The organism is Mannheimia massilioguelmaensis (assembly GCF_000940515.1).
GTDB classification, from domain to species: Bacteria; Pseudomonadota; Gammaproteobacteria; order Enterobacterales; family Pasteurellaceae; genus Basfia; species Basfia bettyae.
In genome coordinates this window covers 115,343-173,013 of record NZ_CDQL01000005.1, presented here as the reverse complement: position 1 = coordinate 173,013, position 57,671 = coordinate 115,343, and the positions used below count along the sequence as shown (strand labels likewise).

At 37.0% G+C, this 57,671-nt stretch carries 58 protein-coding genes and 1 pseudogene (2 of these 59 running past the window's edge); 35 read left to right on the top strand and 24 right to left on the bottom strand.

The genetic code is table 11. From position 1 onward, the window contains the following. Window positions 1–1,583 carry the 3' portion of a penicillin-binding protein 1A gene (locus BN1226_RS03965; RefSeq protein WP_044470090.1) on the top strand. Its footprint begins 1,027 nt before the window's first position, so only the last 1,583 of its 2,610 coding nucleotides appear in the window; the start codon falls outside the window, past its left edge; it ends in the stop codon at window positions 1,581–1,583. Window positions 1,584–1,669: 86 nt separating this feature from the next. Next, the gene (locus tag BN1226_RS03960; RefSeq protein ID WP_044470089.1) at window positions 1,670–2,515 is read left to right on the top strand and encodes a 23S rRNA (adenine(2030)-N(6))-methyltransferase RlmJ; all 846 of its coding nucleotides are present in this window, start codon (window positions 1,670–1,672) and stop codon (window positions 2,513–2,515) included. A gap of 64 nt (window positions 2,516–2,579) precedes the next feature. Here BN1226_RS03960 and aspA read toward each other — a convergent pair whose 3' ends face one another. Then, on the bottom strand, window positions 2,580–4,001 hold the full coding sequence (gene aspA, locus BN1226_RS03955; protein ID WP_044470088.1) for an aspartate ammonia-lyase: 1,422 nt from the start codon (window positions 3,999–4,001) through the stop codon (window positions 2,580–2,582). Window positions 4,002–4,276: 275 nt separating this feature from the next. Here aspA and gorA point away from each other — a divergent pair, with 275 nt between their 5' ends. Beyond that, entirely contained in the window at window positions 4,277–5,647 is a 1,371-nt protein-coding gene (gorA, locus tag BN1226_RS03950) for a glutathione-disulfide reductase (RefSeq protein WP_044470087.1), read from the top strand. Window positions 5,648–5,720: 73 nt separating this feature from the next. Here the strand turns inward: gorA and BN1226_RS03945 are convergent, their stop codons facing one another. The 3 genes from BN1226_RS03945 to arsC form a co-directional block, all read right to left on the bottom strand. Beyond that, entirely contained in the window at window positions 5,721–6,017 is a 297-nt protein-coding gene (locus BN1226_RS03945; protein ID WP_005761835.1) for a DUF5377 domain-containing protein, read from the bottom strand. 48 nt (window positions 6,018–6,065) lie between these two features. Continuing rightward, entirely contained in the window at window positions 6,066–6,323 is a 258-nt protein-coding gene (locus BN1226_RS03940; protein WP_005761724.1) for an alternative ribosome-rescue factor A, read from the bottom strand. Between the two features lie 75 nt (window positions 6,324–6,398). Beyond that, window positions 6,399–6,749: an arsenate reductase (glutaredoxin) gene (gene arsC / locus BN1226_RS03935; RefSeq protein ID WP_044470086.1), complete on the bottom strand. Its 351-nt coding sequence runs from the start codon at window positions 6,747–6,749 to the stop codon at window positions 6,399–6,401. Window positions 6,750–6,913: 164 nt separating this feature from the next. Here arsC and BN1226_RS03930 point away from each other — a divergent pair, with 164 nt between their 5' ends. Together BN1226_RS03930 and BN1226_RS03925 are read left to right on the top strand one after the other, a co-directional pair. Then, window positions 6,914–7,984, top strand: a complete 1,071-nt coding sequence (locus BN1226_RS03930) for an AI-2E family transporter (protein WP_005761881.1) — start codon at window positions 6,914–6,916, stop codon at window positions 7,982–7,984. 11 nt (window positions 7,985–7,995) lie between these two features. Continuing rightward, entirely contained in the window at window positions 7,996–8,340 is a 345-nt protein-coding gene (locus tag BN1226_RS03925; protein WP_052506680.1) for a DUF4870 family protein, read from the top strand. A gap of 89 nt (window positions 8,341–8,429) precedes the next feature. Here BN1226_RS03925 and glyS read toward each other — a convergent pair whose 3' ends face one another. The 7 genes and pseudogenes from glyS to aqpZ form a co-directional block, all read right to left on the bottom strand. Beyond that, complete coding sequence (gene glyS, locus BN1226_RS03920) at window positions 8,430–10,496, bottom strand: glycine--tRNA ligase subunit beta (protein ID WP_044470085.1); 2,067 nt, start codon at window positions 10,494–10,496, stop codon at window positions 8,430–8,432. A gap of 27 nt (window positions 10,497–10,523) precedes the next feature. Next, the gene (locus BN1226_RS03915) at window positions 10,524–11,096 is read right to left on the bottom strand and encodes a hypothetical protein (protein ID WP_044470084.1); all 573 of its coding nucleotides are present in this window, start codon (window positions 11,094–11,096) and stop codon (window positions 10,524–10,526) included. Window positions 11,097–11,130: 34 nt separating this feature from the next. Next, window positions 11,131–11,472: pseudogene (locus tag BN1226_RS03910) on the bottom strand (endonuclease domain-containing protein). Window positions 11,473–11,570: 98 nt separating this feature from the next. Continuing rightward, entirely contained in the window at window positions 11,571–12,548 is a 978-nt protein-coding gene (locus BN1226_RS03905; RefSeq protein WP_476738555.1) for a PDDEXK nuclease domain-containing protein, read from the bottom strand. A gap of 39 nt (window positions 12,549–12,587) precedes the next feature. After that, the gene (locus tag BN1226_RS03900) at window positions 12,588–12,845 is read right to left on the bottom strand and encodes a hypothetical protein (protein WP_204204315.1); all 258 of its coding nucleotides are present in this window, start codon (window positions 12,843–12,845) and stop codon (window positions 12,588–12,590) included. Then, window positions 12,845–13,753: a glycine--tRNA ligase subunit alpha gene (glyQ, locus tag BN1226_RS03895; protein WP_044470082.1), complete on the bottom strand. Its 909-nt coding sequence runs from the start codon at window positions 13,751–13,753 to the stop codon at window positions 12,845–12,847. The genes BN1226_RS03900 and glyQ overlap by 1 nt, the downstream gene beginning before the upstream one ends. A 172-nt stretch (window positions 13,754–13,925) precedes the next feature. Continuing rightward, window positions 13,926–14,618 carry an aquaporin Z gene (aqpZ, locus tag BN1226_RS03890; protein ID WP_077064986.1) on the bottom strand — a complete coding sequence of 231 codons (693 nt, stop codon included), beginning with the start codon at window positions 14,616–14,618 and terminating at the stop codon, window positions 13,926–13,928. Window positions 14,619–14,899: 281 nt separating this feature from the next. Between aqpZ and metJ the strand changes: the two genes are divergently transcribed. Beyond that, the gene (gene metJ / locus BN1226_RS03885; protein WP_005761702.1) at window positions 14,900–15,217 is read left to right on the top strand and encodes a met regulon transcriptional regulator MetJ; all 318 of its coding nucleotides are present in this window, start codon (window positions 14,900–14,902) and stop codon (window positions 15,215–15,217) included. Window positions 15,218–15,300: 83 nt separating this feature from the next. Here the strand turns inward: metJ and pyrE are convergent, their stop codons facing one another. Next, window positions 15,301–15,945 carry an orotate phosphoribosyltransferase gene (pyrE, locus tag BN1226_RS03880; RefSeq protein WP_044470080.1) on the bottom strand — a complete coding sequence of 215 codons (645 nt, stop codon included), beginning with the start codon at window positions 15,943–15,945 and terminating at the stop codon, window positions 15,301–15,303. 75 nt (window positions 15,946–16,020) lie between these two features. Next, the gene (rph, locus tag BN1226_RS03875) at window positions 16,021–16,737 is read right to left on the bottom strand and encodes a ribonuclease PH (protein ID WP_005761756.1); all 717 of its coding nucleotides are present in this window, start codon (window positions 16,735–16,737) and stop codon (window positions 16,021–16,023) included. A 169-nt stretch (window positions 16,738–16,906) separates the two neighbouring features. Here rph and BN1226_RS03870 point away from each other — a divergent pair, with 169 nt between their 5' ends. The 6 genes from BN1226_RS03870 (at window position 16,907) to BN1226_RS03845 (ending at window position 23,041) form a co-directional block, all read left to right on the top strand. After that, a complete protein-coding gene (locus tag BN1226_RS03870; protein WP_044470079.1) occupies window positions 16,907–17,770 on the top strand; it encodes a YicC/YloC family endoribonuclease in 864 nt (287 codons plus the stop codon). A gap of 9 nt (window positions 17,771–17,779) precedes the next feature. Then, window positions 17,780–18,613, top strand: coding sequence for a CAF17-like 4Fe-4S cluster assembly/insertion protein YgfZ (ygfZ, locus tag BN1226_RS03865; protein WP_044470078.1), 834 nt, complete (start codon window positions 17,780–17,782; stop codon window positions 18,611–18,613). 262 nt (window positions 18,614–18,875) lie between these two features. Continuing rightward, entirely contained in the window at window positions 18,876–20,504 is a 1,629-nt protein-coding gene (gene pyrG, locus BN1226_RS03860; RefSeq protein WP_044470077.1) for a glutamine hydrolyzing CTP synthase, read from the top strand. A gap of 107 nt (window positions 20,505–20,611) precedes the next feature. Beyond that, window positions 20,612–21,913: a phosphopyruvate hydratase gene (gene eno, locus BN1226_RS03855; RefSeq protein ID WP_005761692.1), complete on the top strand. Its 1,302-nt coding sequence runs from the start codon at window positions 20,612–20,614 to the stop codon at window positions 21,911–21,913. A 72-nt stretch (window positions 21,914–21,985) separates the two neighbouring features. Further along, window positions 21,986–22,618: an NUDIX hydrolase N-terminal domain-containing protein gene (locus BN1226_RS03850; RefSeq protein ID WP_044470076.1), complete on the top strand. Its 633-nt coding sequence runs from the start codon at window positions 21,986–21,988 to the stop codon at window positions 22,616–22,618. Window positions 22,619–22,636: 18 nt separating this feature from the next. Beyond that, complete coding sequence (locus BN1226_RS03845; protein WP_044470075.1) at window positions 22,637–23,041, top strand: DUF2251 domain-containing protein; 405 nt, start codon at window positions 22,637–22,639, stop codon at window positions 23,039–23,041. A gap of 128 nt (window positions 23,042–23,169) precedes the next feature. Here BN1226_RS03845 and argH read toward each other — a convergent pair whose 3' ends face one another. Together argH and argB are read right to left on the bottom strand one after the other, a co-directional pair. Next, window positions 23,170–24,549 (bottom strand): argininosuccinate lyase, encoded by a 1,380-nt coding sequence (gene argH / locus BN1226_RS03840; protein WP_044470074.1) that lies wholly within the window; start codon window positions 24,547–24,549, stop codon window positions 23,170–23,172. 60 nt (window positions 24,550–24,609) lie between these two features. Next, window positions 24,610–25,383: an acetylglutamate kinase gene (gene argB / locus BN1226_RS03835; protein WP_044470073.1), complete on the bottom strand. Its 774-nt coding sequence runs from the start codon at window positions 25,381–25,383 to the stop codon at window positions 24,610–24,612. A gap of 274 nt (window positions 25,384–25,657) precedes the next feature. Here argB and argE point away from each other — a divergent pair, with 274 nt between their 5' ends. The 5 genes from argE to hemN all read left to right on the top strand — a co-directional run bounded on the left by argE (window position 25,658) and on the right by hemN (window position 30,186). After that, window positions 25,658–26,800, top strand: coding sequence for an acetylornithine deacetylase (gene argE, locus BN1226_RS03830; RefSeq protein WP_044470072.1), 1,143 nt, complete (start codon window positions 25,658–25,660; stop codon window positions 26,798–26,800). A gap of 121 nt (window positions 26,801–26,921) precedes the next feature. Then, window positions 26,922–27,581, top strand: a complete 660-nt coding sequence (gene rluA / locus BN1226_RS03825; RefSeq protein ID WP_044470071.1) for a bifunctional tRNA pseudouridine(32) synthase/23S rRNA pseudouridine(746) synthase RluA — start codon at window positions 26,922–26,924, stop codon at window positions 27,579–27,581. A 161-nt stretch (window positions 27,582–27,742) separates the two neighbouring features. Further along, a complete protein-coding gene (gene yihI, locus BN1226_RS03820; protein WP_044470070.1) occupies window positions 27,743–28,327 on the top strand; it encodes a Der GTPase-activating protein YihI in 585 nt (194 codons plus the stop codon). A gap of 9 nt (window positions 28,328–28,336) precedes the next feature. Beyond that, a complete protein-coding gene (locus BN1226_RS03815) occupies window positions 28,337–28,792 on the top strand; it encodes a DUF2489 domain-containing protein (protein ID WP_044470069.1) in 456 nt (151 codons plus the stop codon). Window positions 28,793–28,818: 26 nt separating this feature from the next. Continuing rightward, window positions 28,819–30,186: an oxygen-independent coproporphyrinogen III oxidase gene (hemN, locus tag BN1226_RS03810; protein ID WP_044470068.1), complete on the top strand. Its 1,368-nt coding sequence runs from the start codon at window positions 28,819–28,821 to the stop codon at window positions 30,184–30,186. Between the two features lie 74 nt (window positions 30,187–30,260). Here the strand turns inward: hemN and rfaC are convergent, their stop codons facing one another. The 6 genes from rfaC to oxyR all read right to left on the bottom strand — a co-directional run bounded on the left by rfaC (window position 30,261) and on the right by oxyR (window position 35,652). Continuing rightward, a complete protein-coding gene (rfaC, locus tag BN1226_RS03805) occupies window positions 30,261–31,223 on the bottom strand; it encodes a lipopolysaccharide heptosyltransferase RfaC (RefSeq protein WP_044470067.1) in 963 nt (320 codons plus the stop codon). 7 nt (window positions 31,224–31,230) lie between these two features. Beyond that, window positions 31,231–31,653 (bottom strand): phosphate-starvation-inducible protein PsiE, encoded by a 423-nt coding sequence (psiE, locus tag BN1226_RS03800; protein WP_044470066.1) that lies wholly within the window; start codon window positions 31,651–31,653, stop codon window positions 31,231–31,233. Window positions 31,654–31,846: 193 nt separating this feature from the next. Then, window positions 31,847–32,887 carry a lipopolysaccharide heptosyltransferase II gene (gene waaF, locus BN1226_RS03795; protein WP_044470065.1) on the bottom strand — a complete coding sequence of 347 codons (1,041 nt, stop codon included), beginning with the start codon at window positions 32,885–32,887 and terminating at the stop codon, window positions 31,847–31,849. Between the two features lie 88 nt (window positions 32,888–32,975). Beyond that, window positions 32,976–33,902: an ADP-glyceromanno-heptose 6-epimerase gene (rfaD, locus tag BN1226_RS03790; protein WP_044470064.1), complete on the bottom strand. Its 927-nt coding sequence runs from the start codon at window positions 33,900–33,902 to the stop codon at window positions 32,976–32,978. Window positions 33,903–34,117: 215 nt separating this feature from the next. Next, the gene (gene fabR, locus BN1226_RS03785; RefSeq protein ID WP_044470063.1) at window positions 34,118–34,741 is read right to left on the bottom strand and encodes an HTH-type transcriptional repressor FabR; all 624 of its coding nucleotides are present in this window, start codon (window positions 34,739–34,741) and stop codon (window positions 34,118–34,120) included. Between the two features lie 2 nt (window positions 34,742–34,743). Beyond that, complete coding sequence (gene oxyR, locus BN1226_RS03780) at window positions 34,744–35,652, bottom strand: DNA-binding transcriptional regulator OxyR (RefSeq protein WP_044470062.1); 909 nt, start codon at window positions 35,650–35,652, stop codon at window positions 34,744–34,746. Window positions 35,653–35,774: 122 nt separating this feature from the next. Here oxyR and BN1226_RS03775 point away from each other — a divergent pair, with 122 nt between their 5' ends. Then, the gene (locus BN1226_RS03775) at window positions 35,775–36,512 is read left to right on the top strand and encodes a glutathione peroxidase (protein WP_044470061.1); all 738 of its coding nucleotides are present in this window, start codon (window positions 35,775–35,777) and stop codon (window positions 36,510–36,512) included. A gap of 70 nt (window positions 36,513–36,582) precedes the next feature. Here BN1226_RS03775 and BN1226_RS03770 read toward each other — a convergent pair whose 3' ends face one another. Next, entirely contained in the window at window positions 36,583–36,804 is a 222-nt protein-coding gene (locus BN1226_RS03770) for a SlyX family protein (protein ID WP_044470060.1), read from the bottom strand. Window positions 36,805–36,942: 138 nt separating this feature from the next. On the opposite strand from BN1226_RS03770, the gene fkpA reads away from it, so the two are divergent. The 10 genes from fkpA to trmL all read left to right on the top strand — a co-directional run bounded on the left by fkpA (window position 36,943) and on the right by trmL (window position 44,685). Next, entirely contained in the window at window positions 36,943–37,722 is a 780-nt protein-coding gene (fkpA, locus tag BN1226_RS03765; protein ID WP_044470059.1) for an FKBP-type peptidyl-prolyl cis-trans isomerase, read from the top strand. Between the two features lie 57 nt (window positions 37,723–37,779). After that, on the top strand, window positions 37,780–38,448 hold the full coding sequence (locus BN1226_RS03760) for a helix-turn-helix transcriptional regulator (protein ID WP_420835343.1): 669 nt from the start codon (window positions 37,780–37,782) through the stop codon (window positions 38,446–38,448). Then, window positions 38,448–38,828, top strand: coding sequence for a sulfurtransferase complex subunit TusD (gene tusD / locus BN1226_RS03755; RefSeq protein ID WP_044470057.1), 381 nt, complete (start codon window positions 38,448–38,450; stop codon window positions 38,826–38,828). The genes BN1226_RS03760 and tusD overlap by 1 nt, the downstream gene beginning before the upstream one ends. Then, window positions 38,825–39,184 carry a sulfurtransferase complex subunit TusC gene (tusC, locus tag BN1226_RS03750; RefSeq protein WP_005760239.1) on the top strand — a complete coding sequence of 120 codons (360 nt, stop codon included), beginning with the start codon at window positions 38,825–38,827 and terminating at the stop codon, window positions 39,182–39,184. Before tusD ends, tusC begins: the two co-directional genes overlap by 4 nt. 1 nt (window position 39,185) lies before the next feature. After that, on the top strand, window positions 39,186–39,476 hold the full coding sequence (gene tusB, locus BN1226_RS03745; RefSeq protein ID WP_044470226.1) for a sulfurtransferase complex subunit TusB: 291 nt from the start codon (window positions 39,186–39,188) through the stop codon (window positions 39,474–39,476). A 143-nt stretch (window positions 39,477–39,619) separates the two neighbouring features. Beyond that, window positions 39,620–39,994, top strand: a complete 375-nt coding sequence (gene rpsL, locus BN1226_RS03740) for a 30S ribosomal protein S12 (protein WP_005760221.1) — start codon at window positions 39,620–39,622, stop codon at window positions 39,992–39,994. 127 nt (window positions 39,995–40,121) lie between these two features. Next, window positions 40,122–40,592 carry a 30S ribosomal protein S7 gene (gene rpsG, locus BN1226_RS03735; protein WP_044470056.1) on the top strand — a complete coding sequence of 157 codons (471 nt, stop codon included), beginning with the start codon at window positions 40,122–40,124 and terminating at the stop codon, window positions 40,590–40,592. A 91-nt stretch (window positions 40,593–40,683) separates the two neighbouring features. Then, window positions 40,684–42,786 carry an elongation factor G gene (fusA, locus tag BN1226_RS03730; protein ID WP_005760207.1) on the top strand — a complete coding sequence of 701 codons (2,103 nt, stop codon included), beginning with the start codon at window positions 40,684–40,686 and terminating at the stop codon, window positions 42,784–42,786. A gap of 62 nt (window positions 42,787–42,848) precedes the next feature. Then, entirely contained in the window at window positions 42,849–44,033 is a 1,185-nt protein-coding gene (tuf, locus tag BN1226_RS03725; RefSeq protein ID WP_005759586.1) for an elongation factor Tu, read from the top strand. A gap of 172 nt (window positions 44,034–44,205) precedes the next feature. Beyond that, entirely contained in the window at window positions 44,206–44,685 is a 480-nt protein-coding gene (gene trmL, locus BN1226_RS03720; RefSeq protein ID WP_005760839.1) for a tRNA (uridine(34)/cytosine(34)/5-carboxymethylaminomethyluridine(34)-2'-O)-methyltransferase TrmL, read from the top strand. 34 nt (window positions 44,686–44,719) lie between these two features. Here trmL and BN1226_RS03715 read toward each other — a convergent pair whose 3' ends face one another. Beyond that, window positions 44,720–45,583, bottom strand: a complete 864-nt coding sequence (locus BN1226_RS03715) for a VirK/YbjX family protein (protein ID WP_044470055.1) — start codon at window positions 45,581–45,583, stop codon at window positions 44,720–44,722. Window positions 45,584–45,702: 119 nt separating this feature from the next. Between BN1226_RS03715 and yihA the strand changes: the two genes are divergently transcribed. Continuing rightward, a complete protein-coding gene (yihA, locus tag BN1226_RS03710) occupies window positions 45,703–46,320 on the top strand; it encodes a ribosome biogenesis GTP-binding protein YihA/YsxC (RefSeq protein ID WP_044470054.1) in 618 nt (205 codons plus the stop codon). 102 nt (window positions 46,321–46,422) lie between these two features. Continuing rightward, window positions 46,423–47,955: a YifB family Mg chelatase-like AAA ATPase gene (locus tag BN1226_RS03705; RefSeq protein ID WP_044470053.1), complete on the top strand. Its 1,533-nt coding sequence runs from the start codon at window positions 46,423–46,425 to the stop codon at window positions 47,953–47,955. Between the two features lie 70 nt (window positions 47,956–48,025). Here BN1226_RS03705 and glpK read toward each other — a convergent pair whose 3' ends face one another. Beyond that, window positions 48,026–49,537 carry a glycerol kinase GlpK gene (gene glpK / locus BN1226_RS03700; protein ID WP_044470052.1) on the bottom strand — a complete coding sequence of 504 codons (1,512 nt, stop codon included), beginning with the start codon at window positions 49,535–49,537 and terminating at the stop codon, window positions 48,026–48,028. A gap of 361 nt (window positions 49,538–49,898) precedes the next feature. On the opposite strand from glpK, the gene BN1226_RS03695 reads away from it, so the two are divergent. From BN1226_RS03695 to glpA, 5 genes are all read left to right on the top strand, one after another. Further along, complete coding sequence (locus BN1226_RS03695; protein ID WP_005760711.1) at window positions 49,899–50,639, top strand: MIP/aquaporin family protein; 741 nt, start codon at window positions 49,899–49,901, stop codon at window positions 50,637–50,639. A gap of 396 nt (window positions 50,640–51,035) precedes the next feature. Further along, window positions 51,036–52,475: a glycerol-3-phosphate transporter gene (glpT, locus tag BN1226_RS03690; RefSeq protein WP_005760816.1), complete on the top strand. Its 1,440-nt coding sequence runs from the start codon at window positions 51,036–51,038 to the stop codon at window positions 52,473–52,475. 127 nt (window positions 52,476–52,602) lie between these two features. Beyond that, window positions 52,603–53,715 (top strand): glycerophosphodiester phosphodiesterase, encoded by a 1,113-nt coding sequence (gene glpQ / locus BN1226_RS03685; protein ID WP_044470051.1) that lies wholly within the window; start codon window positions 52,603–52,605, stop codon window positions 53,713–53,715. Window positions 53,716–54,160: 445 nt separating this feature from the next. Next, a complete protein-coding gene (locus tag BN1226_RS03680; protein WP_044470050.1) occupies window positions 54,161–56,662 on the top strand; it encodes a TonB-dependent receptor domain-containing protein in 2,502 nt (833 codons plus the stop codon). A 303-nt stretch (window positions 56,663–56,965) separates the two neighbouring features. Next, window positions 56,966–57,671: the 5' end (the start) of an anaerobic glycerol-3-phosphate dehydrogenase subunit A gene (glpA, locus tag BN1226_RS03675; RefSeq protein ID WP_044470049.1), read on the top strand. 977 nt of this gene lie beyond the right edge of the window; 706 of the gene's 1,683 nt are visible here — the first part of the coding sequence; the start codon lies at window positions 56,966–56,968; its stop codon lies beyond the right edge, outside the window.

The following is a 57,671-nucleotide window of genomic DNA, read 5'->3' as shown; positions in this document are numbered from 1 at the left end:
AATTACCAAACTCAGAGCCATTTTTCCCAGCAGTAGTATTATCTACTGATAAAGCTAATACTACTGTACTTATGGTATCTGGTGAAAAAATCAGCTTAAATGCTAGCGTTTTACGTTGGTCAGGAAAATCAATTGCAGTCAAAGCTGGCGATCAAATTTGGTTAAAACAAACAAATAAAGGAGAATGGAGTTTAGGTCAAATTCCTGAAGCAAATTCAGCTTTAGTATCTCTCAATAGTGATAATGGTGCAATTGAAGCCTTAGTAGGTGGTTTCAGCTTCGAACAGAGTAAATTCAACCGTGCCACTCAATCTATGGTCCAAGTGGGTTCTTCCATTAAACCTTTTATTTATGCAGCAGCTTTAGAAAAAGGATTAACCTTATCCAGTATTTTACAAGATACTCCAATTTCTATCCGAAAACCTGGGCAAGCAGATTGGAATCCAAAAAACTCACCAGATCGTTATGATGGTCCAATGCGTTTACGTGTAGGATTAGGGCAATCTAAAAATATGATTGCTATCCGTGCGATGCAAACAGCGGGAATTCCTTATGTTGCTGATTTCCTACAACGTTTTGGTTTTAAACGTGACCAATATTTTGCAAGTGAAGCTTTAGCATTAGGAGCAGCCTCTTTTACTCCGTTAGAAATGGCACGTGGCTACGCTGTGTTTGATAATGGTGGTTTTTTGGTTGATCCATTTATTATTAATCGTATCGTTGATAATACGGGCAAAGATTTATTTATTGCTAATCCTAAAATTGCTTGTACGACTTGTGATGACATTCCAACAATTTATGGACAAACCCAAGACAAACTAGATGCGAATGCATTAAAAACTAATGAAAATACTAATGACAATTTAAATTTAGCTAAAACAGATGATAGTACTAATGGTGAAGAAGGCGATGGCTCTGAAAATGCTGATGAACCTGCTGAATTGAAAAATCAAGGCGGTAAAATTAGTGAAGAGGAAGTTAATCTTATGGTAGAAGATAAAACTGAAGCACCACAAATTCAATATGCACCTCGAGTCATTAGTGGTGAGCTTGCTTTTCTTATTCGTAGTGCATTAAATACTGCTATTTATGGTGAACCTGGCTTAGGCTGGAAAGGTACTAGCTGGCGTATGGCAAATGAAATTAAACGTAAAGATGTCGGTGGTAAAACAGGTACAACAAACAACTCAAAAGTTGCTTGGTATGCGGGCTTTGGTGCTCACCTAACTACAGCAATTTATGTTGGTTTTGATGATAATAAACGTACGCTAGGTCGAGGTGAAGCTGGTGCCAAAACTGCAATGCCAGCTTGGATTAACTATATGAAATTTGCACTTTCAGATATTCCTGAACGTACCTTACCTACACCAATAAATATTGTAGAAAAACGGATTGATATAGGTTCTGGACTACTTGCAAATGGTGGCGGACGTGTCGAATATTTTATTAAAGGCAGTGAGCCTAAACGTGTTTTCGTAGAAGAACGTGGTTATTATGTACCACCTGAATTACAACAACGGTTTGGAAGTAAACCAGGCAATCCTGGCGAGTCTGCACCATCACAACGTCAAGAATTGTTCTAACTAAACAATCTAACTTAACCTTATTTACCGCACTTTTCCCAAAAGTGCGGTTTATTTTCCAAAAATTTTATTTAAAAAGGCTTATTATGCTCAGCTATCGTCATAGTTTCCATGCCGGCAATCATGCGGATGTAGTGAAACATATCGTAGAAATGTTAATTATTGAAAACCTTAAACAAAAGGAAAAAGGGTTTTATTATTTAGATACTCACTCAGGTGTAGGGCGTTACCGTTTATTTAGTGAAGAAGCTGAAAAAACAGCAGAGTTTAAGGAAGGAATTGCACGTTTATGGGAGCAAGATGATCTCCCAGAAGAAGTACAACGCTATTTAAACATGATCAAAAAGCTCAATTATGGGGGTAAAGAACTGCGTTATTATGCTGGCTCACCTTTAATTGCCGCACAAATGTTACGTGCTCAGGATCGTGGGTTACTTACTGAATTACATCCTGCTGACTATCCAATCTTACGGAATAACTTTAAAGAATTCCATAATATCATGGTTAAGCGTGATGATGGTTTTCAACAACTTAAAGCCACTTTACCTCCGAAAGAACGTCGTGGTTTAGTTCTCATTGATCCACCTTATGAAATGAAAGAAGATTATGATCTTGTCGTTAATGCTATTGAAGAAGGTTATAAACGTTTTGCTACGGGAATTTATGCTATTTGGTATCCAGTGGTATTACGCCAACAAACTAAACGTATGGTGAAAGGATTAAAAGACACGGGCATTCGGAAAATCTTACAAATTGAATTGGCTGTACGTCCTGATTCTGATCAACGTGGAATGACCGCTAGTGGTATGATTGTCATTAATCCGCCATGGCAATTAGAAGCTCAAATGAAAAAAATTCTACCGTATTTAGTGAATGTATTAGTCCCTGAAGGTACAGGCAGTTGGTCTGTAAATTGGATTACCCCTGAATAAATTTTCCTATAAAAAACCGCACCTTATCGAGATAAAGTGCGGTCTATTTTCACAAAATTTTCAATTATTTATTTAATTTTGCTTTATATGTTGGGTTCATTAAGTTTTCTACTGAAAGAATGTCATCCAATTCAGCTTCAGTTAATAAACCACGTTCTAATACCACTTCACGTACACCACGGCCTGTTGTTGCACAGATTTTACCAACGATATCGCCATTATGGTGACCGATAAATGGATTCAAATAAGTCACAATACCAATTGAATTAAACACATAGTTTTTACAAATTTCTTCGTTAACAGTGATGCCATCAATACATTTATCACGTAAGTTCACACATGCATTGGTTAAAATATCAATTGATTCAAACATTGCCTGACCAATGACAGGTTCCATTACATTTAATTGTAATTGACCAGCTTCAGCTGCGAAAGTCACTGCTGTATCATTACCAATAACTTTAAAGCATACTTGATTTACTACTTCTGGTACCACTGGATTAACTTTAGCTGGCATAATTGAAGAACCGGCTTGCAATTCAGGTAAATTAATTTCATTTAAACCAGCACGAGGGCCTGAAGATAATAAACGTAAATCATTACATACTTTAGAAAGTTTTACCGCAGTACGTTTTAATGCGCCATGCACCATAACATAAGCACCACAGTCTGAAGTTGCTTCAATCAAGTTATCTGCATTGACACATGGTAAACCTGTAACTTCAGATAATTTTTTAACCACTAATTCTGAATAACCTGTTGGAGTATTTAAACCTGTACCAATCGCAGTTGCACCAAGGTTCACTTCAAGTAATAATTCTGCTGTACGTTTTAAATTACGCACTTCTTCTTCAAGTAATACGGCAAATGCTTTGAATTCTTGACCCACAGTCATTGGAACGGCATCTTGTAATTGAGTACGTCCCATTTTTAAAACTTTTGCAAATTCAACCGCTTTTTTATCAAAACCATCATGTAAATATTGAATTTTCTCAATTAATTTCATAATGCTGTTATATACGGCAATGCGGAAACCTGTAGGATAAGCATCATTAGTAGATTGGCTTGCATTCACATGATCCATTGGGTTAATTACATTATATTCGCCTTTTTTATGACCAATTTTTTCTAATGCAAGGTTTGCCACAACTTCATTAGTATTCATATTTACAGAAGTACCTGCACCACCTTGATAAACATCTGATGGGAATTGATCTAAACATTTACCCGTAGTTAAAATTTCATCGCATGCAGCAACAATGGCTGTTGCGATATCAGCAGGAATCGCACCTAATTCACCATTTGCAAGCGCAGTTGCTTTTTTCACTGCAACCATACCTTTAACAAATTCAGGAACATCTGAAATAGTGACATTAGAAATATTAAAGTTTTCCACTGCTCTTAAGGTGTGAATACCCCAATATGCATCCATTGGTACTTCACGTTCGCCTAATAAATCTACTTCTTTTCTTGTTAGCGTTGTCATAATTTTCTCCTTCTAATGACCTTTTGCTTTTTTAATATTATAGTAAGTCAAACATTCTTAATTTGTGATCTAAATCATAAATTTTATGTGCATCACAGACATATTATTTATGGTATTCATTAGTTTTTCTAATGCGTAATTAATTTTTTTATGCCAAATATTCAATGATTAGATTGATAACACCAATTAGACTAATTTATTAACCCATTTTGATTTCCACAAAAAATTTGTGGCAAAATAGTAACCAATACTTCGTTCAAAAATAGGACAATAAAATGACTAAACATTATGATTATTTAGCTATCGGTGGCGGTAGTGGCGGTATTGCCTCTCTCAATCGTGCAGCAAGCTATGGCAAAAAATGTGCAATTATTGAAGCAAAACATTTAGGTGGTACCTGTGTAAACGTCGGTTGTGTACCGAAAAAAGTGATGTTCTATGGTGCTCATATTGCCGAAGCAATTAACAGTTATGCTCCTGATTATGGATTTGATGTTACGGTGAATAACTTTGATTTCAAAAAATTAATTGATAGTCGCCAATCTTATATCGGCCGCATTCATAATTCTTACAACAATGTATTAGCTAAAAATAATATTGATGTATTAAATGGTTTTGGTCGCTTTGTAAATGCTAAGACAGTAGAAGTTACTTATTCAGATGGCACATCTGAACAAGTAACTGCAGATCATATTTTGATTGCTACTGGTGGTCGTCCAAGTATTCCTAATCTAAAAGGCGCAGAATATGGCATTACCTCTGATGGTTTCTTTGCATTAACCGAATTGCCTAAACGTGTTGCGGTTGTTGGGGCGGGTTATATCGCTGTAGAACTTGCAGGTGTATTCAATAGCCTGGGTACTGAAACTCATTTATTTGTACGTAAACATGCGCCATTACGTAATCAAGATCCTCTCATTGTTGATACTTTAGTTGAAGTTTTAGCACAAGATGGTATTCACTTACATACCAATGCGATTCCACAAGAAGTCACTAAAAATCAAGATGGTTCATTAACTTTAAAACTGGAAGATGGACGTGAAACTAATGTTGATGCAGTAGTATGGGCGATTGGTCGTGAACCGACAACAGATAAAATTAATCTTCAAGCGGCAGGGGTCGAGACCAATACTCGCGGTTTTGTTAAAGTAGATAAATACCAAAATACCAATGTAAATGGTATTTATGCAGTGGGTGATATTATTGAAGGTGGTATCGAGTTAACACCTGTAGCAGTGGCAGCAGGTCGTCGTCTGTCTGAACGTTTATTTAACAATAAGCCTAATGAATATTTAGATTACAATTTAGTGCCAACGGTAATTTTCAGCCATCCACCAATCGGTACTGTGGGTTTAACTGAACCCAAAGCAATTGAACAATATGGTGCAGATAATGTGAAAGTTTACACATCCTCTTTCACGGCGATGTACACAGCAGTAACTCAACATCGTCAACCCTGCAAAATGAAACTTGTATGTGTGGGGCCAAATGAGAAAGTGGTTGGCTTACATGGTATTGGTTTTGGTGTAGATGAAATGATCCAAGGCTTTGCTGTTGCAATCAAAATGGGAGCAACTAAAGCAGATTTTGATAATACCGTAGCGATTCACCCTACAGGTTCTGAAGAATTTGTGACTATGCGTTAAGATGTAATCAGTTAGAATAAAAGTGCGGTTTAAATTTTTAAAATTTCTACCGCACTTTTCGTTTATTTTATCTTCATTCCTTTGCTAAACCTAACTGACCAATTTTTACCCCTAGATTACCAAGAGCAACAGGATCTAAGTAATCTGCTAAGAATTTAAATAATGTTTCTAATTCTGTGAAACGGCGTTTAATTTTCACCTCATCTTCTACCTTACGAATAAATTCATAAACTACATTACCCGCTGTAATATGAGCATCTAAGGTAATATAAATAGTTTCAAAGAAATGGCTATGTGCACCTTCTTCACCTGGATCGCTAATACGAACATTCAATGTATTTGAGAACAAAAGTATTGTGTTAACTGACATACTTACCTCTATTATTTTTATTGTTTGCTATTTATTGTAATTAATCATTTAAATAAAAAACCCGATTATAAAATCTCTATTAATAAAAATCTTATAATCGGGCTTTTCAAAATATTTATTTGGATGTTTTGCCTTTCGCTGATAACTTCCTTTACCTTTCAACTTTTTTTCAACTCGTTGATGAAATAAACGATCATGCAATAAGGCTTTAACTGCATTATCTTGAATGATACCTCGAGTATGTTGATACACCACCTGAGTGGCTTCAGAAATCAACATTGGTGCTTTTTGAATTTTCTTTACCATAATTTATCTCTTTCTATATAAAATAATATCGCTCTAAATTTGAGCGATAGTTATTATACGATTTTCATCTACAAATTACAAAATACTCAATACGGCTTCTGGTGGACGACCAATCTTTGCTTTATCCGCTTTAATCACAATCGGGCGTTCTAACAATGCAGAATGTTCACTAATCGCTTGCAATAGTTGTTCTTCAGTCACCTTTTGTGCATCTAATTGAAGATCTTTATATAAATCATCTTTCACACGCATCATTTCACGAGCACTAACAATACCAAGTTTTTTCATTAAGTCTTTTAATTGATCAATAGAATAGCGATTTTCAAGATAAAGCTCAATTTTAGGTTCAATATGTTGTTCCTGTAACAGTTTTAAGGTTTCACGGCTCTTTGAACAACGGGGATTATGATAAATAATAACAGACATAGTTTCCTCATATGAAATTAATCAATCTATGTAAGAATAATATAATTAAACATTTTATAGAACAAGCTTATGGGTTATTTGATTGAAACTTTCAACAAATCTTATCAATCTAGTAAGTTTTATTTTATAATCCATTTAAGCGTAATGAAGAATGAGGAAAAGTTATGATTGAGATGCTAAAAACTTGGTATATTCGCCGTTTTAGCGATCCCCAAGCCATGGGACTGGCTGCAATTTTATTATTTGGCTTTATTGCTATTTATTTCTTTAGCGATTTAATTGCCCCTTTGCTAATTGCAGTCGTGTTGGCTTATTTATTAGAAATTCCAATTCGCTTTCTGTCAAATAAATTAAAATTACCTCGTTCATTAGTCATTATTTTAGTTCTAGGCAGTTTTATCAGTCTAACTCTGCTTATGTTCTTTGGTCTAGTGCCAACCTTACTAAACCAAACAGCAAATTTATTTAGTGACTTGCCGAATATGATGAACAAGCTTCATCAGTGGCTAATATCATTACCAGAACATTATCCAGAATTAGTGGATTATCAAATGATCAACAGCTTATTCAACACCATACGTGACAAGACAGTTGCCTTTGGCGAATCCGCTGTAAAATTTTCTATTTCTTCTATTATTAACTTAGTTAGTTTGGGAATTTACGTCTTTTTAGTCCCCTTGATGATGTTCTTTATGTTAAAGGACAAAACCGCATTACTAGCATCTATTAGTCAATATTTACCGAAAAATCGCACTCTTGCTTCAAAAGTTTGGGTTGAAATGCAACAACAAATTGCTAACTATATTCGTGGTAAATTATTAGAAATTGCAATTGTTGCCGTTGTGACTTACATCATCTTTTTATTCTTCGGATTAAGATATCCATTGTTACTAGCTGTGGCTGTTGGTTTTTCTGTCTTAGTTCCTTATGTTGGAGCCGTTATCGTCACCATTCCAGTCGCATTAGTTGCTTTTTTCCAATTTGGTGACCATTCTACTTTCTGGACATTAATGATCGTATTTGTTGTGAGTCAATTATTAGATGGTAATTTATTAGTGCCATTCTTATTCTCAGAGGCAGTGAATTTGCATCCACTCACAATTATTGTATCTGTGCTGATTTTTGGCGGATTATGGGGATTTTGGGGTGTGTTTTTTGCTATTCCACTAGCTACATTAGTGAAAGCAGTCGTAACCTCTTGGCCTTCCAGTGAAGACATTATAGTGAGTAAATAACAGGAAAGACGATGAACGAACATATTGAACAAGAATTGAATAAATTAGGTCAAGATAAAGACCGCACTTACATGTATATCATTTATGGATTATTTATCTTTGCGGTGGTATTTCATCCTTTAGCGATCATTGGTGTTGTATTAGCCTTTATGAAACGTGATGAATTAACATCGCAATATAAAAGTCATTGTAATTATTTAATCAAAACCTTTATTGTGTCATTTATTGGCACTTTGATAACATTTTTTGCCCTTATCTTTTGGATAGTCTTTGCTTGGTATATTTACCGAGTTGCCAATGGTTTTCAAAATTTCTATTCTAATAAATCAGTGAATGGAGAAAGTTGGTTTAAATAATTTATTGTGAACATAAAAAAGGCTTGGTGATTATTATCTAACGCCTAAAGTTAGACTATTATCCAAGCCTTTTTATGATTTGTTGAATCTTATTGTAATAACGAAATATCTGCTACTTGTAAGAATAACCGTTGTAATGTATTTAAAATTGCCAAGCGATTTTGGCGTAATGCAGGATCTTCTGCATTCACCATTACATTATCAAAGAAATTATCCACAGGCTGGCGTAAGCTGGCAAGCTTATCTAACACTTCCGTATATTCACCTTTAGCAATTAATGGCTGAACTTTGGTTTGTAATGCAATTACTGCTTCTGCTAAGGCTTTTTCAGCTGGCTCAACACAAGCATTTAGTTTAATTTCACCAATATTACCCTCTGCTTTGGCTAAGATATTGCTTACACGTTTGTTCGCTGCCGCCAACGCTTCTGCCGCATCTAATGTACGGAAGTGAGCTACTGCACGCACACGAGCATCAAAGTCTGCTGGTTTAGTTGGGCGACGAGCCAGTACGGATTGGATCACATCCACCGCAATGCCTTCGCTTTCATACCACGCACGGAAGCGTCCGAGCATAAAGTCCACCACGTCTTCCACCACATTTTTGTTGGTGAGTTTGTCGCCGAAAAGTGCGGTCGCTTTTGTCACAATTTCCGTCAGATCAAGTGATAAGTTTTTCTCTACAATAATCCGTAATGCCCCTAACGCTGCTCGACGCAGTGCAAACGGGTCGGCACTGCCTTTCGGTGCTTGCCCGATACCAAAAATCCCGGTTAGCGTATCAAATTTATCCGCTAACGCCACAGAACACGCCACCAATGAGTTCGGCAAATTATCGCCTGCAAAACGTGGCATATATTGTTCATTCAACGCCACAGCAACTTCTTCGTCTTCACCATCGTGGCGGGCGTAGTGCATTCCCATCACGCCTTGCGTGTCGGTAAATTCAAACACCATATTGGTCATTAAATCACATTTTGATAATAACCCTGCACGTTGTGCTTTCGCTTTATCTGCCCCAATTTGAGTCGCGATTTCGCCTGCTAATGCTTGAATACGGTCAGTTTTGTCACGTAACGTGCCAAGTTGTTGCTGGAACAATACGGTTTCTAAACGTGGCAATAAATCTTCTAAACGTTGCTTTTTATCTGTATTAAAGAAGAATTCTGCATCCGATAAACGAGGACGAACCACTTTTTCATTACCTTCGATAATTGGCGTTGGATCTTCTGGATTTATGTTAGAGACAAAAATAAAGTGCGGTAATAATTTCCCATTTTTATCATAAATTGGGAAATATTTTTGGTCACCTTTCATCGTATAAACCAAGGCTTCCGCAGGCACAGCCAAGAAACGCTCTTCAAATTTGGCGGTTAAGACATTTGGAAATTCTACCAAAGAAGTCACTTCTTCCAGTAAGTCCTCTTCAATATCTGCAACACCACCTAACGCCGTTGCTTTTGCTTGAGAATCAGCAAGAATCATTGCTTTACGCTCGTTGAAATCAGCAATCACAGAACCTTTATCTTTTAAAATTTGTGGATACTCATCGGCATGAGTAATTTGCAATTCAGGTTGCCCCAAGAAGCGATGACCACGAATTGTTGTCGCAATTTTAATACCTAAAATTTCGCCTTCAATTAATTCACTACCTAATAATAAAGTTACCGTATGGACAGGGCGCACAAATTGTTCTGTTTTATCCCCCCAACGCATGGTTTTTGGAATAGGTAATTTTGCTAATGCATTACTGATGATACCTACTAATAAATTTTTAGTTGGTTGACCTTCAATAACCGCCCGATGCACTAGCCACTCGCCTTTATCTGTGGTTAAACGCTCAGCTTGATCTACGGTAATGCCACATCCTCGAACCCAACCTTCAGCCGCTTTGGTTGGCTTGCCTTCGGCATCAAACGCCGCCGACACCGCAGGCCCACGCTTTTCAATCTCTTTACTCGGTTGCGCTGTTTCTAAGGCTAAAACTTTCACTGCTAAACGACGAGGAGCCGCAAACCATTGTACTTTCTCAAAAGAAAGCCCAGCTTGGCTCAGCTCTTGCTCAACATTCTCCGCAAACGCGGTCGCTAATTTTTTGAGTGCCTTCGGCGGCAGCTCTTCTGTGCCGATCTCGGCAAGGAAGTTTTGTGTTGTCATTTTCGTTTTTTCTCTTTAATAAAATTTTTAAACTTTTAATCCAAATAAAAGCATAAACGGAAGCCAAATAGGGCTGGTTAGCAATAACAATGTTTGCCCTCCGCCTGTTTCTTCAAATGGGGTGGTTTCTGTAATCAAAATAGGAATAGCATTTCCCAGTTTATATTTATCAACTGCTATAGTTTCCAATTCATTGCCATAGTAATAAGGTTCAGCATTCGCAGTGAAACTTATCATTATATATTTATCCTGATAAGGTTTGGCTTGATATAAGTTTTCAAGTTTTAGCTTTGTGTCTTTATCTAATTTATTATTTTCAATAAAGAACGAATATGTAAAATCTGTTTGTCTATTCGTTAATATATTTAAAGTTAGAGCTTGTTTTGCAACTTTCGGATAATAATCATGATAAAACTCTTTAAATTGTTGCATTGCTTGTTTGCCAGCTCGTAGCTCATAGGTTTTATTATCTATTTTTACTATAGCGGAATAATCCGTAAATTTTGCGTGCGTAATTTCTCCTTCAGTAGAAAGAGGTTTTGTTGAACAGCTTGTGATAAAAAAGCAAAAAACTAAGATTACAGACCATAATTTTTTCATATGTTTTCTCCTGAATAATTCTCTCACTCCGTTTTCATTTCTGCCAAATTTCCTCAATCACGCTCTCAATCTCCGTCATCACACGGTAGTTATCAAACCGCAGCACCGTTAAACCTAATGCCCCCAATTCCGCATCACGAATTTTATCATTCGCCTGATGTTCAGGCTCGTAATGTTGCCCACCGTCTAGTTCAATCACTAACTTCGCTTTCGGGCAGTAGAAATCCATAATGTAAGTCAGCAACGGCTTTTGCCGATAAAATCTGACCCCAAGCTGATCGCCCCGAATTCGATAACAAAGCCGTTTTTACGCCTCTGTTTGCGTTGTCCGCAATTTCTGTGAATTAGGTTTTAGCAATTTTACATAGGGTTTCATTTGCAAAATGCCTAAGAAATCCGACCGCTTGTTACTTCACTAAAAACCGTTTTTTCGCTCTTTCTACCGCCAAATGCAACCGTTGTTCCAATATTTCTTTACTCGGCAAGACGGTCATATATTCGGCGATATGAATATCGCTGTTTTTCAAATCCAGTAATTCTACTTGTTCCTGTTTTTTTGCTGGTACAGAGAATAATCCCAAGCGGTGGGTTTTCATCAATTTCTTGCTCATATTTCGCCAGCCACGCTAAATACAGCTCCATTTGGCTTTTGTGCGAATGTTTGAAACTTTCGGTTTTCAGCTCAATCGCAATCAGGCGTTTGAGTTTGCGATTATAAAACAGCAGATCAATATAAAAATCATCGTTATCAATCTGAATCCGTTTTTGGCGAGCAATAAAGGTAAATCCAGCTCCGAGTTCCAGCAAAAATTGTTCAATTTCTCGCAAAATCGCATCTTCCAAATCCTTTTCCATATAGCGGTCATTCAGATCCAGAAAATCCAAAATATAAGGATCTTTCAACACTATTGACTGATTATATTCGCCTTTTTCACACAACAAGCCAAGCTCTGCAATAATGGTTTCATCAGGCTTTTTGGAAATTGCCGTGCGTTCAAACAGCAGTGAGCCAATACGGTCATCAAGGGTTCGTACTGACCATCTTTCTTGGGCTGCCATTGTGGCGTAGAACTCGCGTTTGATGGGATCATCAATCGCAATCAATTTTGTAAAATGCGTCCAACTCAATTTTGCAATCAGTGATTGCAAAATCTCAATATCGGTAAAAGTATTAGCAAATTGCATCATATAGCCAAGATTTCTTTTGCTCCAACCTTTTCCAAATTGTTCGGTCAAACTCGTGGAAAGTTGTGGAATAATATCTTCGCCATATTTTGCTCGTTCGCCTTGTAGCAAATAGTCATTAATCCGCTTGCCAATATGCCAATAAAGCAAAGTCAGCTCCGCATTAACCGCCACAGCCATTCGCTGTTTAGACGAATAAATCAACTGCGAGATTTCGCCGATAAATTCAGCAGAATTATCTGTTGGAATTAGGTTTTGTGAACTCATAAGCTACCTTACAAAATTTTCCTAAAATCCGACCGCTTGTTAGCTGAAAATCCCTTCCAACTCCGCCAAATCCAGCACCACTTTTTCTCCCATCACCAACGCAGGGATGCCGATGTAGCCGTTGGCTTTGGCGTGGTTGAAGGCTGGGTGGTGGTCACGCAATCGCAAAAAAGGTTTGAAATTTGCACCGCTCTTTGTGATGTCTATCGCCTCGTAATCAATGCCGAGGCGATCAAGTTCTGCCACAAATGGTTCAGTGTCAGGGCACCAGTGGGCGAAATATAAAACAGGTTTCATTATTTCTTACAACTAGGGAACCCTAACGCTTCACGGCTGGCATAATAGGCTTCCGCTACGCCTTTGGTTAATGCACGAATGCGTAAGATGTAGCGTTGGCGTTCGGTGACCGAAATTGCTTTGCGAGCATCTAGCATATTGAAACTGTGTGCTGCTTTCAAGATACGCTCATAGGCTGGTAGCGGCAGCGGTTTTTCCAGTTCTAGCAAGGCTTTGGCTTCTTTTTCATATTGTTCAAAGCATTGGAATAGGAAATCTACATCCGCATATTCAAAGTTATAAGTGGATTGTTCTACCTCATTTTGATGGAATACATCGCCATAAGTTGTTTTGCCTAAAGGACCATCTGAATAAACTAAATCATAAACAGAATCTACGCCTTGAATATACATTGCTAAACGCTCTAAGCCATAAGTAACTTCACCTGTCACAGGTTTACATTCCAAGCCACCTACTTGTTGGAAATAAGTGAACTGTGTGACTTCCATGCCGTTTAACCACACTTCCCAGCCTAAGCCCCAAGCACCTAGCGTTGGGTTTTCCCAGTTATCTTCCACGAAACGGATATCATGTTGGGTTGGATCAAAACCTAACATTTTTAATGATCCTAAATAAAGTTCTTGAATATTATCTGGTGAAGGCTTAATGACAACTTGGAATTGATAATAATGTTGTAAGCGGTTAGGATTCTCGCCGTAACGACCGTCGGTTGGGCGACGTGATGGTTGTACATAGGCAAACGCCATTGGTTCAGGACCTAATGCACGTAATGCGGTCATAGGATGAGATGTCCCTGCTCCCACTTCCATATCAAATGGTTGAACAATCGTGCAACCTTGTTGTGCCCAGTAATCTTGAAGGGCAAGAATCATACCTTGGAAGGTTTTTACATTAAATTTTGAGCTCATAATTGTATATCTGTGAAATGGTTAAATAAATACTGTTTATTATACTGCAATTTAGCCTATTATCCCACTGGTTAACATATAAAAAGTGCGGTCTATTTTTCATAAATTTTGCTGAAAAAAAAAGGGCGGATATCATATTCGCCCTTCTGTTTTTTAAATGTTTTTCTAAAAATTAGTCTTTAGATTCAAGTAAACCACGATAAATTAATCCACCGAGGATTCCACCAACAATTGGCGCTACCCAGAAAATCCATAATTGTTCTAATGCCCATCCACCTTGGAAGATAGCCACAGCAGTACTACGAGCTGGATTAACAGAAGTATTAGAAACAGGAATGCTAATTAAATGAATTAAGGTTAAAGCTAAACCAATGGCGATTGGTGCAAAACCGGCTGGTGCTTTTTTATCTGTTGCACCATGGATAATAATTAAGAAAAATGCTGTTAATACAATTTCAGCAATCACAACAGCGGCAAATGAATAACCGTTTGGTGAATGTTCACCAAAACCATTTGATGCGAAACCGCTCGCTACGGCATCAAAACCAGCTTTACCAGAAGCGATAGCATAAAGTGCTGCAGCACCTAAGATACCACCTACGACTTGGGCGATGATGTAACCTAAAGCATCTTTAGCTTGAAAACGTCCGCCCGCAACTAAACCTAGAGTAACTGCTGGGTTAAAATGACCGCCAGAAATATGTCCTACAGCATAAGCCATGGTTAACACAGTTAAACCAAATGCTAAAGCAACACCTGCAAAGCCGATGCCTAATTCAGGAAATGCAGCAGCTAATACTGCACTACCACAACCGCCAAACACTAACCAAAATGTACCAAAAATTTCAGCAAAAAGCTTTTTCATTATATAAACCTCTATTATTAATAAGAAATATAGCTAAAACTTGCCTTAGCAAGGTAGGCTATTGTAAGCCTCACCTGATTTTAGTCAATGAAAGTCATTGGAAAGTTGTGTAAAACTATGTAAAGCAGTCTTTACTTAACTGATTTAAACCAAAATATTATTGGACTTGCTAATATTTCAGCGATTTATTGTAGCCGTCTTAACGGCTAGATTGAGATTTTATTGATTTTTTATTAAAATACCTGACGAACTTAAGGTTATTCATAGGATTAGGATATTGTATGGCAAATTGGGACGGCAAATATATCAGCCCTTATGCAGAACATGGTAAAAAAAGTGAACAAGTAAAAAAAATTACGGTATCTATTCCGATTAAAGTTTTAGAAATTTTGACTAATGAGCGTACCCGTCGTCAAATTAAGAATTTACGTCATGCCACGAATAGTGAATTACTTTGTGAAGCCTTTTTACATGCATTTACAGGGCAACCACTCCCAACAGATGAAGATCTTCTAAAAGATCGTCATGACGAAATTCCCGAAGATGCCAAAGTGATTATGCGTGAAATGGGCATTAACCCTGATGAATGGGAATATTAATTCACTGAATTCATAGAAAAAGTGCGGTAGAAATTTTGGAAATTTTAACCGCACTTTATTCTTTTTATGGATACATAATCAGATTAACCGATGCCATATTGCTCACGATAAGCTTTCATGGTAGGTAAATACTGACGATATTGGCTATCCTGTTCGATAAATTGCATAAGATCATCTAAATCAATAATAGAAAGCACTTCACATTGATAATCACGTTCGACTTCTTGAATCGCTGATAATTCACCTTTACCTCGTTCTTTACGATTTAACGCAATAACCACCGCACTTAATTCCGCATTATTAACAGAAATAATATCCATCGCTTCACGAATTGCCGTTCCAGCAGTAATAACATCATCTACCAATAATACTTTGCCTTCTAATGGCGAACCAATTAAATTACCGCCTTCGCCATGATCTTTAGCTTCTTTGCGGTTAAAACAAACAGGTTTGTCTAAACCAAACTTATTATAAAGTGCGATAGCAATGGTTGTGCCAATTGGGATACCTTTATAAGCGGGGCCAAAAATGACATCATAATTCAAACCACTATTTTGGATCGCAGACGCATAAAATTCACCTAAGCGAGCCAAATCATAGCCTGTGTTAAATAGTCCCGCATTGAAGAAATAAGGGCTGATACGACCTGATTTTAGTTTAAATTCTCCAAAGCGTAATACATTACGACTCAAAGCAAATTTAATAAATTCAATTTTATAATCTTGCATACAATAACCTATGTGATATTCATTAGCTTAGTTGAGTTAAAAGAAAGGCTCGTTATTAACTAACGAGCCTCAACACTATTCAACTAATGCATGACGTTGTGCTTCAAAAATAATATTACAACCTTGTTTTGCCAACGCTAATAATTTAAGTAATTCTTCATGTGAAAATGGTTCTCCCTCTGCAGTTCCTTGCACTTCGATCATACGTCCATCTTCCATCATCACCACATTCATATCCGTTTCAGCAGCAGAATCTTCAATATATTCCAAATCACATACAGGCGTTCCATCCACGATCCCCACTGAAATAGCGGCCACTAATCCCTTAAGTGGATTATTTTTTAATGTACCATTTTCCACTAAATGATTAATGGCATCGGTTAATGCCACACAAGCACCTGTAATTGAGGCTGTACGTGTACCACCATCTGCTTGAATGACATCACAATCTAAAGTAATCGAACGTTCCCCTAATGCAACTAAATCCACCATTGCACGTAATGAACGAGCAATTAAACGTTGAATTTCCATTGTGCGTCCGCCTTGTTTCCCTTTAGCTGCTTCACGTTGCATACGGCTGTGAGTTGAACGAGGTAACATTCCATATTCTGCAGTTACCCAGCCTTGTCCTTGCCCTTTTAAAAAACGTGGTACAGTATCTTCTACTGTGGCAGTACAAATCACTTTAGTATCACCAAATTCGACTAATACTGAACCTTCAGCATGTTTTGTATAATTACGAGTAATTTTAATTGGACGGGGTTGATTATTGGCTCGTTCATTTGGACGCATAAGGAATTCCTTCTCTTTTTCTCTAATTTCAAACAGCTTATATTTTAACATTCAATAGCAAGTTCTGCACTTGTTTATTCAGTTCCCACGCAAACTACATGGTTTTTTTCTGTCTCATTTATCAGTACAATAACCTCAGTAAATTGATATCAAATATGAGGAAAGCAATATGATTTACAGTATGACCGCCTTTGCACGCCACGAAATTAAAAAAGATTGGGGAGATGCAGTTTGGGAAATTCGTTCAGTGAACCAACGCTATTTAGAAAACTTTTTTCGTTTACCTGAACAATTCCGTGGTTTAGAAAATAGCCTACGTGAAAAACTTCGTCAAAATCTAACTCGAGGTAAAATCGAATGTAGTTTACGCATTGAGACTAAAAAACAAACCACCGCTGAATTGAATCTAAATAAAGAATTAGCAGAGCAAGTTATCCAGTCTTTAAAATGGATCAAACAACAAGCGGGTGAAGGTGAAATCTGTTTAAATGATGTATTACGCTACCCTGGTGTAGTGGAAACGCCCGAACAAGATTTAGATGCTATCAGTCAAGATTTATTAGTTGCTTTTGATGAATTACTCAAAGAATTTATTGCTATGCGAGGCCGTGAAGGTGAGAAATTACAAGTGGTTATTCAACAACGTTTAGATAGCATTTCTGCGGAAGCAAATAAAGTGCGGGCACAAATGCCAGAAATTTTGCAATGGCAACGTGAGCGTATTCTACAACGTTTCGAAGAAATTCAAATACAACCTGATCCATCTCGTTTGGAACAAGAAATGGTATTATTAGCACAACGGGTAGATGTCGCTGAAGAACTCGATCGCTTACAAATGCATGTAAAAGAAACTTCTTCTATTTTGAAAAAAGGCGGGGCTGTAGGGCGTAAATTAGACTTTATGATGCAAGAACTTAACCGTGAGTCTAATACGCTTGCATCCAAATCGATTAATGTAGACATCACTGCTTCCGCTGTAGAATTGAAAGTATTAATTGAACAAATGCGTGAACAAATCCAAAATTTAGAGTAAGGCAAATCCATGACAACCTTAATCAATTTAACCCAATTTACGCTAATTGAAGCCACTGGTCTAGATGCAGAAAAATTCCTGCAAGGGCAATTAACCACCGATGTAACTAAATTAGCGGTGGGTGATTCCACAATCACTGCGCATTGTGATGCAAAAGGTAAAATGACCTCCATATTCCGTTTAATGCGGACAGCTGAACAGCAATTCTATTTACTGTTCAGAACTGAGCTTTTGCCCTTTGCATTCGATCAACTAAAAAAATATGCGGTTTTCTCAAAAGTCAGCTTTGCGCCATTAAATGTTCAAATCGTCGGTATAATCGGTGAAAACTGCGGTGAAATTTCAGCAAATTTTAAAGTCAAATTGGCTAATGCAGAACTGTTGATTAATCCAAAGGATAATCTTGAATTTAATGGCACTGTCGCAGATTGGGATCTATTTGAAATTCAACAAGGCATGCCTATTTTGTCGGCTAAAACCCAAAGTGAATTCATTCCACAAGCAGTAAATCTTCAATGTTTAGAACATGCAATTTCTTTCCAAAAAGGCTGTTATATTGGGCAAGAAACCATTGCACGGGCGAAATATCGTGGTGCCAATAAACGTGCAATGCATATTTTCACTGCACAAACTGAATTTCAGCCTGAAATTGGTAGCGAAATTGAAATGCAATTAGCCTCTGGCTGGCGAGCAACTGGTACAATTCTAAGTGCGGTACATTCTGCAGAAATTTTATGGCTACAAGTGGTATTAAATCACCCATTAGAAGAAGGTCAACAATTCAGATTAACCACCGACCATTCTATACTAGAAAGACAACCTTTACCTTACGACTTAAATTAACCTTTATGCAAAGGTGCGGTCAAATTTTGGAAAAATCCACCGCACTTTTGCTATCTAATGATTGAGTTAATAGGCTGTTTGCTATATACTATATTCCCGTCTTGAATAGCTAATCATCTTTAAAATAATTTCATTCTACTCAAGTAAAGCAATATACAGTAATCCAGTTATCTCAATAATATGGATAGATATTTATTGTATTAAAGATGATTGGCTATAATTTTTTATATATTCATTCCACTAGATAAATTTAGGTTTCATTATGGCTACAAATTATATTTTCGTAACAGGCGGTGTAGTTTCTTCGCTCGGTAAAGGTATTGCAGCTGCCTCTTTAGCTGCAATTTTGGAAGCACGTGGCTTAAACGTGACAATGATGAAACTTGATCCCTATATCAATGTTGATCCAGGCACAATGAGTCCAACCCAACATGGGGAAGTTTTTGTGACTCAAGATGGTGCTGAAACAGACTTAGATTTGGGTCATTATGAACGTTTTATTCGAACAAAAATGACTAAACGTAATAACTTCACAACAGGTAAAATCTATTCTGAAGTATTACGTAAAGAACGTCGTGGTGATTACCTCGGTGCAACAATCCAAGTCATTCCACATATTACCAATGAAATTAAAGCACGTGTTATTGATGGTGCGGCAGGCCATGATGTTGCAATTATTGAAGTGGGGGGGACTGTAGGCGATATCGAATCATTACCGTTTTTAGAAGCGCTTCGCCAGTTAGCCGTACAAGTAGGGCGTGAAAATACTTTATTTATGCATTTAACGCTGGTGCCTTATATTCCAACTGCTGGAGAAGTCAAAACTAAACCAACTCAACATTCTGTCAAAGAATTACTTTCTATCGGTATTCAACCAGATGTATTGATATGTCGTTCAGATCGCATGATCCCACCAAATGAGCGGGCAAAAATTGCTTTATTCTGTAATGTGCCAGAAAAAGCGGTGATTTCATTAAAAGATGTCAACTCAATCTATCAAATTCCTGCATTACTGAAATCACAAGGTTTAGATGACTTTATTTGTCAACGCTTCCATTTATCTTGCCAAGAAGCAGATCTTTCTGAATGGGAACAAGTGCTTTACCGTGAAAGTAATCCAACAGGCGATGTGACCATCGGTATGGTGGGTAAATATATTGAATTACCAGATGCTTATAAATCTGTTAATGAAGCCTTAAAACATGCAGGATTAACAAATCGTTTAAGTGTTCATATTAAATATGTAGATTCTCAAGATGTAGAAACCAAAGGTGTGGAAGTCTTAAAAGGATTAGATGGTATTCTAGTTCCAGGTGGTTTTGGCTACCGTGGTGTAGAAGGTAAAATTTTAACGGCACAATATGCTCGTGAAAATAAAATTCCATATTTAGGTATTTGCTTAGGTATGCAAACTGCCTTGATTGAATATGCACGTAATGTAGCTGGTTTAACTCAAGCAAACTCTTCAGAATTTGATAAAGCTTGTCCACAGCCTGTAGTTGGTTTAATTACTGAATGGCAAGATGCAGAAGGAAATGTTGAAAAACGTTCTGACAATTCAGATTTAGGTGGCACCATGCGTTTAGGTGCTCAACAATGCCATTTAGTAGAAGGCTCATTAGCTCGTCAACTTTATGGCAAAGAAACCATTGAAGAACGTCACCGCCACCGCTATGAAGTAAACAATAAATTGCTTCCTCAAATTGAAAAAGCGGGATTAAAAGTCACAGGTTTATCTGCAGATCGTAAATTAGTGGAAATTATTGAAGTACCTAACCATCCTTGGTTTGTTGCTTGCCAATTCCACCCAGAATTTACCTCAACCCCACGCGATGGCCACCCATTGTTTGCAGGGTTTGTGAAAGCAGCAAAGGAAAATCAAAAAAAGTAGTGATTTGATCAAAAGATCATTAAGTTTTGCAAGACAAACTACATAAATATAGATACTATATCTAAATCATATACCTATTTTAGATTAACTATAGAAGGAAAACAAAAATGGCAAAAATCGTTAAAGTCATTGGCCGTGAAATTATTGACTCACGTGGTAACCCAACTGTTGAAGCTGAAGTTCATTTAGAAGGTGGCTTCGTAGGCCTTGCAGCCGCTCCATCTGGCGCATCAACAGGATCACGTGAAGCATTAGAATTACGTGATGGCGATAAATCACGTTTTTTAGGTAAAGGTGTATTAAAAGCCGTTGATGCCGTAAATGGTCCAATCGCTCAAGCTGTAGTTGGTAAAGATGCAACTAACCAAGCTGAAATCGATCAAATTATGATTGATCTAGATGGTACAGACAATAAATCTAAATTTGGTGCAAATGCGATCTTAGCTGTATCTTTAGCAAATGCGAAAGCGGCAGCTGCATCAAAAGGCTTACCACTTTACGCTCACATTGCTGAATTAAACGGTACTCCAGGTCAATACTCAATGCCATTACCAATGATGAATATCATCAACGGTGGTGAACATGCTGATAACAACGTTGATATTCAAGAATTCATGATCCAACCAGTTGGCGCAAAAACTTTACGTGAAGCATTACGTATTGGTGCAGAAGTATTCCACAACCTTGCTAAAGTATTAAAATCTAAAGGCTTAAGCACAGCTGTTGGTGATGAAGGTGGTTTTGCACCTAACTTAGAATCAAATGCAGCAGCCCTTGCTTGTATTAAAGAAGCGGTTGAAAAAGCTGGTTATGTGTTAGGTAAAGATGTAACTTTAGCAATGGACTGTGCATCTTCTGAATTCTATAACAAAGACAACGGTTTATACGAAATGAAAGGTGAAGGTAAATCATTCACTTCTCAAGAATTCACTCACTACCTTGAAGGTTTATGCAAAGAATACCCAATCGTGTCTATCGAAGATGGTCAAGACGAATCAGACTGGGAAGGTTTTGCATACCAAACTAAAGTGTTAGGTGACAAAGTTCAATTAGTGGGCGATGATTTATTCGTAACTAACACCAAAATCTTAAAAGAAGGTATCGAAAAAGGTATCGCAAACTCAATCTTAATCAAATTCAACCAAATCGGTTCCCTCACTGAAACTTTAGCAGCAATCAAAATGGCTAAAGATGCTGGTTACACCGCAGTTATTTCACATCGCTCAGGCGAAACTGAAGATGCAACCATTGCAGATTTAGCAGTGGGTACTGCAGCAGGTCAAATCAAAACTGGTTCTATGAGCCGTTCAGACCGTATTGCGAAATACAACCAATTAATTCGTATCGAAGAAGCATTAGGTGACAAAGCACCATTCTTAGGTCGTAAAGCGATTAAAGGTCAAGCATAGTTGCTGATTAAAATTTTCTAAAATCGAACCGCACTTAAAAAGTGCGGTTTTTTTCTACTAGAAATTACAAATATGAATGAACAATTACTCAATGAGCCTTGGCTCACATGGGCAATACAAATTCAAGCTATTGCACAAAATGGGTTGGCTTATTGTAAAAATGTGTATGACATTGAACGTTATGAGCAGTTGCGTGATATTGCTGCGGAAATGTTGAGTTATAAAACGGCAATTCCGAAAGATAAAGTGAAACAATTATTTTGCCATGAGCAGGGCTATCAAACCCCGAAAGTGGATACTCGTGCAGCAATTTTTAAAGATGATAAGATTTTGTTAGTGCAGGAATCTAATGGGCTTTGGTCATTGCCTGGTGGTTGGTGTGATGTACTAGAAAGCATTAATTCAAATACCATAAAAGAAACGCGTGAAGAAGCGGGGCTTGATGTAGTACCACAATTTATTATTGCCATTCATGATCAACATAAACGCAATTATCCTCCTTTTGCTTATGCCGTTTTCAAAACTTTTGTCATGTGTAAATTAGTTGGTGGTGAATTTCAGCCCAATAGCGAAACTATCGCTTCAGCTTATTTTGGCTTAAATGAACTTCCTCCTATGGCTGAGGAAAAAAATAACCCTGCACAAGTTGAATTATGTTTCCAAGCATACCATAGTAATAAACCATGGATTACCCAATTCGATTAAAATAAATAAGGATATAGCATGTTACATTTAGTTTTAGAAGATCGACATATCATTGGTCAACAAAAACGTCTTGGCGTACACTCGACTGTGCATGACCATCTCGCTGTAGTATTTGAAGACGATGGCGAAACAGGTTATTTTTATGCAATTAATACTCAACAAGAACAACCTATCGTAGATAGTCTTTCTATCTATAATGTAAGTGGGATTGAGAGTTTACATGAAGCTCGTCAAGTGCAAATCTGTTGGAGTGAAGACGGCAATCAAGCCTTCTTTTTAGTTAATGGCTATCCTCATGCTGCCTTTGATTTTATCCGTTTAGTGGGCTATAACCACAGTAAATATCCACTACCTGAATTAGGCAGTATGTGGTCGCATGAAAATATCACGGATAAATTAGTCGAAGAATGGTTAACGCCTTAATTTGTTATTGATATAAAAGTGCGGTTGAATATTAAAAAATTTTTTAAATTCCTACCGCACTTTTCTTTAACTTAAAAATCAAAACGCCCTTCAACATTTCTATTGAAGGGCATTTTTATATTAAATGACTATTTTATTGCAATACGAGCTTTTGCCTCTGCAATGGCTTCAGCCACCCGTAATGGTGACACAGCGCCTTTGGCACTGCGTTTATCTAAACAAGATTGTAATGAAAGAATAGCATACACATCTTCATTCACCACGTTACTGAATTGACGGAATTCTTCAATACTCAAGTCTTCCAGGCCTTTATGTACTTTAATTGCATACACTACGGTTTCTCCCACAATATGATGAGAATCTCGGAATGGTACGCCTTTTGCCACTAAGTAATCCGCAAGTTCTGTTGCATTTGAATAGCCTTTTAACGCTGCTTCACGAGTACGTTCAACATTTACGTGAATATCTTCCAATACGAATGCTGCCATGGTTAAACAATCATGCCATGTATCAAGTGCGTCAAAAATGCCTTCTTTGTCTTCTTGCATATCTTTGTTATAAGCAAGGGGCAAGCCTTTTAGCGTAATCATCATCGCAGTAAGGGAACCAATCACTCGTCCAGCTTTACCACGAATTAACTCACAAGCATCAGGGTTTTTCTTTTGTGGCATCAATGATGAACCCGAAGTCACACGATCGGATAATTCCACAAAGTCCGCCTCACCGCTATTGAAGATAATCATATCTTCGGCAAAACGGGATAAATGCACCATGCTTAGCGAGGCGGTTGAGAGTAACTCAATGATATGATCACGATCTGATACACTATCTAAGCTATTACGAGTGGCAAAAGCAAACCCTAAATCTTGAGCTAATTGTTCACGATCCACAGGATAAGCTGTTCCTGCTAACGCACCACTGCCCAATGGACAAGCGTTCATTCGATTATAAGCATCAGCTAAACGACTATAATCACGTTCTAACATTTCTACATAAGCCATACACCAGTGGGCGAAGCTAATGGGTTGAGCCCGTTGCAAATGGGTATAACCAGGCATGACTGCATGTTGATTATTTTCAGCGGTTTCCACTAATTTTGCTTGTAGCTCACGTACTGCATACTGCAATTCAGTCACTTGTGCTTTGCACCACATTTTAATGTCGAGTGCCACTTGGTCGTTACGTGAACGCCCAGTATGTAATTTTTTACCTAAATCACCCACTTTATCAATAAGCTTACTTTCTACCCAACTGTGAATATCTTCAGCATCATCTTGCAAAATTGCTTGTGGATTTGAACGTACTTCTATCAACAATTCCTTAAGTGCAGTTTCTAATTGTTGTTGCTCATCTACAGTTAGCACACCAACACTAACTAAAGCTTTTGACCAGCCCACCGAACCTTCAATATCTTGTTCAGCTAAACGATAATCAAAGCGTAGAGAATCATTAAAATCTTTAAAACGTTGATCTGCCGCTTGTGTAAAACGTCCACCCCAAAGTGCCATATCTCTTCCTTTCTAGTTCATCTATTTTCAAGCTAGGTTAAAACCTACCATCATTATTCATCATGGATTGATACGTGTACCAATAATTTCACCAGCTAAAAGTGCGGTTAATTTTTCAGGATATTTTCCATTAGCAATATCCACACCATGATTTAAAATTCTAGCCGCATCACCTGCAGCATTCACTTTTACAATCATACCATCTGTAATAACATTATCCTGAATAAATTGTTCAATTTGCGTTAAATTTAATTCAGGAATCAATTGATGATCACCATCAAGTACGCCATCAACATCAGATAACATAACTAAATCCGCATCAATCAAAGCAGCAATTGCTGTCGCTGCTTGATCGGCATTAACATTCATTAATGTCCCATTATCGTCCACGGCAATTGAACTAATAATGGGTAAAAAAGCTTCTGCTAATAAATTATTCAACAAATCTGGATTTTTGGGTACCACCATTGCAACATGGCCCAATTCAGGATCAAACTGGGTAGCCTTGGTAAAATTCGCATCGCAAAGCGATAATCCCACTGGATTTAATTTAAATTTTGCTGCTTGAGCCACTAATTTTTTATTTGCAATTCCAGCTAGTACTGCCACGATAATATCAATTTGATCGCTTGGCGTCACACGTAAACCATTTTTCTTTCGTACGGGCAAATGTAAACGCGTCATTAAATCATCCACCAAACAGCCGCCACCATGAACAATCAATAATGGGCGCTCAAAATTTTGTTGATAATCCGCTAATACTGAAAACAAATTTTCCATCGCCGTGGGGCTATCAAATAGCACACCACCCAGTTTAATTACTAATGGTTTCATATTATCATTTATCCTAATATATCATTCTCGCTATAGCCAATATTGACAGATTTTTCGCAGCTGAGATTAAACTTTTGCTCAAGTCACGAATAGTTGAATATGATTAATATTGATTTTATGCAAGTTGCCTTTCAACTCATTTTTTCTAAAAATAAGGCATCACATTGGCTTGTATGATTTATCTCATATAATATTATTTTACTGTTAAATGTGATTATTTATGCTATTATTCTGCATAATTATTTATAAATCAACTTATTTTTGGATAGTCTCTATGAAACAATTGCCTAAATTCATTGATATGTATTCACAACTCATTGCTATTCCTAGCATTAGCGCTCTCGAAGCAAAATTTGATCAATCAAATAAAATTCTCATTGAACTTTTAGCAGATTGGTTAGATACACTTGGGTTCAAAACCGAAATTCTGCCAGTGGAAAATAGTCGAGCAAAATATAATTTACTAGCAACTTACGGTGAGGGAGAAGGTGGTTTACTCTTGGCAGGTCATACAGATACGGTGCCTTGCAATGAAGAATTATGGAGCTGTAATCCATTTAAGCTCACTGAACGAGAGGGTAAATTTTATGGTTTAGGGACCGCAGATATGAAAGGTTTCTTTGCCTTTGTGATTGATGCAATTCGTCATATAGATTTAACTAAACTCACTAAACCATTACGTATTCTAGCCACCGCAGATGAAGAAACCACGATGTTAGGCACACGTATGTTTATTAAACATACGCATATTCGTCCTGATTGTGCTTTAATTGGTGAGCCAACTTCATTACGTGCAGTACGTGCTCATAAAGGTCATATTGGCAAAGCAGTACGTGTTATGGGGCGTAGTGGGCACTCAAGTGATCCTGCAAAAGGTATTAATGCCATCGAAATTATGCATGAAGCCACTGGCTATCTTATGAAAATGCGTGATGAACTGCGTCAAAAATACCATCATGCAGGTTTTGAAATCCCTTACCCCACCATGAATCTAGGCGCTATTCATGGGGGTGATGCGGTTAATCGTATTTGTGGCTGCTGTGAATTACATTTTGATATTCGTCCATTGCCTCATATGCGTTTAGAAGATCTTGATGAAATGCTACAAGAACGCCTTGCTCCATTGTTTGAAAAATGGGGCGATCGCATATCTATTCAAGCCTTGCATGAACCGACTCCAGGTTATGAATGTGAACATTCCGCACAAGTCGTACAAGTCATCGAAAAATTATTAGGCGAAAAATGTGATATCGTCAACTATTGCACAGAAGCACCATTTATCCAAGAACTTTGCCCAACCTTGGTGTTAGGACCAGGCTCAATTGAACAGGCTCATCAACCCGATGAATTTCTTTCCAGTGAATTTATTGAGCCTACTCGAGATTTACTGACTAAAATGATTAATCACTTTTGTTAAGTTACTTGATAAATGAGCGTGAGTCTTCTGCGATGTTCTCATCTTACAACCATAAAAAGTGCGGTCAGATTTTGAAAAATTCTGTATAATACGCCCCTTATTTACCAACACATGAGTTACTATGGCATTAATTGAATACCATCCACCTACAAAACCTTGGCTTGATATTGTTTACCACGATAATCATATTTTAGTGGTCAATAAACCCAGCGGTTTACTGTCCGTACCTGGTAATCAGCCACAGTATTATGACAGTGCAATGTCTCGTGTGAAAGATAAATACGGCTTCTGTGAACCTGCTCATCGCCTGGATATGGCAACCAGTGGCATTTTGTTATTTGCTATGAGTAAAACAGCGGATAGTGAATTAAAACGCCAATTTCGTGAACGTGAAACCAAAAAGTTTTATGAAGCGTTGGTATGGGGACATTTAGAGCAAAATCAAGGCAGCGTGAATCTTCCACTGATTTGTGACTGGGAAAACCGTCCTCGCCAAATGATCTGCTTTGAACGAGGCAAACGTGCAGAGACTCATTATGAAGTACTTGAACGCTTACCTAATAATTCAACTCGAGTCAAACTCACCCCTATTACAGGACGTTCTCATCAGTTACGCTTGCATATGTTAGCACTTGGTCACCCAATTTTAGGAGATAAATTTTATTCTCATCCACAAGCCAGGGCAATGTCTCCTCGATTATGTTTACATGCAGAAAGCCTCACCATTAAACACCCGATTACAGGAGAACAAATGACCTTTATGCGCCCTGCCGATTTTTAACCTTCTAAAGTGCGGTTTAATTTTAGAAAATTTTAACCGCACTTTTACGCTTATTCAGTCATTTTCACTACCTTATCCGAGGTAAATGATAAAGAATTAGTGAGAATGCTGCTCTAAAATGATACAATTCGCCCTCAATATTTAAGAATGTAAGGAACGCTATGTCTCGTCAAAAGAAAAGCCGTAACGTGGTTGATGTTATGCCAACCCGTAAAACAGATAAAAAGCCTGAATCAATGATGGCTTTGACTCGTCCGAGTAAAAAATTAACCCGTTATGAATTAGATGCTAAAGCACGTGAAGATAAAAAAAAGAAGAAACATAAAGGTTTATCTTCAGGTTCTCGCCATAGTACTTCAACGCAAAATAATCACTCTCAACATTTAGAAAAACGTGACCCTCGTTTAGGTAGCCGTAAAAAAGTGCCTTTAATCGTTGAGTTTGTTAATAACCCTGAAAAAGGTCAAACTATTGAACCTGTCACTGTTCCACCAACAAAAGCAAAAACCAAAAAACTCGATCCAATGCTTGAGTTAGAACAATTAGAAAATAACGAATGCTTAAATCAATTATTAGATGAACTTGATGCAGGTAAATCTATCAGTGCGGCAGATCAAAAATTTGTAGATGAATGCTTAGATCGTATTGCTGAATTAATGGATGAATTAGGCATTGAAGATGAAGAAGAAAACGAGGATGATTTACTTCGTACCTTCGAAAAAATAGATATTAATCAATTTAAATAAGTATAACCTATGAGCTGGACTTACATTCTTTCTATTCTCGCCATCATCATTATTATGATCATGGTCGGTTACACTATTCATGTCCTAAGTGAATTAAATAAACAAAAAAAATTATTTGCAAAAGCACGGCAAGATCGTATCAATCGCATTCAAGAAAGTATTATGATCATTGCTAAAGCGATGCAAACCAATGATTGTAATCTCTCGGAAGGGGTTATTCGTTTAAAAATGTTATTAGACCCTTTAGGACAAAAAACGCTTTCAGCTTATCCAGCAATGGACCAACTCTATCATGTGGTCAAAGAGATGCCAACGCATGAAGCACGCCAAAATTTGAAAAAAAATGAACGCATGAAACTAGACCTAGAACGTGAAAGTGCTGAAGCTGAATTGGAAGAAAAAATAAAAACTGAGCTTATTCAGTTATTAGCTGATATTGAAAATTATCAAAAACGAAAACAGTAACATATTGTTTTGTGGGGAAACATTTTATGTCTGAAATTATTTGGGATTTAGCATTGATTCAAAAATACAATCAATCAGGCCCCCGTTATACCTCTTATCCAACCGCTCTAGAATTTCATGAAAATTATACTCATGAAGATTTTAAAGCGGCAACAGAACGTTATCCTGAACGTCCGCTTTCGCTCTATGTGCATATTCCATTTTGCCACAAACTTTGTTATTTCTGTGGCTGTAATAAAGTGATTACTCGCCACCAGCACAAAGCAGATATTTATCTTGATTATTTAGAACAAGAAATCAAAACTCGTGCTCCATTATTTATTAACCGTAATGTCACTCAGATTCACTGGGGTGGTGGTACGCCAACTTATTTATCTGAAGCACAATCTTCACGTTTAATGAATATGCTAAAAACCCATTTTCATATTGATGCTAATGCCGAAATTAGTATTGAAATGGATCCTCGTGAAATTGAATTATCGATGTTGGAACATCTGCGAAAAATTGGATTTAACCGCATCAGTATGGGCGTGCAAGACTTCAATAAAGAGGTACAAAAAGCAGTTAACCGTGAACAAGATGAAGAATTTATTGGTGCGTTATTGGTAAAAGCAAGAGAACTCGGTTTCCAATCCACTAATCTTGATTTAATCTATGGTTTACCCTTACAAACTCCAGAAAGTTTCTTGTTTACACTGAAAAAAGTCATTGATTTAAATCCAGACCGATTAAGTGTATTTAACTATGCTCACTTGCCAAGCCGTTTCCCTGGCCAAGCAAAAATTAAAGATCATATGTTGCCTCCACCAGAATCTAAATTACAAATTCTGCAAGAAACTATTTCGACTTTAGGCAATGCAGGTTATAAATTTATTGGTATGGATCACTTTGCCAAACCTGAAGATGAATTAGCCATTGCTCAACAAAATGGCGTCTTACATCGTAACTTCCAAGGCTATACCACCCAAGAAGATGATGATTTATTGGGTTTAGGCGTATCAGCAATCAGTCTATTAGGCGATACTTATGCACAAAACCAAAAGGAATTGAAAAAATATTATGCTGATGTCGATGCCACTGGACTGGCATTACATAAAGGCCTAGTGTTGAGCGAAGAAGACTGTTTACGTCGTGATGTTATTAAACAATTGATCTGTAATTTTAAACTTGACTGGACAACCATTGAAAAACAATATCATATTGATTTCCAATCCCATTTTGCTGAAGATTTAGAATTACTTAAACCTCTTGAAAAAGATGGGTTAGTCTCAATTAATGAAACAACTATCCAAGTCTCGCCTCGTGGACGCTTACTGATCCGAAATATTTGTATGTGTTTTGATAGCTATTCGAGACAACTTGCTAGACGTCAACAATTCTCTAGAATTATTTAGTCTTCTCTAAACTAAAGTGCGGTAGAAATTTTCAAAATTCTACCGCACTATTCTTGTTTACATGGTTTGCTTACTCAATCCGAATCAATAATATTCTTCAACTGTTGAAAAACCATTTCTGCTTTAATTGCTGCCATATTCTGTTGTTGAATATGATATTGATGTAAACCATAAGTGCCAACTAATAAAGGATCCGTCGCCCCATAAAGTGTGATATTCGGCTTATTTAATGCTGCCGTCAAATGAGCTAGCCCAGTATCTACGGATACCACAGCTTTCGCTTGGGCAATAAATTTTGCTAATTCGGTTAAAGATAATTTAGGCAAAATTTCACAATTTGATACCGCACTTTTAATCTGTTCAGCTCTTGCTCGCTCTGTTTCATTATTCCAAGGTAAATAAATACGCAAACTAGGATAACTTAACATCAACTTGTTTGCTAAACTAATCCATTCCTGCACGAACCAATGTTTATCAGCCCTCGTTGTCGCATGAATAAAAATCACATAAGGTAGAGAAGAAGTATCATCAAAACGCTGAATAAGCCCATAATTAGCCTGGGTTTGTGGCAACCTATAATTTAAACTTTTAGCAAATAATTGACGAATACGTTCCACCGCATGTTGCTGATAGGGAATAATAAATTTTTGATCATAGAAAAATGATGCCACAGCTTCTCGTGCACAATAAAAGTGATAACCGAACTTTTTACCTTTTGCTAAACGTGTCACTAAAAAAGCACTTTTAAATAAGCCTTGTGCATCAATTACTGCATCATATTCTGTAGATTGCAATAAGCGACGATAATCTTTCCATTGGCATCGATTTTCACTAGAAAAAGGATGCTTACGCCAGCGACGAATCGCAACTGGAATCACATTTTTTACCGCTGGATGCCAATGCGGAATTTCAACAAAATTCTCCTCCTCCACCCAATCAAATTGGATATCTGGATAAGCTTGTTGAGCATCAGTTAAGGCTGGTAAGGTATGTAATAAATCTCCCATGGAAGATGTTTTTACAATCAATACTTTCATTATCTGGTTAGAAGTTTTTAAGTTTATCTGAATAAAAAACTAAACAGAGTGCAATCACCATTAATAAAATCGCCCCTGCAAATAAAATAGTATTTACCGCACTTTCATGATCGACAATAATCAAACGCAACATAGCAGTAATTCCCGCATAAATAAAATATCGCAGTGGGAAATGATAGCCACTTTTAAAATATTGAGAAATCAGCGCCAAAAATCCGAAATATAAAAAGAACATCACGATTTGTTCTGCAAAGGCAGCAGGTACAACATTATCAGTAGTAAAAATCATGATGCTGAGTCCATAAATCACTTTGAGAACTGCAACTAAATCAATCACTGCCAACATAATCACCGTTGTACTTAAAATGATGCGTAATATATTAGTCACCATCACTGGTAACTTAGTTTCCATAAAGTCTTGAGTATTCATAAAATTAATCAATAAAGTTAAAACCAAGTAGAAAGTATTGAATTTGGGTTATTCAAAGAAAACGGTTATTTATTTCAATAACCGTTGCTTTGCGAATAGGGTTGTATTTTGAACTAGTTAATGTATAAAGTACAATAATCCAGCTATCATCTGATTAAAAAACGCCCAATCTAATTTTATTTACCAGCAATGCTTAACTAAGAAGAGTATTCAATTTTTCCATCACCATCTCAGGTGTGATATCAATTAGGCTCTGATGATAGCCTTCTGCACTATCCTCACCCTTACGGATTTTAATTAAACCGCCCTCAATTAAGCGAATAATCACCGCCTTATCTGATAATGGTGGCGTATATTGCGGACTGGTTGGTCCATATAATGCCACCAGCGGGCGATTGACCGCAGCAGCAATATGCATTAATCCACTATCATTAGTCACCATTGCCACACAATCGGCAATAATATCTACTGCTTGGTTCAGTTCAGTTTGCCCAGCTAAATTAATGCAGTAACCACGTAAATTGTCAGGCAATGCATGACAAATTTGTTCACACACTTGCTCATCTTTTGTAGACCCCAATAAACGAATAGAATAGCCTTTTTCAATGAGTTGATGAGCTAAATTAGCGTAATGATAATGAGGCCAACGCTTTGCTGGACCAAATTCTGCACCAGGACAAAAGCCAATAGCGGGGCGGTGTTCAGCAAGTGCGGTTTGTTTTTCAAAAATTTTTAAAGTATCCGCCACCTGATCTGTATTGACCTGTAAATAAGGTGTTGGAATTGGTAAATTTTCTGCATTAGGCACCGCACTTTTTTCATAACCTAACGCCACATAACGCTGAACCATCATCGGATAATCTTGTTTATTTGTACGCAAATCATTTAACAACAAATAACGGCTTTCACCTTTCCAACCACGTCGTACTACAATATTTGCAAACAGAGGAATAAAGGCTGATTTCAATGAATTCGGTAATACAATTGCCATATCATATTGATTACGCAAAGATTTTCCAATACGATAACGCTCCATTAAATTAAAGGCACCATGCCCAAGAGGCATCGTCAAGGCTTTACGCACTTCTGGCATTCGAGCGAGCAAGGGCTTACACCAGTTTGGTGCTAACACATCAATTTCACAATTGGGATACTGTTGTTTAAGTGTTTGATAAAGGCTGTGCGACATCATCATATCGCCGACCCACGAAGGTGCAATGATTAAAATATTCATACTTACCCAATTCCTAAAGTAAAAAGTGCGGTGAAAATTTTCATAATTTTACCCGCACTTTGTCTTCATTCAAACTGTTATATCTGGTTTATTTGCGATTTAACCAAGCCATATATTCTGCAACACCTTCAGCAACATTTTTAAATTTATAATCACAACCAGCTTGGCGGAGTTTGGTTAAATTTGCTTGTGTATATTCTTGGTAGCGAGATTTCAAATGTTCAGGGAATGGAATAGTTTCAATTTCCCCTTTACCATGATGTTTAATCACCGCTTCTGCCACTGCTTTAAAACTCTCTGCTTGACCTGTGCCAAGATTAAAAATGCCAGATATTGCATTTTGCCATGCCCAAATATTCACTTTGGCGACATCTTCCACATAAACAAAATCACGAATAAAATGTTCACTACCTGCAAATAATTTTGGGTTTTCACCTTTTAACATTTGATTATTTAAATGGAATGCCACACTTGCCATTGAGCCTTTGTGTTGCTCACGTGGACCATAAACATTGAAGTATTTAAAACCACAAACAGGGGAATGCGCTTCAGGTAAAATAGCTCGTACATATTGATCAAATAAGAATTTTGAATAACCATAGGCATTTAATGGCCCTTCAAATTGGCGTTCTTCAATAAAATCTGTTTTATCGCCATAAGTTGCTGCAGATGAGGCATAAAAGAAAGGAATTTCACGCTCAAGGCAATAATGTAACAACTCTTTTGAATACTCATAATTATTGTGCATGAGATATTTGCCATCCCATTCCGTGGTTGCTGAACAAGCACCTTCATGGAAAATAGCATCAATATCACCTAAATCATCGCCAGCAATAATAGATGAAATAAAATCCTCTTTATCACAATAATCCGCAATATCTAAATCCACTAAATTAATAAATTTTGTGCCATCTTTTAAATTATCTACGACCAAAATATCTTTACGACCAATATCGTTTAATGCCTTGACGATATTGCTACCGATCATACCAGCGCCACCAGTTACGATAATCATAATCTTATCCCTCTTGTTATGAAATTATGTGATATTGTAATAGATTTTATGAGAATTGTGTACTCAAGCTATGGATATGTGTTCAGCCTCTCTTTAGTGGGAAGACAAGTTAGTCAGCTAGTCAAAACACCGACAGATTATAAACGGATAATATTTATCCCTAATTATTTGAAAAGGTTAATAAATTAAATTTTATAAAAATAAACCGCAGTTTTTTAGGCAGAAGATTTTAAACTCTTCTCCAAGGTATAATGTGCACCTTTTGCTAACATTCTCAATTGCAAAATAACTCGTTCAGTTAATAATTCTCGCTCTTTATTGCTCATATCCAAGGCATTGGCACCCGCAGTAAACACAATCGTTACCATACCTTCCGCTTGTACATAAGCAACATATTGAGAATAGTCATTAGTCATCATTAAATATTCTGCTAATTCATCTACGAAGTGCTTAATTTCACGAGCAGCGGCAGTACGAAAAGCTTGTGAAGTCCCTGAACTTTCACGTAACAATAAACGAAACACATTTGGACTATGGCTAATGAATTCGAAAAAGGTTTCTACCGATATAACAATGACACTACCACCCTTTTCAATACGCTTACGTGCCTGTCGCATCAATTGACGTAAAATTAATCCTGCCTCATCAACCATCGTCAATCCTAATTCATCCATATCTTTAAAATGACGATAAAATGATGTGGGTGCAATTCCTGCTTCTCTTGCCACTTCACGTAAACTTAAATTAGAGAAACTTTTTTCAGCCGTTAATTGATTAAAAGCCGCATCAATTAAAGCTCGACGGGTTCTCTCTTTTTGGATTGCACGCACACCAGCCATTATTATTTACCTTCTTTTGATAAAATAGGTTCTACCGCTTTACCTACAGCCATCGCAACTCGTTCATAACGATTACGAAGTGGTGAACCTGGACGATAAACTAAAGCAATCGTACGTTTAGGTTCTGGCTCAATACAAGGGATATATTTCACACCATCACGATTACCTTCATTGAGAACGGCAAGCTCAGGCATTAATGTCATGCCCGCATTTGCGGCAATCATATTACGTAATGTTTCCAAACTGGTTGCTTGAAAATGAGAATTTTCTCGAGCTCCCGCAGTAAAACAATAACCTAAAGCCTGATCTCGTAAGCAATGTCCATCATCCAACATTAATACTTCATGACCTTTAAGCTCATGCATTTTAATTTGTTTTTGTTTTGCCCATGGATGAATATCCGAAACGGCTAATAACATGCGTTCATGAAAAATAGGCACTTCAATAAAGGCTTCTGTTTCTTGGACGCTCGCTACAATCGCACAATCTAAACGCCCTGATTCTAATTGATCTAATAAACTTGAAGTTTGAGCTTCATATAAATAAAGATCTAATTCAGGGAAAGCCTCTTTAAAAATTGGCATGATATAAGGCAATAAGTAAGGCCCTACCGTTGGAATCACGCCCATATGTAAAGGACCTGTCATGTCTTTACCTTGATTACTTGCCATTTCTTTTAATAATTTCACTTCACGCAAGACTTTTTTAGCTTGTTCGACTAAAATAAGACCTGACTGAGTAAATAAGACTTTACGACTTGTGCGTTCCAGTAATGTGATGCCAAGCTCATCTTCTAATTTGCGAATTTGTCCGCTTAAAGTTGGTTGACTAACATGGCATGCATCTGCCGCACGTCGAAAGTGTTTATACTCAGCAAGGGCTGCTAAGTATTCTAAGTCACGAATATTCATTTGGCCTCGTTATAGAAAAAAACGATTAAAAGGATAGAATTAATTGATTGTAACTATACCATAATTTTATCTATAATCCATCCCGTTAATAAGTTAACTTTCTAATTTAATAGGAGAAAAAAATGGCTTTAGCAGATATGACTGGTAAACATGTACCAGAAGTAACTTTTCGTACTCGTCAAGGCGATGCATGGGTTGATGTAACAACAAGCGAACTATTTGATAACAAAACTGTAGTCGTATTCTCTCTTCCAGGAGCATTTACACCAACTTGTTCTTCTACTCACTTACCACGCTATAATGAGTTAGCTTGTGAGTTTAAAGCCTTAGGTGTTGACGATATTATTTGTGTATCTGTAAACGATACCTTTGTAATGAACGCATGGAAAGCTGACCAAGAAGCTGAAAACATCACTGTGATTCCAGATGGTAATGGCGATTTTACTCGTGGTATGGGTATGTTGGTTGGTAAAGAAGACTTAGGTTTCGGTAATCGTTCATGGCGTTATTCTATGCTTGTTAAAAATGGCGTAGTTGAAAAAATGTTTGTTGAACCACAAGAGCCAGGCGATCCATTCAAAGTATCTGATGCAGATACCATGATCAAATACTTAAAACCTGATTGGACTGCAAAACCTTCTGTTTCTATCTTTACAAAACCTGGTTGTCCTTTCTGCGCTAAAGCAAAAGGTTTATTAAAAGTTAAAGGTTATACTTTTGAAGAAATCGTTTTAGGTAAAGATGCAAGTACTATCTCTGTTCGTGCTATCACAGGTAAAACCTCTGTTCCTCAAGTTTTCATCGGTGGTCAATACATCGGTGGTAGTGATGATTTAGAAGCATATTTTTCTAAAAACTAATCGATAACAGATCATAAAAATTAAAACCGCACTTTATAAAACTAAAGTGCGGTTTCTTTTTGGCAAATTTTTAGTAATGAGGCGGTGGCGTTTCTTCCGATTGTCTTGCCACATTAGAAGGTTGCATATCTTTCAACTTATTTGCCAAATTGCGTAATTGAAAATGCATTTTATCCATCATAAATTGCTGTTGTACAAGTGCTTCATTGAGTTCTTCTAATACCCCTTCTTGAAAAGTAATTTTCATTTCCAATTCTGCTATTCGTTGTTCTAATTTTGATGAGTTTTGCATAGTAATCCTAAATAAATGTTGTACAATAATAAAATTGGCTTTACCCTATTTTATACAAAACTTGGGGTTAAACCTATTTATTTAGTTATAAATTCATAAAACAAACAGCGTGATTATCCACGCCAAAGGACATATTCAATGGTAAAATTTCAAAAAATTACGGCAATCGCATTATTAGTGAGTGCTGTATTAGCAACTTCAGCTTGTAAAGATGATAAAAAAGCGGAAACTCAAGCAGCTGCAGAGCCAGCCAAACAAACAGCTCAAGCTTCTCAGGCAAATAACTCTCAAGCAAAAGATCCATCTTATGCAATTGGCGTATTAATTGGTAATGATTTAAAAGGCCTAGTAGATGCACAAAAAGAAGTCTTCACTTATGATAACCAAAAAGTTTTAGCTGGTGTTGCAGATGCATTAAATGGCAAAATTGATTTAACAAATCAAGACGTTGTAGATACCTTAAAAGGAATGGATGAAAAATTAAAAAATGCCGCTCAAGCTAAAGCTGAAGCTCGAGCAAAACAAGCAAAAGCCGATAGTGAAAAATTTATTGCTGAATTCAAGAAAAAAGATGGTGTGAAAGAAACTAAATCAGGTCTTTTATATCGTATTGAAAAAGAAGGGGAAGGTAATCCTATTAAAGCTACTGATACAGTAAAAGTACATTACACAGGTAAACTAACTAACGGTACTGTTTTTGATAGTTCAGTAGAACGTAATCAACCAGCAGAATTTATGCTTAACCAAGTTATTCCTGGTTGGACAGAAGGTTTACAATTAATCAAAAAAGGCGGCAAAATTGAATTAGTCATTCCTGCTGAACTTGCTTATGGTGATCAAGAATTAGGTCAAATTCCAGCAAATTCAACACTACATTTTGATGTTGAAGTCTTAGATGTAATTGCAGAGAAAAAATAATAAAAAATACACCGCACTTTAATAAAAAAGTGCGGTACTCTTTTCGAGAATAATATGATGACAAATATCAAGCGAGCTTTTACTGACGAAGATCGTGCAATCCTGAATTCTTACCGAGCCATTATTGATGGGTTAAGTGCATTGATGGGAAGCCATTGTGAAATCGTATTACATTCTTTAGAAGATCCTGAACATTCTACTTTATATATTGTTAATGGACATAACACCAATCGCCAAGCTGGTGCGACATTAACCGAAATAGATTTACAATCGCTACAAACTATGGAGCATGGCATTGAGTTAAAACCTTATTTTACTCGTCATAAAGGTAATAATGGTTTAATGAAGTCCGCTACAATGGCAATTCGTAACAGTAAACAACAAATCATTGGATTGTTATGCGTTAATCTAAATTTAGAAGTACCTGTTTCACAATTCATGCAAGCTTTTATTCCAACCCAAGAACATACTGTGGCTAACGCCAATAATTTTGCAAGTTCTGTCGAAGACCTAGTCTTGCAAACAGTAGAAAATACCATCGAGGAAATTACTGCAGATCGATTAGTGGCAAATAATAATAAAAATCGTCAAATTGTCATTACTCTTTTTGAAAAAGGAATCTTTGATATTAAAGATGCAATCAACCTTGTGGCAGAGCGCTTAAATATCTCTCGTCATACTGTGTATCTTTATATCCGTCAAATCAAACAGGATGACCAACGCTAATGCGCTATGTATTATCAGTAAGACAGCCTATATATGGTTCACAAGGTGCTTATCTTGCCTATCAACTTGCTCAAGAATTGCTTGCTCAAGGTCATCAAATTACGCAAATTTTCTTTTCTCAAGCAGGCGTATCAAATGGCAATGCCTTGGTCTATCCAGCAAACGATGAATTCAATTTAGTCAAAGCCTGGCAAAAGCTTTCACTAGAACATCATGTGCCTTTACATTTATGCGTTGCGGCCTCACAACGACGAGGAATCGTCGACGAACTTACTGCCTTTGATGCTAAAACAAGTAACCTTGCAGAAGGATTTGTTTTGGCTGGGCTTGGTGAATTTAGCAAAGCAGTACTTGAAGCAGATAGGGTCATCAGCCTATGAAACTTGCCTTTGTATTTAGACACAGCCCTCATGGTTCAACAATTAGTCGAGAAGGCTTAGATGCCTTATTAGCTGCCAGTGCATTTTGTGATGAAAATAAACTTGCTGTTTTCTTTATTGATGACGGAGTGTTAAATTTACTACCTCATCAACAGCCTGAAATCATTCTACAAAAAGATTTTATAAGTGGATTTAAATTACTGGATTTATATGATATAGAACAGCGTTATATCTGTAGCGAATCATTAAATGATCTAGGACTCATAAATCAAGCACTAGTTATAAACTGCGAAAAAATAGACCGCACTTTATTTTTACAGAAACTTCAGAAATTTGAAAAAATTATTACTTTTTAATATGTTATACACGTTTTCAGAATCACATTACAGTCAAACAGAATTAGAAAATTATTTCTCTCAAATCACCCCAAATGATGCCGTAGTACTTTGGCAAAGTGCGGTCATTATTTCGGTAAAATATCCGCAATTAGTATCTCAATATGCTCAACAAATCTATTTATTAGAAGTAGATATTCAAGCTAGAGGATTAACAGAGATCATACAAAACACGCTGCCTACCATCAAACAACTGACACTTTCTCAATTTGTTGCTTTAACAGAACAATATTATCCTCAATTGGCACTTTAACCAATTAACTTATCTTAATAAGCCAACTGACTATTCCTTGACATATCTTCTTTTCAAGTCTAAAATTCCGTGTCTGTTCTAGTATCAGGACAGATTTAACTAAACAATTCTATTATGAATCATATTTAACTGGAGCTTATTAAATGGCAACAATCAACCAACTAGTACGCAAACCGCGTGTGAAAAAGGTTGTAAAAAGCAACGTTCCTGCATTAGAGGCTTGCCCGCAGAAACGTGGTGTGTGTACTCGTGTGTACACTACAACTCCTAAAAAACCGAACTCAGCATTACGTAAAGTATGTCGTATTCGTTTAACAAACGGTTTTGAAGTAACTTCTTATATCGGCGGTGAAGGTCACAACCTTCAAGAACACAGTGTTGTGTTAATCCGTGGTGGTCGTGTTAAAGATTTACCAGGTGTGCGTTATCACACAGTACGCGGTGCATTAGACTGCGCAGGCGTTAAAGATCGTAAACAAGCACGTTCTAAATACGGCGTTAAACGTCCTAAAGCTTAATGGAACTCCGTTAAGTAAGGCCAAACGTCTAAATTAAATATTTAAACCATAAACTCCAGTCAACGGCGATAATTATCGCACTAGATGAGTTTTGGATATCCTGAATGATAAAAACGGAGAAATAGCAATGCCACGTCGTCGTAGTATTGAACCTCGCAAAATTCTTCCAGATCCGAAATTCGGTTCAGAATTACTTGCGAAATTTATTAATGTATTAATGGTAGATGGTAAAAAATCTATCGCAGAATCAATCGTATATGGTGCTTTAGAAACACTTGCTCAACGTACTAATAAAGAAGCGTTAGTTGCATTTGAAGAAGCATTAGAAAATGTACGTCCAACCGTAGAAGTTAAATCTCGTCGTGTTGGCGGTTCTACATATCAAGTACCAGTAGAAGTTCGTCCAGCACGTCGTAACGCATTAGGTATGCGTTGGATCGTTGAAGCTGCACGTAAACGTGGTGATAAATCAATGGCTTTACGTTTAGCTAATGAATTATCTGATGCATCAGAAAACAAAGGTGCAGCAGTGAAAAAACGTGAAGATGTTCACCGTATGGCAGAAGCAAACAAAGCGTTTGCTCACTACCGTTGGTAATTGCGTAGCAAAATATATTCAAGGCTTCATCTTTGGTGGAGCCTTACCCATATTAAAAAATTAATATTAAACCCCAAACAAGGTAATAATAATGGCTCGTACAACCCCTATTGAAAGATATCGTAATATCGGTATCAGTGCGCATATTGACGCGGGTAAGACAACTACTACAGAGCGTATCTTGTTCTATACTGGTGTTAGCCACAAAATCGGTGAAGTTCACGATGGTGCTGCAACAATGGACTGGATGGAACAAGAACAAGAACGTGGTATTACTATCACATCTGCTGCGACTACAGCTTTCTGGGCTGGCATGTCTCAACAATTTGATCAACACCGTATCAACGTTATCGATACTCCGGGACACGTAGACTTCACTATCGAAGTAGAACGTTCTATGCGTGTTCTTGATGGTGCAGTAATGGTTTACTGTGCTGTAGGTGGTGTTCAACCACAATCAGAAACAGTTTGGCGTCAAGCTAACAAATATAAAGTTCCACGTATTGCGTTTGTAAATAAAATGGACCGTACTGGTGCAAACTTCTTACGCGTTGTTGAACAATTAAAAGCTCGCTTAGGCGCTAATGCAGTTCCTTTACAACTTCCAATCGGTTCAGAAGATAACTTCAAAGGTGTAGTTGATTTAATCAAAATGAAAGCTATCAACTGGAATGAAGAAGATCAAGGTATGACTTTCACTTATGAAGATGTTCCTGCAGATATGCTAGAAGCTTGTGAAGAATGGCGTAACAACCTAATTGAAGCAGCCGCTGAATCATCAGAAGAATTAATGGAAAAATACCTAGGTGGTGAAGAGTTAACAGAAGAAGAAATTAAAGGTGCATTACGTCAACGTGTATTAGCCACCGAGATTATTCTTGTAACTTGTGGTTCTGCATTCAAAAATAAAGGCGTTCAAGCTATGCTTGATGCAGTAATTGAATACTTACCATCTCCAGTAGATATCCCAGCAATCAAAGGTATTAATGAAGATGAAACTGAAGGTGAACGTCACGCAAGTGATGATGAACCATTTGCAGCATTAGCATTCAAAATTGCAACTGACCCATTCGTAGGTAACTTAACGTTCTTCCGTGTGTATTCAGGCGTTGTTGAATCAGGTGCAACAGTTTACAACTCAGTTAAACAAAAACGTGAACGTTTTGGTCGTATTGTACAAATGCACGCTAACAAACGTGAAGAAATCAAAGAAGTTCGCGCAGGTGATATTGCAGCAGCAATCGGCTTAAAAGATGTCGGTACTGGTGATACATTATGTGCATCAGATGCACCGATTATTCTTGAACGCATGGAATTCCCAGAGCCAGTTATCTCTGTTGCGGTAGAACCAAAAACTAAAGCTGACCAAGAAAAAATGGGCTTAGCATTAGGTCGTTTAGCGCAAGAAGACCCTTCATTCCGTGTTAAAACTGATGAAGAATCAGGTGAAACTATCATTTCTGGTATGGGTGAGTTACACTTAGATATCATCGTTGACCGTATGAAACGTGAATTTAAAGTGGAAGCAAACATTGGTAAACCACAAGTTTCTTACCGCGAAACTATTCGTACACGTGTAAACGATGTAGAAGGTAAACACGCGAAACAATCTGGTGGTCGTGGTCAATATGGTCATGTAGTTATCGACCTATATCCATTAGATCCTGAAGGTCCAGGTTATGAATTCGTTAATGAAATCAAAGGTGGTGTGATTCCTGGTGAATACATTCCTGCGGTTGATAAAGGGATTCAAGAACAACTTAAATCTGGTCCTCTAGCTGGTTATCCAGTAGTTGATTTAGGTGTACGTTTACACTTCGGTTCATATCATGATGTGGACTCATCTGAGTTAGCGTTTAAATTAGCGGCATCAATTGCCTTTAAAGCAGCGTTCGCTAAAGCAAACCCAGTATTACTTGAGCCAATCATGAAAGTTGAAGTAGAAACGCCTCCTGAATATGTAGGTGATGTAATTGGTGACTTAAGCCGTCGTCGTGCAATGGTAAATGGACAAGAAGCAACTGATTTTGCAGTAAAAATCAATGCTGAAGTTCCACTATCAGAAATGTTCGGTTATGCTACTGACCTTCGTTCACAAACTCAAGGTCGTGCATCATACTCAATGGAACCATTGAAATATGCAGAAGCTCCGAAAAATATTTCTGAAGCAATTATCGAAGCGCGTAAAAAATAATTTTTGTAAAACAACGTGCTATAAACCGCATGTTTATAGCACTCTTTTAGGAAATATTAGCAATGTCTAAAGAAAAATTTGAACGTACAAAACCGCACGTAAACGTGGGTACAATTGGCCACGTTGACCATGGTAAAACAACTTTAACCGCAGCTATCACAACAGTATTAGCAAAACACTACGGTGGTGCAGCTCGTGCATTCGACCAAATCGATAACGCACCAGAAGAAAAAGCTCGTGGTATTACCATCAACACTTCACACGTAGAATACGATACTCCAACTCGTCACTACGCACACGTTGACTGTCCGGGACACGCAGACTATGTTAAAAACATGATTACAGGTGCTGCACAAATGGATGGTGCTATTTTAGTAGTAGCGGCAACAGATGGTCCTATGCCACAAACTCGTGAACACATCTTATTAGGTCGCCAAGTAGGTGTACCTTACATCATCGTATTCTTAAACAAATGCGACATGGTAGATGATGAAGAGTTATTAGAATTAGTGGAAATGGAAGTTCGTGAACTTCTTTCACAATATGATTTCCCAGGTGACGATACACCAATCGTACGTGGTTCAGCCTTACAAGCATTAAATGGTGTAGCTGAATGGGAAGAAAAAATTCTTGAATTAGCGAATCATTTAGATACTTACATTCCAGAACCAGAACGTGCGATTGACCAACCGTTCCTTTTACCAATTGAAGACGTATTCTCAATTTCAGGACGTGGTACAGTAGTTACCGGTCGTGTAGAACGTGGTATTATCCGTACTGGTGATGAAGTAGAAATCGTTGGTATCAAAGATACAGCGAAAACCACAGTAACAGGTGTAGAAATGTTCCGTAAATTATTAGACGAAGGTCGTGCGGGAGAAAACATTGGTGCATTATTACGTGGTACAAAACGTGAAGAAATCGAACGTGGACAAGTATTAGCGAAACCAGGTTCAATCACACCACACACAGATTTTGAATCAGAAGTGTACGTATTATCAAAAGATGAAGGTGGTCGTCATACTCCATTCTTCAAAGGTTACCGTCCACAATTCTATTTCCGTACAACAGACGTAACAGGTACAATCGAATTACCTGAAGGTGTGGAAATGGTAATGCCAGGAGATAACATCAAAATGACAGTAAGCTTAATCCACCCAATTGCGATGGACCAAGGTTTACGTTTTGCTATCCGTGAAGGTGGCCGTACAGTGGGTGCGGGTGTTGTTGCACGTATCATCAAATAATAGCTAATCGAAAGATTATGAAAAAGGGACTCATTTGAGTCCCTTTTTATTGGTTTAAAATTAGTTAAACAGAGAGAAAAGTGCGGTATCAATCTAGAAAATTTTAATACGCTATAAATCTCTCTCAATTTGAGCTACAATCACTCATCTTTTTCACTATACTGATATAATTATGTTAGATATTGTTTTATATGAACCAGAAATTCCTCAAAATACAGGAAACATTATTCGATTATGTGCAAACTGCGGTTTTAGATTACATCTTATTGAACCACTAGGATTTACTTGGGATGACAAACGTCTGCGTCGTTCAGGCTTGGATTACCACGAATTTGCTGAAATCAAAAAGCATAAAACTTATGAAGCTTTTCTTGAGTCAGAACAACCTAAACGTTTATTTGCATTAACAACCAAAGGTGGGCCTGCCCATAGTGAAGTGAAATTTGAATTAGGGGACTATCTTATGTTTGGTCCTGAAACACGTGGTATTCCAATGAGTATTTTAGATAAAATGCCAATGGAACAAAAAATTCGTATTCCTATGACCGCTAATAGTCGCAGTATGAATCTTTCAAACTCTGTTGCCGTCACCGTTTATGAAGCATGGCGACAACTTGGATATCAAGGTGCAATTAATTTAAATCGAAAATAAAAAAAGTCCTAAAGAATTTCTTTAGGGCTTTTTCTTAGCTTAATTGTTTAGCCATATTTGCTTTAAGTTCTTCCAGCATTGCATAACGTTTTCGATACATTGAACGTTTCTTACTGGTGATTTCAGAAATATCTTTTGTTTCAAATGCTAAAGGCAATTCCCAATATTCTTGTAAAACTCCATCGCTTTCGCTAAAAATAGCATCATAATCTACCACATAGCGTTTACTATTCACTAGGCGAGATTTATTTTGATATTTCTGTGGAATACCCAGCAAGCGTTTATAACCAAGTACTTGGGTCAATCCTTTCATCGCTTCAACCATTAAATATGCTGGCCGTAAACCATGACATTGCTTAGTGAGTAACTTAACAATTTCTTTTGACCCTTCAAAATTAGGCCCTTGAATTACGGCTATCAATAATGCATCTTTAATTTGTCCAAAGGTCAATAAATAAATTAATTGTTGTGTATCTTTCTGACGTAATTCTAATGCCCAAAATCCTTCCATCGGCTGATGTTCATTGATGTTTAATATTATTTCAAATCCATCAATAACTTCACCAAAACTAATAGGTTGTTCCCAAAGTTGAGGTAATTTCAATGTAGTCAAGCGTTGTGATAAAAATAATAAATTATCACAAATTGCTGAGAAACGTTGTGAAGCACCAAAGCGTTTATCTAAAAAACGATGCACTAACGGGTAACTATAATTGGGACGAGCATTTAATAATGGAATTAATTCATCATGTTTGTTAACAAAGTCAGTAAACTGCTTAATTTTTCCTAAATGCAAGATCGAACGTAAACGATAACGTAAACGTTTCAAACGGTATGATTTTTTACCACGATCAGGATAAATAGCCATCGGTTTTGGCCAACTGTATTTAACTGTCATATATTCCCCTTAGATAAGGGCGATATTTTGCCATAAAAGTCGCACCTTTTGTATTTTTTTATCGTTCTTATCTATTTTATAAGGTATCCTATAGGGTAATTGTAAAGGTAGGAAATATAATGTCAGAATTCAAATTGAATTATCATAAAACTCATTTTATGACCAGTGCAGCAAAGATTAATCAACTTCCCGAAGACAGTGGTATTGAAATCGCTTTTGCTGGTCGTTCCAATGCGGGTAAATCAACTGCACTTAACGCATTAACTAATCAAAAAAACTTGGCTCGTACATCAAAGACACCTGGTCGTACACAATTAATCAACTTATTTGAAGTTGAACCTCAATGTAAATTAGTGGATTTACCAGGCTATGGTTATGCTGCGGTTCCTGAGCAAATGAAATTACAATGGCAGAAATCTTTAGGAGAATATTTACAACATCGTGAATGTTTGCAAGGTGTAGTAATTCTAATGGATATTCGCCATCCGCTCAAAGATCTTGACCAACAAATGATTGAATGGTCCGTCTCCTCAAATTTACCGGTTTTATTACTATTAACAAAATCAGATAAATTGAGCCAAAGTGAAAGAAGCAAACGAGTCAAAATGGTACGGGAAGCTATCCTCCCCTTCCAAGGCGATGTGCAAGTTGAGGCTTTTTCAGCTCAAAACAAATTAGGTATTGATAAACTTTCTTCAAAACTAAATAGTTGGTTTGCACCACTTTTCACTGAATAATATTTTATTTTTGCGATCTTGCTCCCAAAAAGTGCGGTAAAATTTTTCAAAATTCTACCGCACTTTTATATTTCTGCTATTTGCATATTGTAAGGAGATCATATGTCATTAGCAGTTGTCTATTCTCGAGCATCTATGGGTGTGCAAGCCCCCTTAGTTACCATTGAAGTTCATATTAGTAATGGTAAGCCTGGGTTTACTTTAGTTGGATTACCTGAAAAAACTGTCAAAGAAGCTCAAGATCGAGTTCGTAGTGCATTGATTAACGCACAATTTAAATATCCAGCCAAAAGAATTACTGTCAATTTAGCCCCCGCTGATTTACCTAAAGAAGGTGGACGTTTCGATTTGCCTATTGCCATCGGTATGCTTGCCGCAATGGGTCATATTGATGCACAAAAATTACATCAATTTGAGTTTATTGGTGAACTCGCATTAACAGGGGATCTACGTGGTATCCATGGGGTTATTCCTGCAATTCTTGCAGCTCTACAATCTAAACGCACAACAATTATTGCTCATCAAAATGCAAATGAGGCTGCACTGATATCTGATCATCAAAGCTATACAGCACGTTCATTATTAGAGGTTGTACAATTTCTTAATCACCAAATCAAACTTCCCTCTACCCTATCCATTAATCCATCAAACTCAGATCAAACTAACCACTCTCCCATTCAAGATCTCAGAGATATCATTGGTCAACAACATGCCAAACGAGCATTAACTATTGCGGCGGCGGGGCAACATAACTTACTTTTTATCGGTCCGCCAGGAACAGGCAAAACCATGTTAGCCAGCAGGCTGACGGGGCTCTTACCTGAAATGACTAATCATGAAGCGATTGAAACAGCCTCGGTGACCAGCTTAATTCATAATGAGCTTAATTTTAGTAACTGGAAACAACGCCCGTTTAGAGCACCACATCATAGTGCATCTTTAGCTGCATTAGTGGGAGGAGGAACTATCCCTAAACCAGGTGAAATTTCTTTAGCACATAATGGAGTATTATTTTTAGATGAGTTACCCGAGTTTGAACGACGGGTATTAGATGCCTTAAGACAGCCTTTAGAAAGTGGCGAAATTATCATTTCACGTGCTACCGCAAAAATCCAATTTCCAGCAAAATTTCAACTTATTGCAGCAATGAATCCTAGTCCAACAGGAAATTATCAAGGCACACATAACCGCACTTCCCCTCAGCAAATTATGCGCTATTTGAATCGATTATCTGGCCCATTCTTAGATCGTTTTGATTTATCTATTGAAGTTCCACTACTTCCTCAAGGTGCATTACAAAATACAGGCGATCGCGGTGAGAGTAGTGAACAAGTGCGTACTAAAGTATTAAAAGTAAGAGAAATTCAATTAGCGAGATCTGGAAAAATCAACGCACATCTGACGAGTAAAGAAATTGAACGGGATTGCAAATTAAAAGATAAAGATGCCTTATTCTTAGAAAATGCTTTAACCAAGCTAGGCTTATCAGTACGAGCTTATCATCGAATCTTGAAAGTTTCTCGTACAATTGCTGATCTTAATGAAGAAAACCAAATTAATCAAAAACACCTTGCTGAGGCATTAGGATATCGTGCCATGGATCGACTATTACAAAAACTCAATCAACAAAATTAGAGAATTAAAAGTGCGGTTCAATTTCAAAAAATTTTCTTAAAACCAACCGCACTTTTCTTATTCAATAAGATTATTCAGCGTCCTCTTTCGCCCATTCTAGCGAACGACGAACAGCTTTTTTCCAGCCTTTATAACGTTTTTCACGTTTTTCATTATCATTATCTGGTGTAAATGTACGCTCTACACGTGCTTTATCACGTAATTCATCCAAATCTTTCCAGAAGCCAGTAGCAAGACCTGCAAGATAGGCTGCACCTAAAGCTGTCACTTCTTTGACCACAGGACGTTCTACATTAACATCTAATATATCTGCTTGGAATTGCATTAAGAAGTTATTGGCTGTTGCACCGCCATCTACACGAAGGTATTTTAATTTATCACCAGCATCTGATTGCATAGCTTCTAATACATCACGAGTTTGATATGCAATGGATTCAAGGGTTGCACGAACAATATGATTGCGATTTGCACCTCGAGATAAACCAAAAATTGCACCACGAGCATATGGATCCCAATATGGTGCACCTAATCCTGTAAAGGCAGGAACGACATAGACCCCATTACTGTCAGATTCTTTTGTAGCAAAATATTCACTATCATAACTATCGTGTACGATTTTAAGTTCATCACGTAACCACTGAATAGAAGCCCCTGCGATAAACACTGAACCTTCTAATGCATATTCTGGTTCACCTTTCGCATTACAGGCAATGGTCGTTAATAACCCATTTTTTGAAGTAATGGCTTTATCACCAGTATGCAATAACATGAAGCAACCCGTACCATAAGTATTTTTGGCTTGGCCCGCTTTCACACACAAATGACCATAAAGTGCAGCTTGTTGGTCACCGGCGATACCTGCAACAGGAATACGCACACCGCCTTTACCACCAATATTGGTTTGTCCATAAACTTCAGAAGAATTTCTTACTTCAGGTAGCATTGAACGTGGAATATTCAAAATCTCAAGCATTTTGTCATCCCACTGTTTAGTATGGATATTGAATAACATGGTACGAGATGCATTAGTATAATCAGTCACATGTACACGGCCTTGTGTTAATTTCCAAACCAGCCAAGTATCCACTGTACCAAATAATAATTCTCCTCGTTCTGCTTTTGCTCTTGCGCCTTCTACATTATCTAAAATCCATTTAACTTTAGTACCAGAGAAATAAGGGTCAACCACTAAACCTGTTGTATTACGAATATAATCTTCATAGCCATCTGCTTTTAATTTATCGGTAATATCCGCAGTACGACGACATTGCCACACAATCGCATTATAAACAGGTGTACCCGTTTCTTTTTCCCACACGATCGTCGTTTCACGTTGATTAGTAATCCCAATAGCTGCAATTTCATCAGAAGTAATACCAGCTTTTGCAACCACTTCATTTAAAGTTGAGCTTTGTGTTGCCCAAATTTCCATTGGATTATGTTCCACCCAACCCGCTTTCGGATAAATCTGCGTGAATTCACGTTGAGCAATTTCAATAATATTGGCATCATGATCTAATAAAACGGCTCTTGAACTTGTTGTCCCTTGGTCTAATGCAATAATGTATTTTTTTTCAGACATGGTGAATCTCCACTAAAATATATGTGTGAATATGGACTACAAATACTTATTTTGGTTAAAAACGAAAAATCACCAGAGTAAGTTAATTAAAAACCTGAAAACAATAAAGATACATTTATTGATTATTTGAATTTAATCACATTTATTTTCCAAATCGAAAATAAAAATGTGAACTGACTAACAAATTTCTATAAAAGGACTTTTTTTTTATCAGAAAATTTTAATAATAGAATCACATTTTCTATGTCATTAATTTAGAAAATGCTGATAAAAATGAGAAATAACTTATTTAATTAGCGATAAATCACAACTATTGACAATATTATTTTATTCTCATACATCATATATAGGAGAACTAAATATGAACGCATATTTAGCCGAGTTTTTAGGTACCGCATTGTTAGTATTAATGGGTAATGGCGTTGTCGCCAACGTTTGTTTGAACAAAACAAAAGGTAACAGCTCTGGATGGATTGTAATCACCACAGCTTGGGCATTTGCCGTGTATGTTGCCGTAGTAGCAACAGGTCCATATAGTGGAGCACACTTAAATCCAGCAGTGACATTAGGGTTAGCCGTAAAAGGTAGCTTTGCTTGGGAAATGGTTCCTGGTTATATTATTGCACAAGTGATAGGTGGCATACTTGGTGGTTTAATTGTCTATTTATTCTATTCAGATCACTTTGCTGTCACTGATGATCCAGCAGCTAAACGAGCTTGTTTCTCTACAGAACCCGCTATTCGACATTTTTCAACCAATCTCTTCTGTGAAATTATCGGCACAGTAGTTCTTGTATCGGTTATTTTCTATATTTCAGGTGGTGAAATGACATTACCTAATGCACAAGGCACTGTACCTATTGGTTTAGGTTCAGTAGGTGCCTTACCTGTCGCCATTTTAGTATGGGCAATTGGTTTAAGCTTAGGGGGAACTACTGGCTATGCAATTAATCCAGCTCGTGACTTTGGACCTCGCATTGCATTAAGTTTATTAAGCAAAAAATTGAATACTTCTCCAGATTGGGGATATGGCTGGGTACCTATTTTAGGACCAATGATTGGTGGCGTAATAGCCGCTCTAGGTTATAACTTTATTATGTAATCTTACTTTACTTAGTAAAAGGGTTGGTATATTTTGCTAGCCCTTTTTCTTGAATAAAAATGTTTAATAAATTGTTATTAATTATTCTCAGCTATGTTGTAAATAAAGCACCATTCAAAAAAGCTCAAAAAAATCATTAAAAGACCATTTTATTTTCCTTTTAATTCGTAAACGCTCATATAAAACGTGATTTATATCACAATTTAATAACATTTAATTTTTCTATTAATGGAATTTGCGGTATCTTTACGCTGTCATAAAAACTTAAAAACCTCTGAAGATTTGTGATTTTCTTTGAGTCAGTTTTTTCAGGGCTAATTTTAGACATAACTACTTTCTATTTAAATATTCAAGTAGTAAAGATTAATAACAACAGACGTGAAGTTGGAGAATAGTATGTTTGGTATATTCAAACCAGCCGCTGCAATCCCAGAGCTACCGGCAGATAAAATTGATTCAACTTATAAACGCTTACGCTGGCAAGTGTTTATGGGTATTTTCTTTGGTTATGCGGCGTATTACTTTGTACGTGCTAATTTCGATTTGGCACAAAAAGGGTTAATTGAAGCAGGTATGTATAACAAGGCTGAACTAGGTATCATTGGTACTGGTGCAGGTTTAGCTTATGGTTTATCAAAATTCGTTATGGCAACGGTATCTGACCGTTCAAATCCTAGAGTATTCTTACCATTCGGTTTATTACTTTCTGGTTTATGTATGACTCTTATGGGAATCATGCCATGGGCAACATCAGGTATTTTAGTGATGTTTGTCATGATCTTCTTAAATGGTTGGTTCCAAGGTATGGGTTGGCCTCCATGTGGTCGTACAATGGTTCACTGGTGGTCTAAATCAGAACGTGGTTCTATTGTTTCTATTTGGAACTGTGCTCACAATGTGGGTGGTATGATGCCTGGTGCAATGGTGCTATTAGCAAGTGCAGTATACTTCAGTAATACTGGCGTTGAAGCAACTGCGAAAGATGTATGGCAACAAGCACTTTACTATCCTGGTATTGCGGCAATGGTTTGTGCTGTGCCAATTTATTTCGTTATGAAAGATACACCACAATCTTGCGGTTTACCAGCAGTAGAAAAATGGCGTAATGATTATCCAGATGACTATAATGAAAAATCATATGAGAATGAATTAAGTACAAAAGAAATTCTAGTAACTTATGTATTAAAAAATAAATTATTATGGTACATCGCAATTGCTAATGTATTCGTATATTTAATCCGTTATGGTGTTTTAAAATGGTCTCCAGTTTATCTAGGTGAAGTGAAACACTTTAACATTAAAGGTACTGCATGGGCATATACTATTTATGAATTAGCTGCAATCCCTGGTACATTACTATGTGGTTGGGTATCAGATAAAATCTTTAAAGGTAAACGTGGTTTAACTGGTTTCGTGTTCATGATTCTAACTACCATTGCTGTTGTTGCCTTATGGAAAAACCCAGCAACACCTGAAGCAGAATTAGCACAATACTCTGCATGGTATGAAAACCCATATCAATTAACAGACTTTATTTTAATGACAACTATCGGTTTCTTAATTTATGGTCCAGTAATGTTAATCGGCTTACATGCACTTGAATTAGCACCGAAAAAAGCGGCAGGTACATCTGCTGGCTTCACAGGATTATTCGGTTACTTAGGTGGTACAGTTTCTGCATCAGCAGTTGTTGGTTGGGCAGCAGAACATTATGGCTGGGACGGTGGTTTCTATGTCATGATCGTGGGTGGTATCCTATCAGTTATCTTAATGTTCATCGTTATGGTTGCTGAGGGTAAACACAAAGCTCAATTAAATGACCACTATGGCAGTTAATTTCTAGTCAATCTGATTTATTAAAAGGAAGAGCGGTACCTAAATTGTTCTTCCTTTTTTTCACAAAAAATATTGCGGTTTTTGACCGCACTTTACCAAGTATGTTTAAAACAATAGGAGAATTGTAATGAAATTTAGAGTAAAAAACCTTGCTATCGCATTGGCTTTTTCCACTTTAGCTGCTTGCTCAACTCAAACCTCAAAACAAACGCAGCCTATGAATTCACAAGATAAAATCGTTATTGCTCATCGTGGTGCAAGTGGTTACTTACCTGAACATACCCTTGAAAGTAAAGCTCTTGCTTTCGGTCAAAAAGCAGATTATCTCGAACAAGATTTAGCGATGACAAAAGATAATCGTTTAATCGTTATTCATGATCATTTCTTAGATGGCTTAACTGATGTAGCTAAAAAATTCCCTAAACGCGCACGTAAAGATGGACGTTACTATGTTATTGACTTTACGTTGAAAGAAATTCAATCTCTAGAAATGACTGAAAACTTTAAAACAGAAAATGGCAAACAAGTTCAAGTCTATCCAAATCGCTTTCCATTATGGGGTTCTCACTTCCGCATTCATACATTTGAAGACGAAATTGAGTTCATTCAAGGTCTAGAAAAATCCACAGGTAAGAAAATTGGTATCTATCCTGAAATCAAAGCACCTTGGTTACACCATAAAGAAGGTAAAGATATCGCAGCAGAAACTTTAAAAGTTTTGAAAAAATACGGCTATGACAGTAAAGATGATATGGTTTATTTACAAACCTTCGACTTTAATGAACTTAAACGTATTAAAACTGAATTGCTTCCAAAAATGGGCATGGATCTCAAACTTGTTCAATTAATTGCATATTCAGATTGGCATGAAACTGAAGCTAAAAATGCTCAAGGTAAATGGGAAAACTATGATTATTCATGGATGTTCAAACCAGGTGCAATGGCGGAAGTAGCTAAATATGCTGACGGTGTTGGTCCAGCTTGGTATATGTTAGTCGATGATAAAAATTCAAAACTTGGTGATGTAAAATATACACCAATGGTTGAAGATATTGCCAAAACTAAACTTGAACTACATCCATACACTATCCGTAAAGATGATGTACCGAGTTTCTTCTCTGATGTAAATCAAATGTATGATGCAATGTTCAATAAATCTGGTGCAACTGGTCTCTTTACTGACTTCCCAGATTTAGCCGTAAAATTCTTAGGTAAAGATCAACCTAAAAAAGAAAAATAATCATACTTTCTGATTGTACTTTAAGCTGCCCAAAGTTGGACAGCTTAATAAACTAAATACTGGGCTCTGTATTATGCAGAGCCCAGTCATTTTTAATCAAGTATAATTGGTTTTAAGTTGTCTATTTTGGCAGCTTGCTTTGTAATTCGGCTAGCCCATTCAGCCTTTTTTATCCATATCCTAACATCTTATGTACTCTTTTTTGATAGCCAAGCGACTCTCACTTTTTAGATAATTCTTCTTCACATATAAATAAACCCGCATCAGTTTGAGTTTTTTTAAAGGATTATGGCAATAAATTCGTTATCCAAGTTTTAGGATAAATTTCAAAGTGCGGTCCTTTTTTTTGAAATTTTTGAATGAATTTTTACTATTGATTTTCTAAATTTCATGAATTAAAATTTCAAATGATTTTTATTCTTATTTATAACCTAAAGGAAATTTTATGCAGCAAAAATGGAGTTTGAATTTAATGGGATTAACTTGTTTAATCCCATTACTTTCTTTTGCTCAAGCAGAAACTCAAAAATCTGAAAAATTGGATACCATCCTTGTGAATGAGGAAGGAGGAGAGAAATCTAACTATGATGAAAACCTGTTAAAAACCTATGTTTCTACAGGTTCTTATTCCTATTTAGGAAAATCTGATATTAATACGTTCAGAGGCAGTTCTGTAGGCGATTTTCTTTCTGGTGTGCCAGGCGTGATTGCTGGTAACAAACGTAATAGTGGTGCATTATCCGTTAACATTCGTGGTGTTGCTAACGAAAACCGTGTACCAATTTATGTAGATGGTGGTTTGCAATCTGTCCCTTCTTGGCAAGGTTATGCGGGTTCATCTACTCGTTCTTATTTAGACCCTGATTTTATTAGCCAAGTGGAAATCGAAAAAGGTCCTTCTCTTTCTGCAGATGCTACAGGTGCAATCGGTGGTGTTGTGCGAATGAATACCTTAGGTTGGAAAGATATTATCCCTGAAGGCAAAACTTGGGGTGTACTACTTAAATTAGGCACCATGACAAATACTGTTTCACCACCAGCAAATTATACCAAAGGTGGTTATCAAACCCGTTATATTAGCAATTGTTTAAGCAATGATTCAGGTTTATGCCAAACGCAAAGCCACTCGCCTAATGCCCGCTACTCATCTAATGGTTTAAATTTAAATTCTTATAATTACAGCATTGCCTTTGCTAATAAATGGGAAAATGCAGATGTGCTATTCGCTTATGCTAAACGCAGACAAGGCAACTATTTTGTTGGCAAACATGGGCAAATTCCTGAAATTGATCATATTGAAGTAGAAGAAGACAAAGATTATGTAGAAATTAATGATCAATACGAAACCGTTGAAGTGTCAAAAGTGCATTTTAAGGAAAATCGTAGCACTTTATATCGACCAGGCGAAGAAGCATTGAACACTTCTCAACTAAATACCTCTTATTTAGCGAAAGCAAATTTCTATAATGATCACCACAAGTTAGGATTAGGCTATAGCCATTACCATAGTCGTTTTGGGGAAATAATGAGTTCAATTTTAAGTTTCCGTGGCTATGGAGCGTTACAAGGAGAAGGCTCAGAAGTTAAAGTGAATCGTTACAACTTGAGTTATCAATATAATCCGAATACACCTTATATCAATTTAAATATCAATGCCTATTACACTGACAGTGATTCCTCAAACTTTACCCCTTATTTGGATAGTTTTGGTTATGATTATTCCCAACGTCATGCGCATTTCTTAGCCTCAAAACAAAAAGGATTGAGCATTGATAATACCAGTATTTTCCAACTGAATAATCAACCACTTACTATCAAATATGGGGTGGCTCACAGTTATGAACGCATTTATTTACCGAAAGATGCACAAGCTCGGGTATTAGCTAAAGGGTATCCTGAAGATGCTATTGCACCTTTATATATACGAGATGGAAAACGTAAAGAAATCAGTGGCTTCATTAATGCGAGTTATCCTTTTAATCATTGGCTAAAAGCAGATGGTGGGGTACGCTATTTCCGTTCTACCACCAATGATTATGTAGTTCATTCTGAGCAAGTGGAAGATCATGTTGATTTAACCACTGGTGACATTGTTTATAAGACAATTTCACATAAACAAAATCCAATCAAAAACAAAGGTTTTTCACCAATTGTCATGTTAAGTGCGGAAGTCGCAAAAGACACAACATTGTATGCTAAATATGCTCAAGCCTTACGTTCGCCAAGTTTATTCCAAGCGACTAAAGGTTGGAGCATGCAAGATACCAGTGATAATTTGGACCAACTCAAACCTGAACGAGCCAAAAACTGGGAGTTTGGTATCAACGGATTGTATGAAAATGTAGGTGGACAAGATAATGTACTTGGTGTGAAAGTCGCTTATTTCAATAACAATATTGATAATTACCTGACCAGAAGCCTTGATAAAATTAGTGGAAAAACTCAAACCATTAATTTACAAAAAGCAAAACTTGAAGGGTTTGAAGTGTCAGCTTATTATGATATGCGTAAATTTTACGCTAAATTTGCAAGCACTTATTACACTAAAACCCAATATTGCTTAATGCCTCATCAAGTTGGTAGTGGTGATAAACAATGTTACGATGGCTACATTTACGCTAGCAACATTAACAATACCGTACCGCCAAAATTAAATTATCAACTGACTTTAGGCACTCGCTGGTTAGATGAAAAACTTGATATTGGCGTGCGTTATAGTTACTACGGAAAACGTGTTGTACCAGTATTAAGAGACGATACTTCAAGTATTGATTGGAATGCTTATTCTCTCGTAGATTTATACGCTAACTATAGCGTTTCCAATAACCTCAAACTTACAATGACCATGGATAACGTTTTCAACCGTTATTATTTGGATACCAATAATATGGGATTAAACACCGCACCTGGCAGAACATTGCATATGGGATTAGAATATCGTTTCTAATAAAAAATTCCTCTAAAAACAACCGCACTTTCATCTGCACCCCAAAAGTTGGACACCTAGCCCCACTGATTAAGGTGTAGATGAAAGTGCGGTCTTTTTTTACAAAATTTTTATCAAATCGCAAGATAAAATTTTTTAGAGATCATTATTTATCTCATTATTTTGTGATCTCTCTCACAATAAATATTCTTTTTCGCTCAAAATACTATTCTAAAACGCTCATTTACAATAAAATAACAAGCGTTTATTAAGGTATTTACTTTTCAAATACTCAATTTATTTATTCATCTTGTGGGGCATCATATGGGAATGTCATCTCAACTCTATAGAAATGTAGGGGATTTTTCTCCTATCAATACAGATGTAATCATCATTGGTGGCGGTGCTACTGGTGCAGGTATTGCTCGAGACTGCTCATTACGTGGGCTAAAATGCATATTGTTAGAACGACACGATATTGCTACTGGAGCAACTGGACGTAACCATGGCTTATTACATAGTGGTGGTCGATATGCAGTTAATGACCGTGAATCTGCTGAAGAATGTATTAAAGAAAATATGATCTTAAAGCATATTGCCCGCCATTGCGTAGATGATACCAAAGGTCTATTTATCACCTTACCAGAAGACGATCTTGATTATCAAAAGAAATTTATTGAAGCTTGTCGTGCCTCTGGTATTGAAGCCGAATCGATTGATCCAGCACTGGCTCGCCATATGGAGCCTTCTGTCAATCCTGACTTAGTCGGTGCTGTAGTTGTTCCCGATGGTTCTATTGATCCCTTCCGTTTAACTGCCGCAAATACTATTGATGCCGTAGAAAATGGTGCTCAAATTTTTACTTATTGTGAAGTAAAAGGGTTGATTCGTGAAGGTGGTCGAGTAATTGGTGTGAAAGTATATGATCATAAAAATAAAGTTGATCGTCAATTTTTTGCACCAATTGTCGTTAATGCTGGCGGTATTTGGGGTCAAGGTATTGCAGAATATGCCGATTTAAAAATCCGTA

Coding starts and splice junctions, on each gene's coding strand:
- rfaD (WP_044470064.1), bottom strand. CDS start 33,902: ATGATTATCGTAACTGGTGGCGCTGGTATGATCGGTAGCAATATCGTC.
- BN1226_RS03930 (WP_005761881.1), top strand. CDS start 6,914: ATGATTGAGATGCTAAAAACTTGGTATATTCGCCGTTTTAGCGATCCC.
- BN1226_RS03770 (WP_044470060.1), bottom strand. CDS start 36,804: ATGCAAAACTCATCAAAATTAGAACAACGAATAGCAGAATTGGAAATG.
- pyrE (WP_044470080.1), bottom strand. CDS start 15,945: ATGCAAGATTATAAAATTGAATTTATTAAATTTGCTTTGAGTCGTAAT.
- aspA (WP_044470088.1), bottom strand. CDS start 4,001: ATGACAACGCTAACAAGAAAAGAAGTAGATTTATTAGGCGAACGTGAA.
- hemN (WP_044470068.1), top strand. CDS start 28,819: ATGTCTGAAATTATTTGGGATTTAGCATTGATTCAAAAATACAATCAA.
- tuf (WP_005759586.1), top strand. CDS start 42,849: ATGTCTAAAGAAAAATTTGAACGTACAAAACCGCACGTAAACGTGGGT.
- argB (WP_044470073.1), bottom strand. CDS start 25,383: ATGAAACCATTAGTAATTAAACTGGGTGGTGTGCTATTTGATAGCCCC.
- rph (WP_005761756.1), bottom strand. CDS start 16,737: ATGCGTCCAAATGAACGAGCCAATAATCAACCCCGTCCAATTAAAATT.
- yihA (WP_044470054.1), top strand. CDS start 45,703: ATGTCAGAATTCAAATTGAATTATCATAAAACTCATTTTATGACCAGT.
- BN1226_RS03870 (WP_044470079.1), top strand. CDS start 16,907: ATGATTTACAGTATGACCGCCTTTGCACGCCACGAAATTAAAAAAGAT.
- BN1226_RS03695 (WP_005760711.1), top strand. CDS start 49,899: ATGAACGCATATTTAGCCGAGTTTTTAGGTACCGCATTGTTAGTATTA.
- waaF (WP_044470065.1), bottom strand. CDS start 32,887: ATGAATATTTTAATCATTGCACCTTCGTGGGTCGGCGATATGATGATG.
- psiE (WP_044470066.1), bottom strand. CDS start 31,653: ATGAATACTCAAGACTTTATGGAAACTAAGTTACCAGTGATGGTGACT.
- BN1226_RS03815 (WP_044470069.1), top strand. CDS start 28,337: ATGAGCTGGACTTACATTCTTTCTATTCTCGCCATCATCATTATTATG.
- fkpA (WP_044470059.1), top strand. CDS start 36,943: ATGGTAAAATTTCAAAAAATTACGGCAATCGCATTATTAGTGAGTGCT.
- BN1226_RS03960 (WP_044470089.1), top strand. CDS start 1,670: ATGCTCAGCTATCGTCATAGTTTCCATGCCGGCAATCATGCGGATGTA.
- gorA (WP_044470087.1), top strand. CDS start 4,277: ATGACTAAACATTATGATTATTTAGCTATCGGTGGCGGTAGTGGCGGT.
- rpsG (WP_044470056.1), top strand. CDS start 40,122: ATGCCACGTCGTCGTAGTATTGAACCTCGCAAAATTCTTCCAGATCCG.
- BN1226_RS03915 (WP_044470084.1), bottom strand. CDS start 11,096: ATGAAAAAATTATGGTCTGTAATCTTAGTTTTTTGCTTTTTTATCACA.
- BN1226_RS03905 (WP_476738555.1), bottom strand. CDS start 12,548: ATGAGTTCACAAAACCTAATTCCAACAGATAATTCTGCTGAATTTATC.
- eno (WP_005761692.1), top strand. CDS start 20,612: ATGGCAAAAATCGTTAAAGTCATTGGCCGTGAAATTATTGACTCACGT.
- BN1226_RS03680 (WP_044470050.1), top strand. CDS start 54,161: ATGCAGCAAAAATGGAGTTTGAATTTAATGGGATTAACTTGTTTAATC.
- glyS (WP_044470085.1), bottom strand. CDS start 10,496: ATGACAACACAAAACTTCCTTGCCGAGATCGGCACAGAAGAGCTGCCG.
- glpK (WP_044470052.1), bottom strand. CDS start 49,537: ATGTCTGAAAAAAAATACATTATTGCATTAGACCAAGGGACAACAAGT.
- BN1226_RS03715 (WP_044470055.1), bottom strand. CDS start 45,583: ATGACAGTTAAATACAGTTGGCCAAAACCGATGGCTATTTATCCTGAT.
- fusA (WP_005760207.1), top strand. CDS start 40,684: ATGGCTCGTACAACCCCTATTGAAAGATATCGTAATATCGGTATCAGT.
- arsC (WP_044470086.1), bottom strand. CDS start 6,749: ATGTCTGTTATTATTTATCATAATCCCCGTTGTTCAAAGAGCCGTGAA.
- BN1226_RS03945 (WP_005761835.1), bottom strand. CDS start 6,017: ATGTCAGTTAACACAATACTTTTGTTCTCAAATACATTGAATGTTCGT.
- fabR (WP_044470063.1), bottom strand. CDS start 34,741: ATGGCTGGTGTGCGTGCAATCCAAAAAGAGAGAACCCGTCGAGCTTTA.
- rpsL (WP_005760221.1), top strand. CDS start 39,620: ATGGCAACAATCAACCAACTAGTACGCAAACCGCGTGTGAAAAAGGTT.
- trmL (WP_005760839.1), top strand. CDS start 44,206: ATGTTAGATATTGTTTTATATGAACCAGAAATTCCTCAAAATACAGGA.
- aqpZ (WP_077064986.1), bottom strand. CDS start 14,618: ATGAAAAAGCTTTTTGCTGAAATTTTTGGTACATTTTGGTTAGTGTTT.
- tusC (WP_005760239.1), top strand. CDS start 38,825: ATGAAACTTGCCTTTGTATTTAGACACAGCCCTCATGGTTCAACAATT.
- BN1226_RS03900 (WP_204204315.1), bottom strand. CDS start 12,845: ATGAAACCTGTTTTATATTTCGCCCACTGGTGCCCTGACACTGAACCA.
- tusB (WP_044470226.1), top strand. CDS start 39,186: ATGTTATACACGTTTTCAGAATCACATTACAGTCAAACAGAATTAGAA.
- BN1226_RS03705 (WP_044470053.1), top strand. CDS start 46,423: ATGTCATTAGCAGTTGTCTATTCTCGAGCATCTATGGGTGTGCAAGCC.
- argE (WP_044470072.1), top strand. CDS start 25,658: ATGAAACAATTGCCTAAATTCATTGATATGTATTCACAACTCATTGCT.
- BN1226_RS03850 (WP_044470076.1), top strand. CDS start 21,986: ATGAATGAACAATTACTCAATGAGCCTTGGCTCACATGGGCAATACAA.
- BN1226_RS03940 (WP_005761724.1), bottom strand. CDS start 6,323: ATGGTAAAGAAAATTCAAAAAGCACCAATGTTGATTTCTGAAGCCACT.
- oxyR (WP_044470062.1), bottom strand. CDS start 35,652: ATGAATATTCGTGACTTAGAATACTTAGCAGCCCTTGCTGAGTATAAA.
- glpQ (WP_044470051.1), top strand. CDS start 52,603: ATGAAATTTAGAGTAAAAAACCTTGCTATCGCATTGGCTTTTTCCACT.
- BN1226_RS03845 (WP_044470075.1), top strand. CDS start 22,637: ATGTTACATTTAGTTTTAGAAGATCGACATATCATTGGTCAACAAAAA.
- BN1226_RS03925 (WP_052506680.1), top strand. CDS start 7,996: ATGAACGAACATATTGAACAAGAATTGAATAAATTAGGTCAAGATAAA.
- BN1226_RS03760 (WP_420835343.1), top strand. CDS start 37,780: ATGACAAATATCAAGCGAGCTTTTACTGACGAAGATCGTGCAATCCTG.
- rluA (WP_044470071.1), top strand. CDS start 26,922: ATGGCATTAATTGAATACCATCCACCTACAAAACCTTGGCTTGATATT.
- glyQ (WP_044470082.1), bottom strand. CDS start 13,753: ATGAGCTCAAAATTTAATGTAAAAACCTTCCAAGGTATGATTCTTGCC.
- argH (WP_044470074.1), bottom strand. CDS start 24,549: ATGGCACTTTGGGGTGGACGTTTTACACAAGCGGCAGATCAACGTTTT.
- pyrG (WP_044470077.1), top strand. CDS start 18,876: ATGGCTACAAATTATATTTTCGTAACAGGCGGTGTAGTTTCTTCGCTC.
- glpT (WP_005760816.1), top strand. CDS start 51,036: ATGTTTGGTATATTCAAACCAGCCGCTGCAATCCCAGAGCTACCGGCA.
- ygfZ (WP_044470078.1), top strand. CDS start 17,780: ATGACAACCTTAATCAATTTAACCCAATTTACGCTAATTGAAGCCACT.
- tusD (WP_044470057.1), top strand. CDS start 38,448: ATGCGCTATGTATTATCAGTAAGACAGCCTATATATGGTTCACAAGGT.
- rfaC (WP_044470067.1), bottom strand. CDS start 31,223: ATGAAAGTATTGATTGTAAAAACATCTTCCATGGGAGATTTATTACAT.
- BN1226_RS03775 (WP_044470061.1), top strand. CDS start 35,775: ATGGCTTTAGCAGATATGACTGGTAAACATGTACCAGAAGTAACTTTT.
- metJ (WP_005761702.1), top strand. CDS start 14,900: ATGGCAAATTGGGACGGCAAATATATCAGCCCTTATGCAGAACATGGT.
- yihI (WP_044470070.1), top strand. CDS start 27,743: ATGTCTCGTCAAAAGAAAAGCCGTAACGTGGTTGATGTTATGCCAACC.